The organism is Reyranella aquatilis (genome assembly GCF_020880995.1).
Taxonomy (GTDB): domain Bacteria; phylum Pseudomonadota; class Alphaproteobacteria; order Reyranellales; family Reyranellaceae; genus Reyranella; species Reyranella aquatilis.
The window spans coordinates 110,620-168,290 of record NZ_JAJISD010000004.1 but is presented as its reverse complement, the minus strand read 5'-3'; the positions used below and the strand labels follow the sequence as shown (position 1 = coordinate 168,290).

Here is a 57,671-nt window from a genome sequence, read left to right as displayed (position 1 = left end):
CGTGGTCGACCAGGGGGCAGAGAGCATGCGGATCCGCTTCTCGGTCACGGACACCGGTATCGGTATTGCACCGGAGATCCAGGAGCGTCTGTTCCAGCCCTTCGAGCAGGGCGACCTGCGCCTGGCGCGCCGCAAGGGCGGCACCGGTCTCGGCCTGGCGATCTGCAAGAGGCTGATCGACCTCATGGGCGGTCAGATCGGCGTGTTGAGCAAAGCCGGGCAGGGTTCGACCTTCTGGTTCGAACTGCCCTTCGGCAAAGGTATGGCGCCGACCGCCGGGGGCAAGGGAATGCCGGTTCCGCGGCCTCGCACGCAGCGGAGCCTCAGGATTCTGGTGGCAGAGGACACGCCGGCCAACCAGATCGTTGCGCGGGCGATGCTCGAGAAACTCGGTCATCGCGTCCAGCTGGTTGCGGATGGAACTGAAGCCGTCGCTGCCGCGCACAACGGCACTTTCGACCTGATCCTGATGGACGTCCAGATGCCGGCCATGGACGGCTATGAGGCGACGCGGCGAATCCGCAAGCTCGAGGGGCCGTCGGCGACGACGCCCATCATCGCCCTTACGGCATTCGCGCAGGTGAGCGATCGCGAGAAGGCGATCGCCGCCGGCATGACGGATCACATCAGCAAGCCGATCCGCGTCGACGAGCTCGATGCCGCCATCGAGCGAAACGTCCAAGCTGGCGAGACTCCCAGGCCGCTCTCGATCGATGGCGAGCTGGATCGGTCGGCGTTGGACGAGTTGTTCGACGCGGTGGGGCCGGAAGCGTTCGGCGAGTTGATTGCCTCGTTCGTCAAGGACGCCAACGGGGCGCTGGCCGAGTTGCGCGACACCGCAAGCGAGCCGGCTCGATTACGCGCGGCTGCCCATCGTCTGGCCAGCCTCATGGGGCAGTTCGGTGCGACCGAGGCTGCCGATTCGGCGGTCGCCGTGGAGCGCGCGGGAGACGCCGAGGTACGGGAACGTGCCGACAGGCTCCTGTCGGTCGGTGAAGCCGCCGTCGCCGCTGTCCGCCAGGTGCGGCGTGGTCCGACATGACAAAGGAAACCGGTGGTCTCGGTGTGCTTGTGATGGATGCTGCCGGCGGCGTCCGTTCCGGCAATGCGAGAGGCATGGCTCTGCTGGCGCGCGACGCCGAACACTGGGGCGGAGCGCTGCGCGAGCGCCTTACCGGGGCGGCTGCCCGATGCCCCGAGTCCGGTCTGTTCAACGCAGCGGGAGCGGTCGGTGCCGCCTGCACTTTGGAATTCTCCGTCGAGGAGCATCCTGGCGGTGGTGCCGGAGAGCGCATCGTCGTCCTGCGCGAAGTCGTGCCGGCTGTGCGGATCGATCCGCATATGTCTTCCCTGCTGGTTGCGGCACTGGAAACACTGCCCGACGGATTCGTGCTCTTCGACGCCGACGACCGCATCGCCCTCTATAACCAGCGCTATCGCGAACTCTATCCGGAGAGTGCTGACCTCATTGGCATAGGTACGTCCTACGAGGCGGGGCTCCGGGAAGGTGTGCGGCGCGGCCAATACCCCGAGGCGATCGGTCGGGAAGAGGATTGGATTGCGGAGCGCCTGCGTCAGCATCGTGACCCTCGAATGCCGATCGAGCAGCGGACGGCCGACGGGCGGTGGATCCGAATCCTGGAGCGGCGGACGACCACCGGTGAAACGGTCGGCTTGCGCGTGGACATCACGGAGATCAAGGAGCGCGAAGCCGCGTTGCGCCGCAGCGAGGAGCGGCTGCGAGCGACCATGGACGCCACCCCGGATTGCATCTTCTGCGTCGACGGAGAGGGCCGCGCCGTGGACGTCAATCAGGCCGTCGAGACGGTGTTTGGACATCGCCGGGCCGACATCATCGGCAGGGTGCCGGTCGACGTCGTGATTCCCGAGCGCTTTCGAGCGGCTCTGAAGGAAGGGCTTCGGCTCTACGTCGAAGAAGACAAGGTGCCCGACGGCACCGTGCGGCACGAGATCAGGGGCCTCCGGGCCGACGGAACCGAGTTTCCCTGCGAGATCACCATCTCCGCGGCGAGGTCGACGGAAAAACTCCTGGTCGGCCATCTGCGCGACATCACGGAACGGAAGGAGCGAGAACGCGAGTTCCGGCAAGCCAAGGAAGCCGCCGAAATTGCCGACCGCGCGAAGTCGGATTTCATCGCGCGGATGAGCCACGAAATTCGCACGCCCATGAATGCCGTGATCGGCCTGTCGAGCCTGCTCGTCGATTCGCCGCTGGACGCCGTCCAGAAGCAGCACGTCGACATGATCGAGAAGTCGGCAACGCACCTGCTGTCCCTCATCAACGACATTCTCGATTTCTCGCGGTTCGAGGCCGGGCGATTCGGGCTGGCGGTCGAACCGTTCGACGTGCGGGAGCTGGCCGACAGCGCCGTCGCCGTGTCGCGCGGCCTGCCCGGTGCCGGGAGACTCACCATCTCTTCGAAGCTTGCACCGGATGTTCCGCTGCGCCTGCGCGGCGACGTGCGGCGCGTGAACCAGATCCTGCTCAATCTGCTGAGCAATGCCGTGAAGTTCACCGATACCGGCCGTGTGACCCTGTCCTGTACGCTGCTCGAGCGTCGAGAGGGCTCGGCGAGGCTGCGTTTCGCCGTCGAGGACACCGGCGCCGGAATCCCGCCGGAACTGCGGAGCCGGCTTTTCAAGCCGTTCGAGCAGGGTGCCGAGGCTGCCGCCCTCCCGGGCACCGGCACGGGACTCGGTCTGGCGATCTGCCGCCAGCTCGTCGAATTCATGGGGGGATCGATCGGGGTCGACAGCCGCAGCACGGGATCGACTTTTTGGTTCGAGCTCGAGTTCGATCTCGACGGCGCCGGCGAGGTGACGCCGCGCACCGATGCCGCAAGCACCTGTTCACTCTCGATTCTTGTGGCCGAGGATGTCACCGCCAATCAGGTTCTGGTCCGCGCGCTTCTGGAGAAGATGGGGCATCGGGTCGAGATCAGGAGCGACGGCGCCGCTGCCCTGGCGGCGGTCAAGGCCGGCGGCTTCGATCTCGTCCTGATGGATGTGCAGATGCCGATCATGGACGGGCTGGAGGCGAGTCGGGCGATCCGCGCCCTCGATGGCCCGGTAGCGAAGATACCGATCGTCGCGTTCACGGCTTTCGGTCAGCCCGAGGAGAGGGCGCGCGCCCTGGCGGCCGGGGCAAACGACACCCTTGCCAAGCCACTTCGCCCGCGTGAGCTCGCCTCTGTGGTGGAACGCATGGTTTCGTCTGGCCCGGACCAGACCAGCGAGGCGGGCGACGAAGCGATCCTCGATCGCACCGCGCTCGATGAACTGCGCGAGTCGGTCGGAGCGGAGGCCTTCGAGCGGCTCGTGGCGCGTTGTCGCCAGGATGTCGGCGAATCGCTCGACGAACTCGAGGATGCGGCCCGGAGCCTTGACGCCGCTCGCATCCGCAGGGCGGCCCATCGACTCGTGGGACTATTCGGTCAGTTCGGTGCGGTGCGCGCCGCCGAGGCCGCGGTCGCCGCCGAGCTTGCATCCGATGGGGAGCAGGCGGCGTGCGTTGCAGGCCTGCTGGCCCATGGTCGGCGGGCGCTTGCAGCGATGGGCAACACATAGCGCATTGCAAATCGCGAAGGCGACGCGATGTCGTTGCAAAACGCGATGAACGTCGGAAGCCGCGCAAAGCCGATTCCGCTTTGTTTTCAAGACGTTGATGTTTTGCTGATCGATGGCCTGCCGGTTGCAGACCAACGCCTCGACCCAATGGGACGAGGACGACATGCCAACTCAGGACATTCAACATCGCGTTGCCGCCGAGCCCGTTCTGCGGCCGTGGGGCGCTTACGAATCGATTGCCGCCGATCCCGGGTATCAGGTCAAACGTATCGTCGTGGCGCCGGGTGGATGCCTGTCGCGGCAGCGCCATGCGCGGCGCGCCGAGCACTGGGTGGTCGTCCAGGGAACCGCGATCGTCGAACTCGACGGCATTGAGCGCGAACTCCGTCCCGACCAATCGATCTACATACCGCTGCGCGCCATCCATCGGCTGACGAACCGGACCGACCAGCCGTTGGTCCTGATCGAGGTCCAGTGCGGCGACTATGTCGGCGAAGACGATATCGAGCGCTTCGACGACGTCTACGGCCGGACCTGATCCGCTCACCGCCTTCTGCCCCACCAACCCTGAAATATGTGTGCCTCTCCCGGGGCGAGAAACCGGCACACCTTTGTGAAGAGGTCCAATTTTGTCTGATTCAATGCAGAGTCCGATCGTCGGCACGACGAAGGACGACGTTCTGAAGGGAGGCTCGATCGACGAGCTTTTCCTCGCCCGACAGGGGAACGATACCGTCTATGCCGGCTCCGGCAGCGACGTGGCCTATGGCGGTCGCGGCAACGACGTGCTGTCCGGCCAGTCCGGCAACGACGTCCTGTTCGGCGGCGGATCCGGTCCCTCGGTCGCCCGGCTCGACCGCCTCGTGGTCAGCGAGGCCTACAAGGGCACGGTCACCTTCCAGGGCGAGACCGCCGGCTATCTCAACACGGTGGGATGGTACAAGGTCGTGGACGGCAAGATCGTCGACGTGCAGGTCCTGTGGGCCAATGCCAGCCTCAAGGGCAGCGGCGGCAGCATGTCGGTCGGCGACAGCAAGCCGCTCGACCTGCAGGCCGGCGACCAGCTTGGCTTCTTCGTCGTGTCGAATGGCGCGTCCTTCAACGATTTCTCGAAGCTGACGAACGGTCATTTCGAGTTTCGCGACGGCAAGGGCAATGCGGCGACGCTGCAATCCGTCGATCCGCAGCTCTGGTTCGTCGACAAGGACGGCAAGTCCATCCTGGTCAAGGGTGACGACTATCACAGCGCCGCCTACGGCAAGACGCTTCCCCTGAACAACGATGGCATCCTGCACACGGCCGGCACCGTCGATGCCGCCAAGGGCCTGGTGCATATCGGCTTCGAGGACCTCAAGGGGGGCGGCGATCGCGATTTCGACGATTCGGTGATCACCATCGACATCGGCAAGGCCAACGTCCAGGTCCTGACTGCCCATGGCAAGACGGGTTCGTCGGAGGGCGATTCGCAAGCGGCCGGCAGCGGTCCCAAGCCGTATGTCGACGGTTCGGAGAACGACACGATCTCCGGCGGCGAGGGCAACGACACGATCTACGGGCGTGCGGGCCACGACAAGCTCTACGGCGACAACGGCAACGACACGATCTACGGCGGAAGCGGTGACGATTCGGCCTTCGGCGGATCGGGCAACGACAAGGTCTATGGCGGGTCGGGCAACGACACCCTGTCCGGCGAGGCGGGTGACGACCTCCTGGACGGCGGAACGGGAGACGATGTTCTGATCGGGGGCGCCGGCAACGACAAGCTCGTGGGCGGCTCTGGCAAGGACAAGCTGGTGGGCGATGCCGGCAACGACGAGCTGAGCGGCGGCGCGGATGCCGACACGCTCGACGGCGGCTCGGGCAACGACAGTCTCGACGGCGGCTCCGGTGACGACCGCCTGGTCGGCGGAAGCGGCGACGACAAGCTCGCCGGCGGCGACGGCAGCGACGCGCTGGTCGGCGACGAAGGCAACGACAGCCTGGCCGGCGGCGCGGGCAACGATGCCCTCGAAGGTGGCAACGGCACCGACACGCTGGACGGCGGATCGGGCGACGACAAGCTGGCGGGCGGCGACGCCAACGACAAGCTGACCGGCGGTTCGGGCAACGACGCTCTCGATGGCGGAACCGGCAACGACACGCTGGACGGCGGCGCGGGCCGCGACTGGCTGGCGGGTGGCTCCGGGACCGACGCGCTCAAGGGCGGCAGCGGCGACGACATCCTGATCGGTGGCGCCGGAAAGGATTCGCTTACGGGCGGCGAGGGCAACGACACGTTCGTCTTCCTGGCCACCGACGGCAAGTCATCTGGCGACGTGATCCAGGACTTCGAGGTCGGACGTGACCGCATCGACGTGTCGTCCTACATGCTGGAGCACGGCACGAAGGACATCTCCTTCGTCATGGCCGACAACGGTCTGCATGTTGTGCTCGACACCGGCAAGGGCGGTCATATCGACATTGCCACGCTGAAGGGCTCGCACGACATGCTGGCGCACATCGATCACGACGTCTTCATCATCTGATCCGGTACCGCCCGGCGGCGCTCCTGCGTCGCCGGGCGACTTCCTGAAAGAAACATTCATGCCTAGTGCCCAATCCGCCTGGCGCGTCCTCGATCGCTCCCTCGCCTTCGACGCGGGTCCGCGCCTGTCCGTATGGCGGGAGCGCGTGAGGCTGCCGGACGGTCGCGAGATCGACGACTACTACCAAGTTGCCCTGCCAGACTTCGTCGTACTGGTGGCGGTGACTGCCGACGACTTCGCCGTCATGCTCAAGGGCTACAAGCACGGCGCCGGTCGCGCGTGCCTCACATTTCCGGGAGGCCTGCTCGAGCCGGGTGAAGCTCCCGAGGTCGCGGCGCGCCGGGAGTTGCTCGAGGAAACCGGCTTCGAGTGCGGTGAAATTGCGCCGCTCGGCTCCTTCATCGTCAACGGCAATCAGCGGTGCGCCAAGGCGCACATTTTCTACGGGACGAGCGCCCGCCTGGTCGGCGCCCCGACCGAAACCGACCTCGAGAACGCCAGCCGGCTGCTGCTGCCGTTCGACCAGCTTGCCCTGCATGTCGGCTTCGACGGTTTCAACCTCATGCCGCATGCCACGGCCCTGGGGCTTGCCTTCATGCATCGGTCCCGGCTGGCGGCGGCCGGGGACCGTCTGGTCAGTTGCGATGCTTTGGACTAACTAGGAAGGAGAAACAGGGGAAGGGAGCCCCATGCTGAATGCGCGTGGTCGGGTGCTGATCGTAGAGGATGCCCCGGCCCTGGCGGAGACTTACGCCGAGTATCTCAAGACCGAAAACTGCAGCGTCGACATACTAGGCACCGGCAAACAGGCGCTTGCCGCCGTCACGGTGCTTCCTCCCGACGTCCTCGTGCTGGACGTGAACCTCCCGGACATGAACGGCATAGACCTGCTGCGTGAGATTCGCAGTCGCAGTCTGCCCATCGAAGTCGTGATCGTGACCGGCCAGGCTTCGGTGCGGCTCGCCGTGGAATCGATGAAGGAAGGCGCACTCGACTTCCTGACGAAGCCGTTCAGCGCCGACCGCCTGCGGGTCACCGTCCGGAACGCCCTGGAGCGCCGCAAGCTCGAATCGCAGGTTGCCGCCATCCAGGAGGAGACCGGCCGGGACCGGTTCTGCGGCTTCATCGGCCAGTCGATGGCCATGCAGTCGATCTACCGGATCGTGCAGAATGCAGCGGCCAGCAAGGCGACCGTGTTCGTGACGGGCGAGAGCGGGACGGGCAAGGAACTCTGCGCCGACGCGTTGCACAAGCTGAGCCGCCGGCGGGAGAAGCCGTTCGTCGCCATCAACTGTGCCGCCATCCCGCGCGACCTGCTGGAAAGCGAAGTCTTCGGACACGCCAAGGGGGCGTTCACCGGCGCCACGGCCGACCGCGCCGGTGCGGCGCTGCAGGCCAACGGTGGCACGCTGTTCCTCGACGAGATCTGCGAGATGGATCTCGGCCTGCAGGCGAAGATGCTGCGTTTCCTGCAGACGGGAACGGTGCAGCGCGTCGGCGAGGACAAGCCGCGGGTGGCCGATGTCCGGATCGTTTGCGCCACCAACCGCGACCCCCAGTCGGAAGTCGCCGCCGGCCGCTTCCGCGAGGACCTGTTCTATCGGTTGAACGTGATTCCGGTCGATCTCCCGCCGTTGCGCGAGCGGGACCATGACGTGCTGCTGATTGCGCGCCATTTCCTGCGGCAGTTCGCGGTCGAGGACGCAAAGAAGTTCACCGGCTTTTCGCCGGCCGTCGAGGCGGCCCTGCTGGCCTATGCCTGGCCCGGAAACGTACGCGAACTCCAGAACACGGTGCGCAACATCGTGGTGCTGAACGAGGGGACGACGGTGGAGTTCGACATGTTGCCGCGGGCCTTCCAGCTCGGCGTCGGTGGCGCGGCGGGGGCGGCCGCTCGACCGATCGCAATGCCGGCCGCTGAATCGACGACGATCCTCGAACCGCTGGACACGGTCGTGCGACGGACCATCGAGCGGGCGATCGCACAGTGCGACGGCAACATTCCGAAGGCCGCGGCGGCGCTGCAGGTCAGCCCTTCGACCATCTACCGTCGCATACAGGCCTGGCAGGCCGAGCAGGCCTGATCGGCCGGGCGGTCATTCGCAACCTGCAAAGCGCGATGCGCAGCCGGCTCGGCGCAATTTGCAAATCGCAACGCACCGCGCCCGCAGCGATTCTCTCAACTCATTGAAATAGCGTCGTTTTCTCCAATTGGCACGGTTGGCACGTGTCTTGGGAAGGGATTGGCACACGCCAATTCCGGCTGCCCTTGGAGAAAACGCCATGCTTTACGAGACCCGCACATTCACCGCCGCCAACCCCGCCCTGTCGCTGGCCGACGAGCCGATCGCGCTGCCGGCCATTTCGGTCGTCGGCCTCGGCTACGTCGGCGCCGTCTCGGTCGCCTGCTTCGCGCAGCTTGGCCATCGCGTGGTCGGCATCGACCTCGACCTCGGCAAGGTCGAGCAGATCGCTGCCGGCGCTTCGCCGATCGTCGAGGCGGGCCTGGGCGAGGCGCTGACCGACGGTGTCGCGGGCGAACTGATCACGGCGCACAACAACGTGCTCGACGGCGTGCTCGAGACCGACCTGACCTTCGTCTGCGTCGGAACGCCGAGCCGCGCCGACGGCACGGTCGACCTGTCGGCCCTCAAGGCGGTCGCGGGCGAGATCGGCAGCGCCCTGGCGCTGAAGAGCGAGTATCACCTGGTCGTCGTGCGCAGCACCATTCCGGCCGGCACCACCCGCAATGTCGTTCTTGCGGAGATCGAGCGCGTGTCGGGCAAGCGTTGCGGCACCGACTTCGGCCTGTGCTTCCACCCCGAGTTCCTGCGCGAGGGCGTCGCCATCGCCGACTTCTACGCCCCGCCCAAGACGGTGATCGGCGAGTACGACCAGCGCAGCGGCGAAATGCTCGCCCGTGTCTATCGCTCCATCGAGGCGCCGCTCCTGCGCACCTCGATCGAGGCGGCCGAAATGGTGAAGTACGTCGACAACACCTGGCATGCCGTGAAGGTCGCCTTCGCCAACGAGATCGGCAAGATCTGCCAGTCAGCCGACGTCGACAGCCACAAGGTCATGGACATCTTCGTCCAGGACCGGAAGCTCAACCTCTCTCCCTACTACCTCAAGCCCGGCTTCGCCTTTGGTGGCTCGTGCCTGCCCAAGGACGTGCGGGCCATCACCGGCCTCGCCCATGCCAACGGCGTCGAGGTTCCCCTGATCGACAGCCTTCTGCGGTCGAACGATTCGCATATCGATCACGCCTTCCGCCTGATCGCCGAAGCCGGCGCCAAGCGGATCGGTCTCCTGGGCGTGACGTTCAAGGACGGTACCGACGACCTGCGCGAAAGCCCGCAGATCGACCTGCTGGGTCGCCTGATCGATGCCGGCTACAAGGTGCTGGCGCACGATCGAAATGTGAATACGGCGGGCGTCCGTCTCGCCAGCGGATATCTCAAGGCGGCGAGCCCGTCGACCCGCGTGGCCCTGCAGGCTCTGCCGGATCTGCTGACCGACACGGCTGAAGAGCTGATCGGCGGCTGCGACGTGATCGTCGTGTCGCACGGCACGCAGGACTTCATCGCGGCGCTCGAGGCCCGTCATCCGGAAAGCACCGTGATCGACCTGGTCCGCCTGCCGACGTCCCTGCGGGCCCAGCCGGGCTATCGCGGGGTCTGCTGGTAGTCGGCAGGACCCCGGGGATCGCCATCATGTCAAAGCCCGCTGCCAACGTACGCAGCCTGGCCCGTCGCGTGACGATGGGCCTGCTGTGGGCTGCCGCCGGGGGGGCCGCCATCGTCTATGGCGGTGCCCTGGTGTACGCCAACGTCGTCCGACTCGAAGTCGACTCAGCGGTCATCGCGGGCGCCGTTGAACCGATCCGCGCGCCTTCCGACGGCGTGATGCTCGGGGTCGGCATGAAGCCCGGCAGCGTGGTGACCAACGGCAGCCGGCTGGCCAAGATCCAGGACCCCGAGGTCGAGCGCCAGGTCTCGCTCGCGAGCGTCCAGCTCGAGCGGGCACGGCACGCGCTACGGCAGCAGGAGGCGGAACTCGCGTCCGAGAAGGCCAAGCGGGACGACACGTTGATCGTCACGCAGGCCGAGCTGCGGGCGATCCAGGCCGACATCGCTTCCCTGGAGGACCAGGTCGCCACGGCGAAGCTGCGCGTCGACCGCTTTAGCGAGCTGTTCTCGCAGGGGTTCGCAGCGCGTCACAAGCTGGAAGACCAGACCAACCAGCTCGCGATCCTCAACGCGCAGCTCACGCGCGCGCGGATCGTCGAGGAACAGCGCCGCGCGCTGGTCGCTTCGGCCGAGGCGGGACGCTTCTTCGACGGCAACCGGGTGACCGGCCGACTGGCCGAGCTGGAGGCTTCGGTGCAGCGCGCCCGCAGCGAGATCGACGTGGCGACGGAGGAACTGCGCGTCTGGCAGGAGCGCCGCGCGGCGGCGGTCGTCACCGCGACCGGCGATGGCCGGATCATGCGAGTGCTGCATGGCGAGGGCAGCGCCGTGCGCGCCGGCGATACCGTCGCCGTCTACGAGCGCAACGGGGAGCGCACCATCAACGCCTTCCTGACCCAGAGCGAGGTTCTGCGCGTCGGCGTCGGCGACGCCGCCACCATCTACATTCCGGCGCTGCGCGTGCGGCTCGCCGCGCATGTCGTCTCAATCGACCGGGCCGCCGGCTTCCTCGACGATGTCGAGAGCCGCTACACTTGGCGCCAGGCGCGGGACAGCGGCGTGCGCCAGGGTGACCTCGACCGTACGGCGCGCGTCGCCCTGCGTCTTGACAACGACGAGAGCGAGCGGCTCCGCCGCGAGCTCGAGCCCGGCACGCCGGCCGTCGTTTCCTTCCAGCGCCGCTCTCTCGACACCGTGCTCGGCGATTTCAGCACGGCCGAGCATCGGCATGCGCGGCCGCCTGCGGAGAAGCGGCTGTGAGCGCGATGGCCAAGGCTCCCCCCACACCCGGCGTGATCCAGTTCGCCGACATGGTGCCCCAGCCCGGCTTCTGGGCGAAGTGGAACCCGGCCGTGCTGTTCGGACTCCTGAGCTACGTGGCGATCTGCGTGATCCTGCTGCTGAGCGTCCCCAACACGCTGTGGGATCCGGTCGCGCGGCACGTCACCATCGTGATCGGCGGCCTCGGCCTATGGCGCTTCGGCTGGTGGACGACCCACGTGGTGCGCGCCTGGATCTATGCCTTCGTGCGCTATCCCGCGCTGCGCCGCCTCGCCGACGAATCCTGGCAGTCCGGACAACGGCCGCGCCGGGTCCATTTCATGATGACGACGTTCCGCGAGAGAACGGAGATCACTCATGCCGTGGTCGACAGTATCCTGCGCGAACTCCGGGCCACCGGCCTGCCGGGCACGATCTGGCTGGGCTCCGGAGACGAGAGCGACGAGATCGTGATCGCGGACTTCCTGGCCGAGCATGGCCGCGACGTCGAAGTGCGCTTCGAGATCGCCCGCCAGACCAAGCCGGGGAAGCGCTATGGCATCGGCGCCTCCCTGCGCGCCATGGCCAAAGGCCGCGAGCGGGGTGAGGTTCTTGAGGACGACGTCGTCGTCTTCATGGATGGCGATTCGATCATCGGCGACGGCATGCTCGCGAAGTGCGCGTCGCTGTTCGTTGCCGACCCCACGCTCGAGGCGATGACCACCGACGAGGAGGTCATCTGCTTCGGTCCGCGCTGGATCCAGCTGTGGCTCACCATGCGCTTCGCCCAGCGTCGCATTGCCATGCAGAGCCATGCGCTCGCGGGCAAGGTCCTGACCCTCACGGGCCGTCTCTCGCTGTATCGCGTCAACCATGTCATCCGGCCGGAATTCTACGAGCTGGTCGAGGAGGATCATCTCGAACACTGGCTGTGGGGTCGCTTCCGCTTTCTGTCGGGCGACGACAAGACCACCTGGTACTACATGCTGCGGGCCGGCGCGAAGATGATGTACGTGCCCGACTCCATCGCCTACACGGTCGAGCATATCGAGGGTTCCGGCTACGAGCGCATGGTGCAGAACCTGCGGCGCTGGTCGGGCAACATGCTGCGGAACGGTGCGCGCGCCATCGCGCTCGGACCGCGTCGCACCGGCTTCTTCATCTGGTGGTGCATCGTCGACCAGCGGATCGCCATGTGGACCATGCTGGTCAGCCCGATCCTCGGCCTCATGGGCGCGGTGCTGGTGTCGCCAGCCTATCTCGCCACCTACTTCATCTGGATCGCCATCACGCGGCTGTGGCAGGCGTTCGTTCTGTTCGGCTATTCGCGCGAGATCCATCTCGTCTATCCGCTGCTGCTCTACGTCAACCAGTTCGTGAATGCGGCGGTGAAGGTCTACTGCCTGTTCCGGCTGTCCAAGCAGCGCTGGACCAACCGGGGCGACCAGAAGGCCGGCTTCGGCGGCGGCTTGGCCGACCGGGTGCGGAATGCAGTCGCTTTCTACCTCACCAGCGTGGCCATGGCGGGCCTCGTGCTGACGATCGTGAGCTATGCCGGCGTCCTGCGCCTGCCCAGCCTCTACACCCTTCATGAACTCAGGCTGACGGTGCTGCCATGAGGCGCGTCATCCTCATCGCTCTGCTGATCCTGATCGCCTCGCCTGCACTCGGTCAGTCGACGGCCTACAAGGCTTGCCGTCCTCCCGCGGGCCACGGCGAGCCGGCGCCGATCGTCGCGATCCAGGGGCCGGCCCACCACGGCACCGACCGGGCGATCGAACCCTTCTCGTTGCTGCAGATGGAAGCGGCGGCGGCATGGCGCGGACGGCACGACGAATCCGCCGCCGGCCGCGGCGTGGAAGCGCTCGTGCACTGGGCACGCGCCGGAGCGCTCCGGGAGGTCGTCGACGCAGGTCCTGCCGCCAGCAACACCAACTCGATCTATTCCCTGCGTCGCGCCCTGATTGCGATCCTGGGCTCATGGATGGAACTGCGCACGTCGCCGGAGGGCAAAGTCCACCGGGCGGAGATCGAACGCTGGCTCGGCGACCTCGTCGCCCTCCAGGACGTGCCGACCGGAGGAGAGAAGAGCCGCGCGAAGGCAAAGGCGGTCAGCAACTACAACAACCATGCTCTTCTGAGGGCGACCGTCGCGGCGCAATGGGCGACCCTGACGGGCAGTCGCGAACTCGCCGACAAGGCGGCGCAAACCGCCGTGGCAACGATCGACGGGATGCGTGCCGATGGCGGGCTGCCGCTGGAGATGGCGCGCGGCTCGCGCGCCTTGTGGTACCAGCGTCATGCCATCGCGTCCCTGGTCTATCTGGCGGACCTGCTGCAACCGTTCGGCGTGGACCTGTGGCTGCCGCGGGCGGACGGCGTGGACCTGCATCGCGCGATCGCGTTTCTCCTGGACGGCATCGAACAGCCCGAACTCCTGCCGGCCGTGACCGACGGCGAAGTCGGCAGTTCGCAGGATTTCAGCTTTCTGGTCCGTCGCGGCAATGGCCGTCACTACATGGCCTGGGCCGAGCTTTATCGCGCGCGGTTTCCCGAACGCGACGAGGCGCGGCGCCTTGCCGCCCTGTTGCCGCAGATCAGCGAGCCAGGCTGGCCCATGCTGGACGACTATGTCGGCGGCAACACCACCTGCCGCGTCCTGACCAACGACCGCTGAAAGGACCCGCGGCGTCCTATGTGAACAGGATGTCGCCCATAGCCACGGCATCGGCGCCGATGACGGCGATGGCGAGGTCCGTAGAGGCATTGAACTGGCCCGGTGTTTTCTCGACGTACACGCTCGTCGAGGTTCCGTCCGACTGGATCAGGACATGCGACGCGTCGGTGGCGAGGGCCCGGAAATCGAGTTTGCTCACCCCGGAGACGAAATCACCGATCGTGTCGTAGCCGGTCGCGAGATTGCTGTCGGCATAGGCCGAGAAGACGAAGACGTCGACACCGCCGCGGCCCCAGAGTGCATCCGCGCCGCCGCCGCCCGCGATCCGGTTGGCGCCTCCGTCGCCGGCGAGTATGTCGGCGTTCGAACTGCCCGTGAGATTTTCGATCGAGTTCATCTGGTCGACCAGCGTGCCGCCGACATAGCCCGCCTGTACCGCGAGGTCCGCATAGACCGCGCCGCCGGTGCCGGCATAGGAGGCGGTGTCGCTGCCCGATCCGCCCCACAACTGGTTGGTGGCACCCACGGGCGCGGCGCCGCCGATCAGCGAGTCGTCGCCGTCCTGTCCGTAGAGATAGTCGATACCAGAGCCGCCCCGCAGCACATTGGCGGAAGCGTCGCCGACCAGCGTGTTGGTTCCGGAGCCGCCGGTCAGGTTCTCGATGGAGTTCATGGTGTCGGCCAGCGCGCCGTCGACCAGTCCGGCCTGCAGCGCGATGTCGGCATAGACGGTGCCCGTGATGCCGGCATACGAAGCCGTGTCGCTGCCTTCGCCGCCCCACAGCTGGTTCGGCGCGGCGCCCGGGCCGCCCCCGCTCAGCCTGTCGTCGCCGGCCTGGCCATAGAGATAGTCCGTCCCGTCGCCACCGGAGAGGGCGTCGTTGCCCTGCCCCCCGATCAGCGTGTCGTCATGGGAGGAACCCGAAAGGTCGTCGTCGTGCGACGTCCCGACCACCGTGACCTGCGACGTGGCCTCCGCCGCATCGACATGCAGGAGGATCGGAGAAACGAACCGGGTCGACAGGTCCAGAACGCCGCCAACGTCGCGCAGGAACAGATGAAAGTCCGTGCTTCCGGCCGGCGCGACGATCCGGGAGAACTGCCCGAGCTGGGCGACGGAGGCGTGCAGGTTCGTCTCCGAGGCATTGAGCGCCTCGACCGTATCGAGGGTCAGGCCGGCGCTGAGCCGGTCGTCGATGGCATTGACCGTGTCGTAGCCGTCGCCGCCGCTGATCAGCCCCGTCTGGCTGGCGCGGATGCTGAACGAATCGTCACCGCCCAAACCGTAGAGCTGATCCAGACCGCCGCCCGGTCCCGCGAAGTCGTCGCGGCCCGCCGTGCCGGTGAGATTGTCGGCCGCGACGGTCAGGACGAAATCGGTCGAGGTCCAGTAGAACGCATCCAGGGAGGCCGACAGGACTTGGCGGGCCGTACCGACCAGGATGCCGGCGACTTCGTCGAAGATCTGCGGATCGTCGCTTCCCCAATTGATGTTGAAGCTGAAGGTGAGCGGCACCCACGGCCGTCCCGGATCCGTCGTCGGCATCTCCATCTGCCCGGACACCGTGATGCAGCCGAAATCGTTCCAGGTGATGCTTCCTCCCTTGCCGTAGGAGGCGAGGTTTTCGGGAACGATCAGGTGGAGGGCGTCGGCCATCGCCGAGATGCGCTTGAACTCCGCCAGCGCCGCGGGCGTGAAGAAGCTCGAGTCCTGCAGTGCCGTCTGATACCAGCGCACCATGTCGGCGGCGGAGGCCATCATGGACTGCACGCCGTTGATCGCATCCTGCGGATTGGGCGGGTTCTCGACGAGGCTCTTGAGCGTGTCCCAGTCGACGTTCTTGTCCTCTCCGGAGGCGAGATAGGTGAACAGGCGACGCGTCGATTCGGGGATCTGCACCGACGACAGCCCGACCTCCTCGATCAGCTGCCGCACTCGGTCGGCGCCCACGGCCGCCAGGATCGAGTCCGTCGCGGTATTGTCGCTGTGGCTGATCATCGCCTCGAGGACGTTGCGCACCAGCGTCTGGCCCTGCAGGACCAGATCGGGGTAGGGCTGGCCGGCCAGCGTCTCGTCGCCGAACACCGTGCTGCTGATCGACCGGATGGAATCGTCGATGATGGCGAGTGAGGATTCCGACAGGCCACTGCGCAGATACTCGGCCAGCATGAAGGTCTTGACCGCGCTGCCGACGAACACGGCCTGGTCGGGCAGGGCGCCGGCTTCCCAGATCTGATTGTCGACGGAGGTGCCTGCCACGATCTCGCACGTGGCGGTGTAGGTGAGGCCGTGCGTGGAAAAGTACTGACCGAGATCGGTCAGATAATCCTGGATTGCGTTCTGAACTGCCGCCGGCGCCGGACCCGAACTTGTAGCCAACGCTACCTCCCGAAGTGACTGCTCCAGCGGGAATAGAACAGACAATTCATGGAGCGACTACATCTTCGTCGGCAGGTCCATGCCGATGCCTGGGCCGGGCAGCAGTGCCGGACGGTGGAGGGCGCATCGACGATGTAGGGGCGACAGGACCTCGGCGATCCGCGGTTTCGAAGATTTCTGATAGTCGTGACGATATGCTCCAGCGGTCAATTCCAGGCTGGCCCGCCTCGTCAGGAATGCTGGTGCATCACGAGCCGATGAACGCGGCGCAGGCCGCGCGCAACGAGGACGGCAACGACAGGGATGCTGATGCCAACGGTGAGGTCGGCATCGATCTTGAGGCCCAGGCGGCTGCGGACTTCGCCCCGTAGGCGACCTGGCCGACGATGTAGTAGGTGACGGCGGCCACCGAGAGCCCCTCGACGGTGGATTGCAGCCGCAGCTGGATGTCGGCGCGCCGGTTCACGGTCTGCAGGACGGCCTGCTTCTGGAGCTCGCGCGTCAGCGCGACGGTCGTCGACCAGGATGCGGCTGAAGCCGTCGGCGTGGATACGGAAGTCGGTACAGGCGAACGCGGCGCCGCCGGCGACTTCGCAGCCCGCCAGCAGGTTGCCCTCGAACATCGCCGTCGCGATTTCTCCGTGAGGCCGGTTGCGGAGATTGCGCGTCAGGAGGGCATGGGTCGCCAGCATGACCGATCCCGGCAGGGTCCGAGCCAGTCGGCGTCGACCAGCGACAGGGCCGGAGGTTCATCCCACGGCGCGTCGGGGACGTTGGACGCCGCGATGAAAGTGTAGCGCACGAATTCGGAATGGCGCTCCCAGACCAGGCGCAGTGTGCCGAGATCGACGCTGAAATGGTTGCCGGTGGGCGGCGGCACCGACGATCCGAAGCGGGCGTGGAGCGCTGCAGCACACGCCCGCTCTTCGTCGCGGGCCGACGGCGGGAAAAGGATGGCGAGTTAGGACAGCCGGGTGGGGCCGTACAGCGACTCCGCGGGCCGGGCATGGATTTCGTCGTTGAGCGCCAGCCCGGCGGGATGGTCGGCGGGCCGGGTCATGCGGCACCCGTTGCGATCATGCGCGCGGCCAGGAAACCTGCGACCGAGGCGATCGACGTGAAGATCACGCCACAGGTGATGTCGAGTGCCATCAGGTTGCCGGGCCAGCGGCGGAGCGTTGCAGCATTGGTGAGGTCGTATGTCGCGTAGGCACACAGGCCAAAGACGGCGCCCAGACCTGCCACCTGGTGCCAGCCGCCGCTGTCGATGGCCGATCGCACGACCAGCAACAGCACGCCCCCCGCGTGTATCAGGTAGAAGAGAGCGGCCGGCAGCAGGCGGGGTGTTTCGGCCAGCACGTCCCGCAGCTCACGACGATACAGCTTCATGACCACGAGGCCGTTCCACGTGAGATTGAGGGCGATGAAGACCGACAGGGTGGCGAGATAGGCGGCGAAAAGTTGCATGATTGTGCGATGCACCCGGCGGTGCTTCCCCCTGTCGTGCGGGAAGATACGTGCCGAGCCGTCCGTTAGATCAGTCCCCGGGAGATAGTCTAATGCAAGACCCGTTCGAGAGCGGTCGCATCGTCGATCTGATCCGGCTCCGGATGGTTGTTGAAGCCGCGATGCTCGTGCTCCACCACCGCCGCACCGGCCGTGGCTTGCCGGCGCACATGCAGCGAACCGTCCGATGCAACGACCGGGTGCCCCGCGATCGGCGTGCGGCCCGGGCCGTCGAGCACGGCCAGCAATTCGCATGCTCTGTGGCGACCGCGATGCCGGTCGGCTGGTGATCGATGGCGGCGAGCAGGCCGCGTGTCCTGGTGTCGAGACGCGGCATTCGATGCAGACGGCGCGCTGGCCGACCGCCGGCAGCATCTCGTCCTCCGGGATCGGGATACCGACATGACCGAGGCCCAGCCGCTTCAGGCCGGCGAGCGCGAGCAGCGTCGCCTCGACCTCAACGCGCTCGCGCTTGGCCAGGCGCGTGTCGACATTGCCGCGCAGCGTGACGACCTGCAGATCGGGGCGGCGACGCAGGAGCTGGGCGCGCCGGCGCAGCGCGGAGGTGCCGACGATCGCCCCCCGCCGCAGGTCGGTGACGCGTCCGCCGATACCATTCCGGCAAGCGTTCTATGCTCTCTGATGACCGGGCGTCGCGCGTGCCCTTTTGCGCGAAGCCGTCTAGTAAGCGGCCTCCAGCAGACGCTCTGCCGCGGCAATGCGTTCGCTGTCCGAACGAACGCCCGCATTGGCATTGAAGTTCTTCACCGTCTGTCCTGCGATGAGGGGGATCGCCGAGCGCGGGATGTTCAGTTCGCTGAGACGGATCGGCATTCCCACGCAGCGGTAGAGTCGTTCCAGCTCATCGGCGATGACCGGCCTGAGCGGCTTGTCGGCGCCACCAAGGCCGAGGGCTTCGGCGACGAGCTGCGCCGCGGCGGCATCTTCATCCTGCGACAGCCGGATCTTGGTGGCGTGGATGGTGGAAATCGACTCGCCCTGGCCGACATGGGGGAACTGGACATGCAGGGCGGTGGAGACGGCGTAGTCTCCGGCAAAGGAAGAACTGGCGCCCATGCGCGCGCCATCGTCCTCGGCGCGGTTCTGCAGGAAGGCCGCAATGCAGAGATCGGCGCGCGAGGCCGCATCGTCGCGATTCTCCGCAAGGCCCGCATAGGCGCGAAAGGCGAGACGGAAGGCCTGGAGGCGATCGCCTTCGACCAGCGGATTGGATTCGGCGGCGGCGATGGCTGCAACGGCACTGGAAAAGACCGTGGTGGCGGTCGACCGATGCGAAGAAGACGGCGTCGTCATCAGGACGTCGTGGTCCAGCAGGATCGCCTGCGGCCGGGTCTTGGGATCGAAGAACTCCATGCGATGATCGAGATCGTCGTTCTTCAGGCCCGTCCCGGCGCGATTCATGGCGCTGGTGGGAGTTGTCGGGATGTTGACGATGGGGATCTTCGGTGCCGCCAGGCGCGGGCTGTAGGCCGGCTTGTCGGCCGGATACTGCGTCATGATCTCGAAGGGACTGCGATCCTCGCCGAGGAAGATCGCGACAGCCCGCGTGGCGACCAGCACGCTTCCGCCTCCGACCGCGATGAGGAGATCGGCCCTGGCCTCGCGCGCGGCATCCCGGGCGGCACAGACGTTCGGGTAGGGGCAGTCCTTTTCGATCCGGTCGAAGACCCCGGCGAAGGTCGCTCCCAGCGCTTTCTCGATACGCCGAACGGTGTCGGTTCGCCCGTTGATCGACGGCGAGCAGATGACGAAGGCGCGCTTGGCGCCGGCGCGGGCGGCGACCTCCTTGAGGGAACCCTCGAGGACGTTCGTTCCGCAGTACAGACGCCAGCTATGGCCCGAGGCACGAAAGCTCACTCGATTTCCTCCTGTTTTCGGGATCTTTGTTAACCGATAGCACATTTTGCCGTCGGCCATGGCTGCAGCCCGCTATAGTGACGGCGTCCGTTGTGCGAGGAGTGAATCCAGTGGCATCGCCGTCGTCCGTCGCCGTCATGAGCGGTCTTGCCCTCGAGGTGGCCGTCAATCGCTGGCTGAAACCGGCCTTCGAGGCCGCCTCGCCCTATCGCCTGGAAATCGACTGGCGTCCGACCACGGCCATCATGAAGTCGATCGCCGAAGGGCAGCGCGCCGACGTCGTCATCGCCATCGACGGATCGATGGACAAGCTCTGCGCCGATCGCATCGTGCGGCCCGAGACCCGCGTCTGTCTCGCCGATTCGATCCTGGGCGTCGGCGTCCGCGAGGGCGCTCCGAAACCCGACGTCTCGACCGTCGAGGCCTTCAAGCGGACGCTGGTGGCGGCGCGGGCCGTGGCCTATTCGCGGGCGGGGGCGAGCGGCATCTACTTTACCGGGCTGGTCGAGCGACTGGGCATTGCCGCCGAGGTCAATGCGCGCGCCGTCACGATCCCGATGGGCTTCACCGGCGAGAAGGTCGCGAGCGGCGAGGCCGACATCGCGATCCAGCAGGTGAGCGAATTGATGTCGGTCCCCGGCGTTGCCGTCGCCGGCCCGTTTCCGCCGGAAGTCCAGACCGTCTCCACCTTCGATGCCGCCATCTTCGCCGATGCCGCGAACCCCGAGGGTGCCGCCGCGTGGATGGCGCTGCTGGCCTCGCCGGCCGCGGCCAAAGCCTATGGCGATGGCGGTCTCGTATCCCGCCTGTCGCATTCCTGAAAACGCTCTCCTTTCGAAAGACCGGCCGCATGTCGAAGAAGCCTCGCGTCGTCCTCCTGCATGGCACACCCGTCGCTATCGACCCCATCCAGCGCGCGTTCGCCACGCGGTGGCCCGAGGCCGAGACCGTCGACCTGCTCGACTCCTCGCTGTCGGTCGATCGCGCCAAGGACCATGAGCTGACGCCGCGCATGTTCGAGCGCTTCGTCGAGCTCGGCGACTACGCTCAGCGCCTCGGGGCCGAGGCGATCCTCGTCACCTGCTCGGCGTTCGGGCCGGCGATCGAGCGCATGGCAAAGGAACTGCCCATGCCCGTGCTGAAGCCGAACGAAGCGATGTTCCGGGAGGCGATCGGCCGGGGCCGGCGGATCGGCATGCTCGCGACCTTCGCGCCGTCGGTGCTGACCATGACGGAGGAGTTCGAGCAGTTCGTCGGTGAAGCAGGCGCCACGGCCACACTCGAGACGATCGTCGTCGAGGGCGCCATGGACGCGCTGCGCAAGGGCGACGCCGACCGGCACAACGCACTGATCGCCGCGCGGGCGCCCGAGCTGGCGCACTGCGACGCCATCATGCTCGCGCATTTCTCGACGTCGCGGGCGCTGGCGGCCGTCGGCGCCGCCGTCGAGACACCGGTGCTCACCGCGCCCGATGCCGCGGTCGATCGCATCCGGGCCGCCATCGGCGGCTGACGCCGACTATCTCAACTGGCGGGCGCATCCCAATGCGAGAAGACCTGCTTGAGTCGCTCGATGGTGTGTCGCCATTTTGGCGAGGCGGGCTGCGCAACCGTGTTCTGATTGCCAAATAGTCCGACTTCGTTGACGGCCTTTTCCAGTGGTACTGTGCCGAGCCATTTGACAGGAATGAAGTACTCGGACTTTTCAGGGTCATCCGCATACTCGCGGTGATATGTACCAGCCTTGAGCACCTCCAGTGCCGGCCGATCACCGGCTGCCGTAGGTAACAAGAAGTCGTTTGCGCGAGCAGCCGTTCCCATGACACGGCCGACACCAACGAAGCCGTAGCTCGGCGCCTTCACCCAAATGCGGTCGCCGGGACTAAGGCGCTTCAGCGCCCCGCTGTACCAACTGCCACCGCCAGCGGAAACGAACCCGTATTCAACGGCTTCGCTCCACGCCCTTGTGTTGCTCTGGCCAAAATTTACGTAGTACTCACCGTTCCAATGCTCACTCGTACCGCTCGCGGCGGTGACGGCGTTGGCCTGAGTCTCCACTGTGTCTCTGAGCCAGGCGCGACTCAGTAGACGCGCATCGCCGTCAGCGAAGACCTGAAAAAACAAGACGTTGATGGGTATGCCGCGATCGCCGAGATAGGCCACGATGCGTTCAGTGCTATCGTCGAGCTCTGCTGCAACAACGACGATTTGGTGGCTGCCGTTGAGTGTGTCTTCGTCGAGGTCCGTGCCGAACCGCGATCTGAAGTCCGTAGCCAGGTCTTTGTCTGGCGCAAACGCACTATAGATTGTCGCGAGGTCTTCGGACTTTAGCGAGGAGACGAAGCTTGCGTAGTCAAGAGCTTGGGCCACTACCTCCCTCGGCGTTCTATTTCGCTTCAGTTCGATGAGAACGAGAGAGCCATCCGGAGCCAGTGCCAGGAGGTCGATGATGCCGCCAAATTTTGTAGTGATTTGTCGACCCACGAGCATCCATTGATCGTCAAGAATGGCTGGTGCAGCCACGATCATCTCTTCAAGAGCCTTTTCACTGGGCAAAGACGAAACGGGTAGTGGGGACGGAGCTCCGCCGACCTTCCAAATCGCTTGACGTACTGCCATTGAGTATTCCTCCGGTCCCAAATGTGTATGCTACCAATGATGAGGAACAATGAAACTAGACCTATCGCGCGGTCCGAGCCTGGCTACCCTTTGGGACTTGCTTGGCGCGAGTGGATTGGATGGGTTGCGTCGAGACGGTTCTAGGGTTTGAAGGAGAACACCATGGCAAAGCGAATCGTCGAGAGCCCGCAGGCTATGAAGGCGCTGGTCGGTCAGGAGCTGGGCGTCAGCGACTGGCTGGTCATGACACAGGAGCGCATCAATACCTTCGCCGAAGCCAGCGGCGACCATCAGTGGATCCACGTCGATGTCGAGCGCTGCAAGACCGACATGCCGGACGGCAAGACCATCGCGCACGGCAATCTCACCTTTTCCGTGATCTCCACCTTCGCCCGCGACGTGCTGAAGATCGAGAACATGCGTAACGGCATCAACTACGGCTCGAACAAGGTGCGCTACACCAGCCCCGTGCAGGTCGGCGCGCGCATTCGCGGCCGCCAGAAGCTGCTGGCCGCCGACGACATGCCGAACGGCGGCATTCGCATGACCTACCAATGGACCGTCGAGATCGAGGGCCAGGAGCGCCCGGCCTGTGTTGCCGAGACCATGAGCATCGCCTACGCCAAGGCGTAGAGTCTTTCACCTCATCCTGTGAGGCACTGACCTCATCCTGAGGAGGCCACGGAGTGGCCGTCTCGAAGGATGGGCAACAGGCAAGGGGCGCGTTCCCACCCTTCGAGACGCATCGCTGCGCGATGCTCCTCAGGGTGAGGTCGGTGCCGGATTCTCGGCTCGATTCAGTCTCGCCCGGAAAGACTCTCGCTACGTCCGCTTCAGATAGTCGATCGCGAGATAGCTGAGCGCGCGCACGCCGTACTTGAGCGCGGGCTCGTGGACGCGAAAGAGCGGCGAATGGTTGGCCGGCGCCTGCAGCGGGTCGACGTCCGGCGGCACGACGCCCAGGAAGAAGAACATGCCCGGCACGACCCGGGCGAGATACGAGAAGTCCTCGGCCCCCATCACCGGGCGCACCTCGGTGACGCGCTGCGGATCGAGACCGTTCTTCAGGCTGTTGGTGCCCCAGTCGGTGAGGGGCGGATCGTTGTAGGTCACCGGCACGCCGTCGAAGACCGTGACGGTGGCCTTGGCACCGGCGGCCTCGGCGATGGCGGAGGCAGTCCTGTCGATGCGCTTCCGGATCTCGGCGCGGACGCCCTCGTCGTGGGTGCGGATGGTGCCTTCCATGGCGACCGAGTCGGGCAGGATGTTGTTGCGCACGCCGCCATGGATGGTCGAGACCGAGATGACCGCCGGCGAGAGGGTGGGGTCGAGCTGGCGGCTGACGATGGTCTGCAACGCCAGGATGATCTGTGCCGAGGTGACGACGGGATCGATGCCGCGCCACGGCTGCGAGCCGTGCGTCTGGCGGCCCTCGACGTCGATCTTGAGGCGATCGGCGCTCGCCATCAGCCCGCCGGGACGGAGCGCGATCACGCCCGAGCGGATGCCCGAGGTGACGTGCAGGCCGAACACCGCGGACGGCGCCGGGTTCTGCAGGCAGCCGTCGGCGATCATCGCTTCGGCGCCGCTCGGGCGGCCGTCGTTGGAGCCTTCCTCGTTAGGCTGGAAGATCAGCTTCACCGTGCCCGGGATCTCGTCCTTCATGCCGGCCAGGATCTCGGCCACCCCCATCAGGATGGCGACGTGGCAGTCGTGGCCGCAGGCATGCATGACCGGCACGGTCTGTCCGAGATACTGCGCCGTGGCCCGAGAGGCGAAGGGCAGATCGACCTTCTCCTCGACCGGCAGCGCATCCATGTCGGCGCGCAGCGCCACGACGCCGCCGGGCTTGCCGCCCTTCAGCACGCCCACGACGCCGGTGATCCCGACGCCTGTCCTCACCTCGTAGCCGAGCTTTTCCAGGTGCTCGGCGGCAAGCGCGGCGGTGCGCGTCTCCTGATAGGAAAGCTCCGGGTGCTCGTGAATGTCGCGCCGCCACGCGATGACCTTGTCCTCGATCGCGAGGGCCGCCGCGGAAATGCGTTCGGAGAGTTCGTTTTCGGGGGTGATGTCGTTCATGCGGTGAGTGTCCTGGGCGACGGGGCGGGAGTGCAAGGACTTATCATGCTTGCTTTCCCGCAGGCGCCTGTGAGTTCTGCTTAGGCCAGCACAGCACGCGTGTCGGTTTGCTTACAAGAGGACATCCTCTTCAGCAGCTCGGGATAAGCTATGCCTTGTCAGTCAGCGCCCGATGCCGTTGCCTCAAGCAACGCCCGCTGATCGCCATCATCTAGTCCGCCTGGTAGCAGGGCCTCCCGCATCAGACGACGCTTCCGATCGAGCAGATCATGAAGGTTCTGGTCGAACGATCGACGTCCGTCTCCGAGCGTGCCGACGGGGATGTGAACATGCACGGTCCGGCTCTGTCCGATTCGAAGCGCACGGCCGGTACATTGATCTTCGACCGCGGGGTTCCACCAGCGGGAGAGGTGGATCACATGGTTGGCGCTGGTAAGAGTTAAGCCCACGCCGCCGGCACGCGGCGAGAGTATCATCGCGTCAAAACCGTCGGGGGCACCCTGGAAGCGGTCGACACGTTGCTGCCGACGAGGCCCCGCCACCTCGCCGCTGATGATGGCGGGCGGGGCGTTCATGCGATAGCGCCGCTGGAGGATGCCGGCCAGCCTCGACTGCATGTCGAGACTGTCGAGGAAGATCAGGGCCCGCTCGCCGACGGCGGCGATGCGATCGAGCGCGTCCATGCAGACTTGGAGGCGCGCCGAGGCGGCGATGAATTCCTCGTCCGTCGCGCTCATCGCGGGATCGGGATGCAGCGCGACCTGGCGAATTCTCTGCAGGCCTTCCAGCACGGCGCCGCGACGCTCGTTCCCGGCAACCGCAGCGATGACGGCGTCATAGGCGCGGACCTGTTGTGCCGGCATGCCGGCTTCCTTCAGATGGAACTCCGCCGTGGGAAGGTCCGGCAGTTCGTCTTCCTTCATGCGTCGCAACAGCAATGCGGGCGCACCGCCGAACGAACCCTCGAGAAAGGTCTTGAGGCTGCGCAGCTTCTCGATGTCGATATCGTCTTCGTAGCGCCGGCTGAAGCGCTTCAGATCCCCCAGCCAGCCAGAATGCACACCATCGACGATGCACCAGAGATCGGCCAGCCGGTTCTCGACCGGCGTTCCCGTTAGCGCGATCCTGAAATCGGCGTTCATGCCCTTGATGGCATCGGTGACGCGGGCGCCGGGCGTCTTGACCTTCTGCGCCTCGTCGGCGAGCAGCGCGGCAAACGGGACCGCACCGAAATCCCGATCGTAGTCGCGCAGCGTCTCGTAGGTCGTCAGCACCCAGGCGGCTCTGCGCAGCCTCGCCTGATCCAATGCGGGGACGTCGTCGGCTGGCTGCGTCCGAAGCGCGCGCAGGCCGTCGCCATAGGCGGCGAGGCATTCGCCGAGCCCCTGTCCCCGGAGGTGGCGGTCGTGCTCCGCCTTCCAGTTGGCCAGCAGGCCGGTCGGAGCAACGATCAGGATGGGGGCCTTACCGATGACTCCCGCGTCCATGCCTTCTCGCAGCCAGGCTAGGAAAGCAAGGCTCTGCAGCGTCTTGCCCAGCCCCATGTCGTCCGCAAGGAGAACCCCGGGCCGTCCCGCCAGCCAGCTCTTCTGCAGCCAAGCAATTCCTTGCTCCTGATGAGGCTTCGGTGTCGTCGCAAGACTCGACGGAAGCCCGAGGGCCGGGCCCGAGCGAGCCAGAAAATCCTGACTGTGTTCGACCTCCTCCTCGTTGGCGAAGATGAGGAGACTTGTCGGCGCATCGGCCACCGCTGGCTTTTCGCTGTCCGTCGTGGGACGCGCCGCGGCGCGTTGATGAGCCAGATCGGTGAGGGCCTGCCGCGTCTCGGGCGTGGCAGGGACCACGGCCGGCGTTTCCCCTGGCGGTGCCCAGACTACTGACGGCTCTCCCTGTCCGATCGCGTCTTCGACCTGGCGGCGCAGGGCCTCCGCCTCGACGGCGTCGAGCGCCAGCGTGCGATCACCGACGACGAGGCCACCGGGGATTTGCCGCCCTTTGGGGGCATCCGGACCGAACCAGTCGGTGCCGACCCTCTGGATCCAGGGCACCACGCGCGGCGTCCACACACCGAGGCCGGCAACGCGATCGGAATAGGCAGACGTTTCCACGAATAGCGAGTCGATCTGGTCGACAAGCGTCGGGTCGTCGCCTTGTTCCAGGGCGGCATGAAGCACTGCCCGTGGCGCTGCCATCAGGGCACGCTTCGCGGAAGCCTTCCCCGATTGCCGTCGTCTGACCTCGCCCAGCGCGCGGCGCAGGGCAGGAGACAGGACGAGCAGCTTGCCGCCGGGCAGTGTGTAGACGGGACGCACAGTGGAGAACTGGTTGAACTGGCTGTCGCCGAAGGCCGCCTGCAGATCGGGGGGCAGGGCAGGGGCGGTCTGTCCGGCCCGATGCAGGATCGGCACCAGCCGCATCGCCGCCCCTTCGCCGACAAGATCGAGCGAAAAGGCATCGGCCTGGAGAATGTCGATCGCCGGCAGAAGCCCGCCAGTCGTTGCCGATCCGTCCTGCGTAGCCGCCGGCAGGAGTTCCTGGAGTTTGGAGATAGCGACCAGCCGCGAGGCAGCGTCATTGCCGGCGACACCGACCGCGGCAATCGCTTCGGCGATGGCGAAGAGCGCCGATGAGAGGCGACCGAGGCGATCGCCAATCCTGAGCCAGGCACCGATTCGTTCGGCGCCGACGATGGCTTGTCCTGTCGAGCGACGCCACTGGAGTGACGCCGAGAAAGCGGGATGCGTGACGATGCCGGACGTAGTGACTCGCGCCACTGCTTCGGAAAGGGGCGGCAGATGGAGTGCGGCTGCTTCCGCGGCTGAGAGATCGGCAATTGCGGCATGCTCGACCAGGACGAAGTCGGCATCGGCCAGCGCACGATCTTCGGCAACGAGACGGTTCAGCAGATCGATGCCGGGAAGAAGGGCGGTCGGTGCAGCGATCGCCCAGGAGTCGAACGGCGCGGAATCAAGGCCGTTGACGAGGCGAAACTCGGTGCCCATTGGGGCCGGAACAAAGGTGAGATTGTGGGTCATCGAACTCGCCATTCAGTCGGCCGCAGAATGATCCCTTCATCGCGGAGTAATAGAGCGGCCGTTCGTCCCTGCCAGACGCCTGGGTGAGCGTGCGATATGCCGTCTGGCCCGCTGGCCCGAAGATCTGACCTTCCCTGCGGAACCGGGAACTGCAGCCCTTCGCCAATGACTTCCGACCTGTCATATCGCGAACGAAATAATCTTGGGGCGGCTTTCGAGCCGCTGCGCCAAGCGCGCAGCTTTCCATTGTAGGTCCACTCGGAGAAGACCAGCTCGCCAATTTGTATGAGAAGGACGGACCGGTTTGCGTCAGTGTCGCGCAACCTCCCATAGCTGCCTCGAAGTTCCTCTCTGTCGGAAACAGCACGAGCTGCATTTTCGCCGAGCACGAGCCAGCTGTCGGTGATATGGCCTCCCTTCAGGCAAGCACTCCAAAAGGCTTGCCTTGCTGCCCATTGCTCTCCCATGCCTGCGTTGCCGGCGAAGCGCCCGACCACGTTGAAGAAGGCGTCGAGCGACAGCGCCGAAAGCCAAGTCCGCACCCGCTGTCGCGTTTCAGCCGACGCGCGCGCCCAGCGGTGTTGATGATCGACCCGCGGATCGCCAAGATGTTGCCGCAGGAAACTCAGCACCATGTCTCTCATCCGATCCGAAGGCTGACGCTGCCCGCCGAGCCATGCGCCCACCAGGCCGTCGGCCATTGCGCCGTTGGGGCCCGGCTCGTCGAAGCGGAGTTTGCCCTCCGGGGCATAGAAGCGGGTTGCCCGCTCGAAGTGGTCGACGGTCTGATCGCCGCGAATCGACTGAGGTAAAGCAGCGGACAGGCGGTAGTGAACGGCGCGCAGATATCCGCTCGACGCTCGTGCCGGGGCGTCCAGCCTGCACGCCGCCAACAGACGACCCGAAGAATCCTTCAGCAGCCGATCCGCGATGCGGCCGGGGCCGGCCACGGCGTCGAAGATGTCGTAGCTCTTGTGGGCTTCCTTCCAGTAGGCAAGGAGGCCCGCTTGCGGCGCGGCCAGATGGCGGTCGATCTGCCGACCTACGGCGACAAACGTGTCGTCGTCCGGATCGAAGGCGATAAGCCAAGCATCGACTAGGCGGCGAAGCAGGCCTTTATTGTTGCCCAACCGGTCGAGAATAGCGATCTGCAGAGCGTCGCGGTCGATGCCGTCCTTGGCCGCTGGCCAAAGCAACCAGATGCCGTCCCGAAGAACGGCTGGGGGAAGGTTCTTCAACGGCCTGCCGCTGCGTTGGGCCGCGAGGATCTCCCGCCGAGTCCGGACCAGGCGGTCCTCGGTTGGGCGGGCGGTGACGTCCCAAGTCTTGAGAACGTGCGTCAGCGCCTTGAAAGTTGGTCGATCCTGCTCTCGTGGAACAATTCGCTTCCGGGGCATTGTTTCGACCAGGGCTTTGAGCTTCTCGAGCTCGGCGAGCAACGTGCTCATGGCCGGTTGCCTGCGACACTGCGCAAGGTCGAAAGGACGGCTTCCAAACGTTGAATTTTGTCTGTCAGGTCTTCGCGGCGGCTCGACAGCAGAAACCGGACTTCGATGCGCCGGTTGCGTCTGTCCTTCCCGTCAATACTCTGCAGGTTTCTTGCGTCGCCGTACCCGGCAAGACCAAACAAGAGCTGATCTCTGTCATTCTTGAGATCTCTCAAGGGCAGGGGCGATTCGTCGATCAGCCGTAAAAAGGCGCGCGCCCGATCGGTCGAGAGACGCCAGTTTCCTCCTTCAGTCGGTGATGGCAGCGTATCGGTATGACCTTCGACCAGAACCGTCTCAAAGATCGGTTGTTTCTTGCATGAGGAATCATCCGCCTTGGATATTGAGTAGCAGGGCAAGAGGCGCCCCATCTCTTCGATCAGTGCCTTTGCTTTGATCTCGCCATCTGTCGTAAATCTGGCTTCATTCAGTTCAAAGAGTCCTTCGCTCGATAGTCGAAGAATGCCCTGCGCTACATCGACTTCGACCGTGACGTTCCGGCTCGCAAGTCCTCGCTGAATCGCGAACAGTAGATCGCCTCGAATCTGCTCCAGTCGCCCTTGATCGTTACTCAGCGCGATGTTTACACTTTCGAGCTGCTCTGCCAGATCAGCGAGGATGTGTCGAAGGGCGTCGCGAGCCTGTATCAGGTTTGCAATGCTCTCTCGCTGGGATGCGATTTCCCGATCCCGTTCTTGTAGGAGTTTGCGCAGGTCCTCGACGTCGACAGTGAGCGCTGCCACTTTTTCCCGCAGCTCCCGAATCTCCTTCTCCGTGTCGTCTGTTGCATAGTTGATTGCGAAGACCGCGAGCATCAGCAAGAAGATGAACAGGATCCCGACCATGAGATCGCTGATCGACGCAAAGTAGCCTTCGCCCGCGTCTTCCTGTTCGGATTGAGACGGCCGCATTCCTTAGCTCACCTGCGCCGGTTTTCGGGATCGTCGTCGCGGGCCTCCGCCAGTTCCGTGACGGCACCGCTCAGCGTGTTGACGGCCTGCGCCATGTCCTTGTTCATCTCCACGACGAAGCGCGAAATCTGCTCGGCAAACCCGCCCAGCCCCTCCCGCAGATCCTTGAAGACCCTGCCCAGTGACGCATCGAGGTCCTTGAAACCGCCAAGCGCTGTGTCGAGGTTTGTGCTGAGCGCCCCCAATCGCCGCTCCGCCTCTGCGAGTTGCTGCATGGCGCCGTTTATGGAGTCGGCCAGGGGAGCGATCCGTTGGCTGGCAAGGGCGAGATCTGCGGCCGTCTTCTGCCCCGAGGCGCCGAGCTTGACGAGGTCGGCCGTCGCCGTGCGGAGCGGCGCCGTCGCCTCCACGGCCGCCTGCCGCATCGCCGTCAGGGATTTGCCCAGCTCCAGCGCCTCGCTCTGGAGGGCTGCAATCCGCTGCCCCAGTTCGCGCGCCGGTGTGGCGAACTCGCCCGCGGCGGCTTGCAGGCCGCGGCTGGCATCGGCGCCGCCGGTCCGGAGAGCATCGCCGCCTTCCTGCCCACCTGCTCGGAGCGACGCTGCCGCGGCATGAGCCGCTTCGGCCAGGGCGGTCGCGCCGTCACGGCCCTGCTGGGCAAACTGGGTGCCGGCGGTCTCCATGTTGCCGGCAAGGTCGCTGGCGAGCCTTGTGAAGTTGTCGCGCAGCTCCTCGACCGCGGCGGTTAGACGACTGGCGGCATCGCCGGCCCCGCTGGTCAGCGCTTCCGCCACATGCGCGGCGCTGCGTTCGAAGCCCTCGGCCGCCTGGCCGATACGCTCGGCCATGGCCTTCGTGGCGTCGTCGCCGGCCGACCGGTTCTGTTCGGCGAGTTCCGTCATCGCACCGATGGCCCTGGTGAGTTCTTCGGTCATGCGTCGTGTCGCTGCTTCGGCTTCGCCGCCCAGGCGTTCGGTGATACTCCCGATCGTCTGTTCGAGGCTGGTAGAAATCGCCCGCGCGGCAACGCCGAACGCGTCGCCCGCTTCGGCGATTCGTGCGGAGGCTTGGGCCATGGCGTCGGTGCCGGCGGCTCGCGACTGCTCTGCGAGGCTGCGCAGTTCTCCAACCAGCCCTTCCATCTGCTGGGTAATCCGCGACATCGCCTGTTCGGCGTTCCGGCCCATCTGCTCGGAGATCTGGTCGGCGGCGCTGGCCATTCGCGTGGCCGCCTCGGTCAGCCCACCCCGGATTTCCTCCATGGCTTGTGACGTGCGTTCCAGCGTTGCGCCAAGTTCCTTCATGTGGGTGTCGGCCCCGCCCTGCAGGGTCTTGTGAAACTCGTCGACGAGGCTGCGCAGCGTGTCTTCGCCCATGCTGCCTATACCTGTCGACAGTTTCTCGATGGCGTCTCGCAGCGGGCCGATATGTTCGCCCAGCCGCTGATCGAGCGCGCTGTCGAGCCTGCTGCCGATGTTGACGGCAAGTTCGGTGGTGAACTGGGACTGGAGGGTCAGCGACTGCTCGAGAAGCGCATTGGCCTCGGCTTGCAGAGTTGCCGGAGTCGCGAGCGGGACTCGCTCCTCTAGAGCCGCAAGGAAGTTATCTAGGGAGTGTTCAGCCTTGTCGAGCTGGCTTCCGCGGTAAAACGTGTATGCGAGCGAGCACAAAAGGCCTGTCAAGGAGGTAACGAACTTGGCAGCGGCGACGTCAAGCAGGTTCTGAAGCGCCTTCTGGCGAACTTCGTTTCCCACGCTTGGATCTGCCATGCCACCAGCTGATGACAGGGCAAACGCCAATCCGATGAAGGTCAGCAGAAGTCCGACACCGACCAGCAGGTTGGGCATTGCCGCGTGGTGGCGAGGGTTTATCCGGCAATAGCGCAGCAGATTTAGGGAGAAGTAAGTATATGGCCGACTGGTCGATCGGACCGGGGTACGAGGCGCTTCTGGCGTGATGACGGTTGCTGACCAGTCGCGCCAGGCTGGTCCAACGATCTCCGCATCCTGCAGCGACGACCCAATAGTTTCGTAGAAACTAGCGAAATCCCGCGCTTGGCGCGGTGTCGCGTTCAGGCTCGCCGTAGCCGAATCGAGGGCGCTTCGCAGCTTTCTCACGCCAATTCGCAAGCGGACTGCCGCGATCATGGCCCAGATCAGGATACCGCACGACAGTCCACCGATAACGAGCCAGTTTCCAAAAAGGTCAGCCCAATGACCCGCTTCCAAAGCATCTTGGAATGCCTTGGTTTGCGCCGAAATCCACGCCACCCAGTCCCCCTAGAACCGCCGGTTGTGCGGCCATGAAAGCATGATAACCATATTGCAAACCGGATGAACTGAGAAATGACGGCGACGCGGGAAATACGGGTTCTGCGAGAAGGGAGCGAATTGGCGCGCGAGGCGCTGGCTTTGTTCCGAACGCCTGATGGTGCTGAAGCCGCTAGGTGGGGCGGTCTTGTCTTTCCTTTGCGCGGCGGCAACGTCATCGACGTCAGCGACCGTGGACTGCTGCCGGCGCACTGCCGCTTATGGGAGGATGAAGGCCCGGATGTGGCAATCGTCGCCGAGCGCGGCGGCAACGACTCCTACGTCTTCATCGAAGGCAGTGCGCGAGCTTGCCAGACGGCCGTGAGGCGACTCACGGATGTCGGGTGCCAGGTCTTGCGATCGGGCCCCAACCTTTCGGGTGGCGCAGCGGACTGGTTTATCCGGCTGGGGGCGATGCCGGACGGTATCGCTGAAAAGCTGCCCGGCCTCCTCAGGGACGTCGCGGTATCACCGCCGAGCGAAGAGCAAGCCTCTCTGCGCGAGCGACTGCTCGTCCAGGCGTTGACCGCAGCGCAAGCGAATCGCATCAGTCTGCAGGCCCAACTTGCCGAGGTGCGAAAGGTCGCCGAGACAACGTCCGCTCACGCCCAGGAACGCGAGGCGCTCCTGGGCAATCTCGATTCGATGGCGGCCCGCCTTGCCGAAGCGGAGACCGAGGCGTTGGACTTGCGGAACCGGCTTGAGGCTACCTCGGTGGTCACGCCAGCCGTAGCGCCAAAGCCCAACAGACTGGAGGCCGAGCTCGGGATCGCGGTCGCTGCTTTGCTGCCGCGCATCGACTTCGTCCGAGACAGCCTGCGCTTCATCGCCGTGGAACTCCCGGAACGCGACATTCTTTGGAAGGCTTTGGCGGCGCTTGACCGGCAAGAGCGCGGCCTTCCGCCAGCGTGGAAATCCCTAACCGGCTATCCGGGGTGGTGGGAGCGACATTTCTCGACCGGCCATGACAATCAGGGGCGAATCTATGCTCGCTCGGCAGGAACCCCAGCAAGATGGCAGGTCCTCGTCTCACACAAGCAGGATCAGCCGATGGATCTTCGCTGGATTGCCAAGGCTTAGAGATATCGGGGAAGTGGGAGGAGGGCGGATGAGTGTCGATGTGGAGGTCCTTTTCGGCAAGCCGCAGAAGGAGATCGCCTCGCGCCTGCGCGACCGAATCCGTCGATGCCAGTCGTCGACGATCGCAAGCAGGCGTTCCTGAGGCTCGCGCCCGATCCGTTCAGGCCCAACCCCGAACAGGGGATTCGGCAGGTCCGGGTGCGGGTTGGAAGCGATCACGCCCAACTTCGAATACCTATTCGATTCGGAAAAGATCTCATGGTCACCGGAGATCGACACGTCAAATCAGGTCGCACCTACCGAGACGAGGGTATGAAATTGCAGAAGCGCGACCGCCGGCGCCCGGAGGATGGTCCGTGGTATCCGGTGACCCAGCTTGAACGACGGGAACAGGAGTCGGGCAAGGCTCTTGAACTTGCGCGGTTCGAAGCGTCACTCAGCTCGCGGTCGTACATTGTTGTATCGCCGCGTCGTCGACGGGCGCCAAGTGCCTGAAGCATTCGTGCTGCCTCAGATCATCCGCTTTCTTGTTTTCGATCTGGTGCAGAGAATGGGGTCCATATTGGGCCACTCTCTGGAGATTCTTCTCCAGTGCAATTCAGCGATTTGGAGCAGCACCACTGGCGGACAGGGCGGGATTCGAACCCGCGGTGGCTGTTACACCACGCACGCTTTCCAAGCGTGTGCCTTAAACCGCTCGGCCACCTGTCCCCAAGCGCGCGGTTGGCCGCTCTTATACATCGGTGGATGGTTTGGGCAACGTCCTTCCCCGGTTCCGCCGGCTTGGCTAGGGTCGAGGCGCGGGCTGACCGGTGCTTTGGGGGCGTGATGGTCGTGATTCGGGCCCTGGGCTGGCTGTCGCTGGCCGTGGCCGTCGCAGTGGTCGTGCATGACCTGCTCACCTGGTGGTCCGAGGGGAGCTACCCTTTTTCGACCTTCGGGAGCCTGTGGTCGCACCTCGACCCGGCCTCGCTCGGCAATACACAGACATCGGCGAGGCGCCACCTGTCGGGCATCCTGTGGACCTGGATGATGCGGCCGCTGCTCACCGTGCCGGCGATGCCCGCGTTCCTCGTGCTGGGCCTCGTGCTGGTCTGGATCGGCCGCCGCGACGTCGGTCGTCCCGAGCCGGGCTTCCTGATGGGCTCGCGCCCGCGCCGACGCCGCGGCGGGCTTTCGTGAGCTGAACCGGGCCGGACCGGGCCTCGATCCGGGCCCGGCCGGGCCGCAGCCGGTCCGGTCGGCCTAGCGGCTGTCCATCTTGAGGGCGGCGATGAAGGCCGATTGCGGGATCTCGACCTCGCCGATCTGCCGCATGCGCTTCTTGCCCTTCTTCTGCTTCTCCAGAAGCTTCTTCTTGCGGCTGATGTCGCCGCCGTAGCACTTGGCCAGCACGTCCTTGCGCATCGGGCTGATCGTCTCGCGCGCGATCACCCGACCGCCGATCGCGGCCTGGATGGCGATCTTGAAGAGCTGGCGCGGGATCAGGTCCTTCAGCCGCTCGCAGAGCTGGCGGCCGCGGCTCTCGGCGGCGTTCTTGTGGACGATCATCGACAGCGCATCGACCGGCTCGGCGTTCACCAGGATGGCGAGCTTCACCAGTTCGCTCTCCTCGTAGCCGTCCATCTCGTAGTCGAAGCTGGCATAGCCGCGCGTCATCGACTTCAGCCGGTCGTAGAAGTCGAACACGACCTCGTTCAGCGGCAGGCGATAGACCGCCATGGCGCGGGTGCCGGCATAGGTGAGCTCGATCTGCTGGCCGCGGCGCTCCTGGCAGAGCGTGAGCACGGAGCCGAGATGCTCGTCGGGGGTGATGATCGTGGCCTTGATCCACGGCTCCTCCATCGACTCGATCTTCATCGGGTCGGGATAGTCCGCCGGGTTGTGCAGCTCCATCGACGTGCCGTCGACCATCTTGACCTTGTAGACGACCGAGGGCGCGGTCGTGACGAGGTCGAGATTGAACTCGCGTTCCAGCCGCTCCTGTACGATCTCGAGATGCAGGAGGCCGAGGAAGCCGCAGCGGAAGCCGAAGCCCAGGGCCGCGCTGGTCTCGGCCTCGAAATGGAACGAGGAATCGTTGAGGCGCAGCTTGGAGAGCGATTCGCGCAGCGTCTCGAATTCGGCCGCATCGGCCGGGAACAGGCCGCAGAACACCACCGGCACGCTGGGCTTGAAGCCCGACAGCATCTCGGTCGCGGGCTTGCGGTCGTCGGTGATGGTGTCGCCGACCTTGCAGTCCGCGATCGTCTTGATGCCGGCGATGATGAAGCCGATTTCGCCCGGGCCGAGTTCCGGCACGTCCGTGGGCTTGGGCTTGAACACGCCGACCTTGTCGAGGTCGTAGGCCGCGGCGGCGGCCATCATGCGGATCTTCATGCCCTTGCGCAGCACGCCGTCCTGCACGCGCACCAGGGTCACGACGCCGAGGTACGGGTCGTACCAGCTGTCGACCAGCAGCGCCTTCAGCGGCGCATCGCGGTCGCCCTTGGGCGGCGGCAGGCGCTTGACCATCGCCTCGAGCAGGTCGTCGATGCCGATGCCGGTCTTGGCCGAGACCTTGACGGCCTCCGAGGTGTCGATGCCGACCACGTCCTCGATCTCGCGGCAGACCCGCTCGGGCTCGGCCGAGGGTAGGTCGATCTTGTTCAGGACCGGGATGATCTCGTGGTTGGCGTCGATCGCGTGATAGGCGTTGGCCAGCGTCTGGGCCTCGACGCCCTGGCTGGCGTCGACCACGAGCAGCGAGCCCTCGCAGGCCGCCAGCGAGCGGCTGACTTCATAGGCGAAGTCGACGTGGCCGGGCGTGTCCATGAGGTTCAGGACGTAGGTCTTGCCGTCCTGCGCCGGATAGTTGAGGCGCACGGTCTGCGCCTTGATGGTGATGCCGCGCTCGCGCTCGATGTCCATCGAATCGAGCATCTGGTCGTGGAACTCGCGCTCCGTCACCGCCCCGCAGGCCAGCAGCAGCCGGTCGGCCAGCGTGCTCTTGCCGTGGTCGATATGCGCGATGATCGAGAAGTTACGAATCAGCGAGAGGTCGGTCATTTCACCCTAACCACGCAACGTAGCACCCGTGACCTTGGTCACCTGCGCCACGATCTTGTTGCACACCGCCTCGATCTCGGCATCCGTCAGCGTCCGTTCCATCGGCTGCAAGGTCACCGCGATGGCGAGCGACTTCTTGCCCTCGGGCACGCCCTTGCCGGCATAGACGTCGAACACGCGCGCGGCGGTGATCAGCGCCTTGTCGGCGTTGCGCGCGGCGCGCACCAGCTTGTCCGCCTCGACACCGGCCTCGACGAGGAACGCGAAATCGCGTTCGACCGGCTGGAACGGCGAGAGCACCAGTTTCGGCCGCGCCTTGGTGGCCTTCGCCTTGGGCAGCGGCGGCGCATCGAGGAACACCTCGAAGGCGGCGACCGGACCCTTGAGGTCGGCTTCCGCCACGATCGCGGGATGCAGCTCGCCGAAGTAGGCCATCACGCGGTCGCCGAGCTTGAGCGCGCCGGAACGGCCGGGATGGTACCAGTCGGGCGCCGTGCCGCCATAGGCGGCGATCGTGTCGGGCGCGCCGATCGCGGCCAGCACCGCCAGCGCGTCGGCCTTGGCGTCGAAGGCGTCGACGGTACGCGCCGGGCCCGCCCAGTTGCGCGGCACGGCGGCGTGATGGCGGAGGCCGGCGGCGACCATGCGCTGGCCCTGCGGCGTCGCATCCTTGTATTGCGGACCGACCTCGAACAGGGCCGGATCGGCGAGGCCGCGCGCTTCGTTGCGCGACGCCGCGTCGATCAGGTTCGGCAGGATCGAGGGCCGCATCGTGTCGAGCGTCGCGTCGATCGAATTCAGCAGCTGCAGATCGGGCTGACCGCCGCCGAAGCGTTCGGCCTTCCGGCGCGGCAGGAACGACCAGGTGACGGCCTCGTTCAGCCCGCGCGCGGCCAGCGCCCGGCGGGCCTGCGGCACGCGCCGCTGCATCGCATCGCGCACCGGCTTCGACGTCGTCGACAGGCGCGGCAGAGAGGTCGTCGGAATCTTGTCGAAGCCGAACACGCGCGTCACTTCCTCGACGAGGTCGGCCTCTCCCACGATGTCGGGACGCCACGACGGCACCGCGGCGGTCCACGGACCGCTGCCGCTCACCTCGAAGCCCAGCTTCGCCAGGATCGAGGCGGTTTCCGCGGCCGGCACGTCGATGCCGGTCAGCGTCTTCACGCGATCGGCGCGCAGGTCGTAGCGTCGCTGCCATGCGGGCATCACGCCGCTGGACACGATCTCGCTGCACTCGCCGCCGCACAGTTCGAGGATCAGGCGCGTCGCCACCTCGGCGCCCCACCAGCAGGATTCCGGATCGATGCCCCGCTCGTTGCGATAGCGCGCGTCCGACAGGATGCCGAGCTTGCGGCCCGAGGCGGCGATGCCGATCGGCTGGAAGTAGGCGGCTTCGAGGAACACCTCGGTGGTGCCCTCCTGAACGCCGGTCTCCTCGCCGCCCATGATGCCGCCGATGCCGTGCACCGCCTTCGAATCGGCGATCACCGACACCGCCGGATCGAGGGTGTAGGTCTTGCCATCGAGCGCCAGCGTCTGCTCGCCGTCGCGCGCCTGGCGCATGACCAGGTCGCCCGACAGCTTCGCAGCGTCATAGACGTGCAGCGGCCGGTTGAGGTCGAAGGTCACGAGGTTGGTGATGTCGACCAGCGCCGAGATCGGGCGCAGGCCGATCGCCTTCAGGCGGCGCTGCAGCCAGTCGGGCGAGGGGCCGTTCTTCACGCCCCGGAAATGGCGGCCCACCACGATCGGGCAGGGGCTGTCGGGCGTGGGCGTGTAGTCGTGCGTCCACTTGATCGGGCTCGCATAGCTGCCAGCGATCTTGTCGGCCTTCACCGGCTTCAGCGTGCCCAGTCCGGCGGCGGCGAGGTCGCGCGCGATGCCATGGACGCCGAGGCAATCGCCGCGGTTGGGCGTCACCTTGATCTCGATCACCGCGTCGTCGAGGCCGAGCGCCTCGGCCGCCGGCTGGCCGGTCACGGCGTCGGCCGGCAGGTCGATGATGCCGCTGTGATCGTCGCCGAGCTGCAACTCCCGCGAGGAGCAGAGCATGCCGTTCGATTCCTCGCCGCGGATCTTGCCGGCCTTGAGGTGCAGGTCGGTGCCGGGGACGTAGCTGCCCGGCGGCGCGAAGATGCCCTTCATGCCGGTGCGCGCGTTGGGCGCGCCGCAGACGACCTGGACGATGCTGGCGCCGGTGTCGACCTTGCAGACGCGCAGCCGGTCGGCGTTGGGATGCTGCACCGCCTCGACCACGTAGCCGACGATGAAGCCCTTCAGCGCCTCGGCCGGGTCGGTGATGCCCTCGACCTCGAGGCCGAGCATGGTCAGCGCGTCGCGCACCTCGGTGAGCGTCGCGGTGGTGTCGAGATGCTCCTTGAGCCAGGACAGGGTGAACTTCATTTCACGGCCTCCAGAGCCGAGAAGCCGTAGTGGCGCAGCCAGCGCAGGTCGGCGTCGAAGAAGGCGCGCAGATCGGGGATGCCGTACTTCAGCATGGCGATGCGATCGATACCCATGCCGAAGGCGAAGCCCTGATAGACGGCGGGATCGAGGCCGCAATTGGCGATGACGTTGGGATGCACCATGCCGGAGCCCAGGATCTCCAGCCACGAATCGCCGGCGCCGATCTTCAGCTCGCCGTCCTTCCACGAGCAGCCGATGTCGACCTCGGCCGACGGTTCGGTGAACGGGAAGTAGGAGGGGCGGAAGCGCAGCGGCAGGTCGTCGACCTCGAAGAAGGCGCGGCAGAAATCGACGAGACAGCCCTTGAGATGGCCCATGTGCGTCGTGCGGTCGATCACCAGGCCTTCGACCTGGTGGAACATCGGCGTGTGGGTAGCGTCGCTGTCGATGCGGAAGGTGCGGCCCGGCACGATGATGCGCAGCGAGCCGCCGTCGGCCAGCCGCTTCTGCACGTCCTTGTTCAGCATCGTGCGCGCCTGCACCGGCGAGGTGTGCGTGCGCAGCACCATCGGCGTGCCGTCGGCGCGCGGCGGCAGATAGAACGTGTCCTGCATCTGGCGCGCGGGATGATCCGGCGGAATGTTGAGGGCGGTGAAGTTGTGCCAGTCGTCCTCGATGTCCGGGCCGTCGGCCCAGGTGAAGCCCATCTCGCCGAAGATGGCGCCGACCTCGTCCATCACCTGGCCGATCGGATGCAGCGAGCCTTCCGCGGCGGGACGGGCGGGCAGGGTGACGTCGATCTTCTCGGAGGCGAGCCGGGCTTCGAGTGCGGAGGCGCTCAGCGAGCCCTTGCGGGCGTCGAGCGCGGCCTCGATCTCGCCCTTGAGCTGGTTCACGCGGGCGCCGAATTCCTTGCGCTGCTCGGGCGCGAGCCCGCCCAGCGTCTTCATCAGGCCGGTGACGCTGCCCTTCTTGCCGAGCACGGCCACGCGGGCGGCCTCCAACGCACCGAGGTCGGCGGCGGCCTGCACGGCGTCGAGCGCCTCGCTGCGAATCGTCGAAAGATCGTCCATCTTTCCCACTCTCGAAACCGAACACGAAAAAAGGGAGCCTGTGGTCCAGGCTCCCTCTTTGCGATCTCTGCCAGCCGCGCGTTACGCGCGGAAGACGTTACTTGAGGGCGGCCTGGGCCTGGTCGACCAAAGCCTTGAACGCCGCAGGCTCACGGGCGGCGAGATCGGCCATGACCTTGCGGTCCATCTCGATCCCGGCCTTGATGATCCCGTTCATGAACTGCGAGTAGGTCATGCCATGCTCGCGGGTCGCAGCGTTGATGCGCTGGATCCAGAGGCCACGGAACGCGCGCTTCTTGTTGCGGCGGTCGCGGTAGGCATACTGAAGGCCCTTTTCGACCTTCTCGATGCCGACGCGGAACGCCGCCTTGGCGCGGCCGCGATAGCCCTTGGCGAGCTTGAGAACCTTCTTGTGACGAGCGTGTGCAGCCACGCCCCGCTTTACGCGTGCCATGGTCTACCTCTCGTACGGGAAGAAGTTGCGCTTGAGGATTCGGGTATCCGGCTCGGACACGATCGCCATGCCGGTCGCCTGACGGAGGAAGCGGTTGCCCCGCTTGCTCATGCCGTGGCGCTTGCCCACGACCCCATGCTTTGCCTTGCCGGACGCGGTGAAGCGAAAACGCTTCTTGGCCGCGCTCTTGGTCTTCATCTTGGGCATTTTTGTTCCTTTTCAAAGGGTTAGCGCTTGCGCGCCGGTCCCGGCCCCCTGCGTAAGCAGACGGCCGGAAAGTCCTTACAAAGCAGCCGAGGCAATGCCCTTATTGGCCAAGCCGCTCGAAGGAACGGGGCTTATACAGAGACGGCCCGGTCCGTGCAAGCACGCCGGGACTGGGCAGAATGCCCATTTGGCGGGGGATTTTCGCATGAAACTGGCAGGCAAGGTGGCTCTGGTGACGGGCGCCCAGCAGGGCATCGGGGCGGCGATCGCCCGGGCGCTGGCGGGCGAGGGCGCGAACGTGGCGGTGAGCTGGCTCGACGACCGGCCGGCCGCCGAGGCGGTGGCGCGCGACATCGCCCAGACTGGCCGGCAGGCCTACCTGCTGAAGACCGACGTCTCGAAGGTGCCCGAGATCGAGGCCATGGTCGCCGAGACGGTGAAGGTGCTGGGGCCGCCCGACATCCTGGTGAACAATGCCGGCGTCTATCCCCGCGTCCCGCTGCTCGAGATGAAGGAGAGCGACTGGGACTACCTGATGGACATCAACCTGAAGGCCGGCTGCTTCGCCACCATCGCCGTCGCCCGGGCGCTGATCGCCGCCGGCCGCAAGGGTGGCTCGATCATCAACCTGTCCTCGCAGGCGGTGCGCGGCGCCGTCCGCGGCGTGCACTACAGTGCGAGCAAGGGCGGCGTCGTCTCGATGACGCGGGCGATGGCCCTCGAACTGGCTCCCCACAGCATCCGGGTCAACGCCATCGCGCCCGGCCTGACAGACACCGCCCAGCCGCGCTACGGCAACACCGATCCCGAACTGGTCGAGATGGCGCGCGCCAACATCCCGCTGGGCGGCAAACTGCTGACGCCCGGGCAGATCGCGCGCACCGCGGTCTTCCTGGCCTCGGACGATTCGGATGCCACGACGGGGCAGGTGCTGCACGTCAACGGTGGGGCTTACATGCCCTAGCGGAGCGGTGAGGGGCGGAGAGAGGTCAACCCTGCGTGAGGCAAGAGCTGCAGGCCGGGCTGCATCGCTGACAAACCCGCCCTCAGCGCCTAACCTTGAAGCATCATGGCGAGCCTGTCCCGCATCGTCTCGGAACCGTTAACGCGATCAGTGCCCCTCGCAGGCCGTCTTTTCAATCAATGGAGAACATGATGTTGCGTACGATCCTTTCGACCCTTGTCCTGCTGTTCGCCTTCGGAGCGGCGGCGCATGCGGGGCAGCCGTGCTGTGACGAAGGCAGCCCCTGCTGCGAGGACGCCGGCCCCTGCTGTGACGAATAGCGGCTTCGGCTGTAAGCAACCGACAGGCGCCCGCCTCCTCGCTGTGGCGGGCGCTTCTTTGTGGATGATGTGCGATTGGTGACGGCCGCTTTGAGAATCGAGCAGAATCCCGCCGCATGGCAAAATGGTGGCCGGTCGAATTTTCAGGCCGCGGCAACGGCGCTCCGACCGGGCGCGTAGTGCCGACGATCGCGCGGGCGAAGCTGCGCAGAACGGAGGTACTGATGTTGAAGCGAATTGGTCTGACCGCTCTCGCCGCTGCCGCGACTCTCGCGACGGCAACCGTAGCCACCGCACCTTTCCAGCCGGCGACCGCGCAGGCCTGGGGCGATCGGGATCGCGACGGCATTCCCAATGCCGTCGACCAATACAACAACAATCGCCCGAACCAGGGCTGGGGCGACCGGGATCGTGATGGCGTGCCCAATCGTTACGACCGCCACGACAACCGTCCAAACCAGGCTTGGGGTGACAGGGACCGCGACGGCGTCCCCAACGCCTACGACCCCCGCAACGATAACCCGCGTCCGAACCAGGCGTGGGGTGACCGGGATCGTGACGGCATTCCCAACGCTGTCGACCCCTACAACAACAATCGCCGCTTCCAATAAGCGGCCTACACTTGGGACAACGGGGCGCTGCGGCGCCCCGTTTTCTTTGCGCGCCTTCTGCGGTGGTGGACCTCGAGCGTTCAGTCGGGGCTGGCCCCCACACGCAACGTTGGGCGCATTCCGGCGTTGTCGGCAGCGGCGAGAGCCGCAACCGCCGGAGACCGGAAGCAATGAAGACCTTGGGGTTCGTTATGCTCGCCGCGCTGGCGGTTTCTTCGGCGCAGGCGCAAACCCAGCCGCTGTCCCCCTCCCAGTCCCTCGCGCCGGTGCCTGCCAGCCCGTCCGCCATCCGGCTCGACCCGCCCCTGGCGCCGCCGGCCAATGCCATCGCGGCGGTCACGCCCCTCACAGCGCTCCCGAGTTCGGAGAAGGCTCGCGAGAACCCCGCCGTGCAATACCTGCTGATGAAGACCGTGGTCGCCAAGTCGATCGGCGTTCTGAAGACGCGCGCCCTGCCGGTCGAAGCCGGGGGCTACAATCTGCTGAAATATTGCTGGACGCCCTACAACGTGCTGGGCGAGTGGGGCGACAGTTCCGGCCTCGTCGGAGAGATGACGGTGCGCGCGCTCGAAACCTTGTCCTGGTCGCGCGATCTCGGGCGGGCCGGATATCCCGAAGCACCGGTCGCCGAAGCGATCGGCCGCTACGAGGCGGCCCTGGTCGCCGCCGCCTTCACCGACGCCGCGCGGACGCGGGCGCTCGAGGCGCTGCGGGTCGAACTCGAGGCGCTGCAGCGGCGCACGCCGGGCTCCTCGGAGATAGTGGCACGACCGCGCTGCAACCAGCAGCCGGCGTCGTTCGCGCTGAACGTGGCCACCGCCCCGGAGGGTGGCCGGCCGCGCTTCATTCCCTACGTGCTGCACCAGTTCTGCCTGGCGCAGCAGCTCGATCCCGCCGATGCGGTGCGCTGCGACTACTGGAAGTCCGCGAAGGCCGACGCACCCATGTCGTTCGCCGGCGAGACCGTCTACAGCGTGAACTGGCCGGAAAATGTCGTGACCACGGGACGCTTCAACCCGGACGAGATGCGCGGCGTGGGTACGGTGACGCTACGGCAGCGGCCCCAGAAGAAGTAGGGGCCGCCCGCTCTACGCTTGTCGCAGTGGCGTGACGACCTGGGTCACGCCGGGCACATCACTTGGGCGCCAGCACCATGATCATCTGCCGGCCTTCCATGCGCGGCATCGACTCGATCTTGGTCTGCTCGTCCATCTCGCTGCGGACGCGGTTCAACACCTCCATGCCGAGGTTGGCGTGAACCATCTCGCGGCCGCGGAAGCGCAGGGTGACCTTGACCTTGTCGCCTTCCTCGATGAACCGCTTCATCGCGCGCATCTTCACTTCGTAATCGTGGTCGTCGATGTTCGGGCGCATCTTGATCTCTTTGACCTCGATGACCTTCTGGTGCTTGCGCGCCTCGTGGGCCTTCTTCTGGGCCTCGTACTTGTACTTGCCGTAGTCGGAGATCTTGGCGACCGGCGGAACGGCGTTGGGCGAGATCTCGATCAGGTCGAGGTTCGCTTCTTCGGCCATCTCGATGGCTTCGCGCGTGCTCAGCACGCCGACCATTTCGCCGTTCTCGTCGATCAGACGGACCTGGGCCGCCCGGATCTCGCCGTTGACGCGCGGACCCTCACGGGTGGGCGCAGTCTGTTGTGCAGGTCGTGCTATGTCGTTCTCCTGTGCTGAAGCCCCGGAAACGGGGCGGGGATCGAGACCGGACCGCCCTAGAAGGGCGGCCTGGCCTCATTAGAAAGTGTAGTGACGGCGGCCCCGAGTTCAAGGACCTCCTGCTTTTCCGAGCCCAGCCGGCGGATCGCGACCGTGCGGTTCTCCATGTCGCGCCGGCCGACCGCGATGATCAGCGGCACGTGGGCGAGAGAGTGCTCCCGGACCTTGTAGTTGATCTTCTCGTTGCGCAGGTCGGTGTCGACCCGCATGCCGGCCTGCCGCAGGGCGGCGGCGACCTCCTCGGCATAGCCGTCGGCATCGTTCACGACCGTGACCACCACCGCTTGCGTCGGCGCCAGCCAGAGCGGGAAGCGCCCGGCATAGTTCTCGATCAGGATGCCGATGATGCGCTCGAAACTGCCGAAGATGGCGCGGTGCAGCATGACGGGCCGCTTGCGCGAGCCGTCCTCGGCCACATAGGTCGCGTCCAGCCGTTCGGGCAGCACGAAGTCGACCTGCAGGGTGCCGCACTGCCAGTCGCGGCCGATGGCGTCGCGCAGCACGAATTCCAGCTTGGGCCCGTAGAACGCCCCCTCGCCGGGATTGAGCTGCAGCTCGAGGCCGGCCGCCTTTGACGCCGACTTGAGGGCGCCCTCGGCCTGGTCCCACACCGCATCCGAGCCGGCCCGCACCGGCGGCCGGTCCGAGAACTTCACGAAGTAGTCCGGGAAGCCCAGGTCGCGGTAGATCGAGCCCAGCAGTTCGCAGAAGCGGATCGTCTCGCTCTCGATCTGCTCCTCGGTGCAGAAGATGTGGGCATCGTCCTGCGTGAAGTTGCGCACGCGCATGATGCCGTGCAGCGCGCCCGATGGCTCGAATCGGTGGCACGAGCCGAACTCGGCCATGCGCAGCGGCAGCTCGCGGTAGCTGCGAAGCCCCTGGTTGAAGATCTGCACGTGGCAGGGGCAGTTCATCGGCTTCAGCGCGAAGATGCGCTTCTCGTCGTCTTCGAGGAATTCGCGCAGGCCTTCCTCGTTCTCGCTCAGATACATGTTCTGGCGGAACTTCTCCCAGTGGCCCGACGCCTCCCACAGCTTGCGATCGACGAGCTGCGGCGTCTTCACTTCCTGATAGCCGGCGGCGTCGAGCTTCCGTCGCAGGTAGCTCTCCAGCGTGCGCCAGAACGTCCAGCCCTTGGGGTGCCAGAACACCATGCCCGCGGCTTCTTCCTGCTGGTGGAAGAGGCCCATCTCGCGGCCGAGGCGGCGATGGTCGCGCTTCTCGGCCTCCTCGATGCGGTGCAGGTACGCCTTCAGGTCCTTGTCGGAGAAAAAGACCGTGCCGTAGACGCGCTGCAGCTGGGCGTTGTTCCTGTCGCCGCGCCAGTAGGCGCCCGACACCTTCGTGAGCTTGAACGCCTTGCCGAGCTTGCCCGTCGAGGGGAGGTGCGGGCCGAGGCACATGTCGAGCCAGTCGCCCTGCCTGTAGACAGAGATCTCCTCGTCCTGCGGCAGTTCGTCGGCCCATTCGGCTTTGAACTTCTCGCCGTGCTCGATGAAGTACTGCTTGATGCGCGCGCGGTCCCACACCGAGCGCTCGATCGGCAGGTCGCGATCGACGATCTCGGCCATCCGCTGCTCGATCTTCGCGAAGTCCTCGGGCGAGAAGGGCTGGTCGCGCACGAAGTCGTAATAGAAGCCGTCCTCCGTCGAGGGGCCGAACGTGATCTGCGTGCCGGGATAGAGTTCCTGGACCGCCTGGGCGAGCACGTGCGCCGCGTCGTGGCGCAGCAGTTCGAGCGCATCGGGGTCGCGCGACGTCACGATGCCGATCTTGGCATCGCGATCGACCACATGGGCGAGGTCGACCATCTTGCCGTCGACGCGCAGCGCCAGCGCGGCCTTGGCGAGGCCGGGCCCGATCGAGGCCGCGATCTCGGCGCCGCTGACAGGTTTGTCGAAGGACCGGACCGAGCCGTCCGGCAGGGAGATGTTGATCATTTTGTTCACCGACTGACGAAATTCCGAACGCAGTTCATCCGCCGACCCGAACGGTCAGGCGAAAGCAGGCCGGGAAGCCGCACGCGTGCGAGCCCGGCCGATTCAAGTTCGGACGGTGGTGATAACGGCAGGAGCGGTGAAAAACCGGCGTTCCATGGGCTCGGACATAGTTGCCGGCCCCCCGCGAGTCAAGGTCAGCGCCCGGCCAGCCGATGGTACAGCGCCAGCACCTGCTGGTTGGTCTGCGCCAGACTGTAGGTGCTGCGGGCGTGTTCCTGGGCTGCCCTTGCGAGCTCCGCCCGGCGTTCGCCGGACAGCGACAGGGCTGCCTGCAGCGCCTCCGCGAGCGCCGCCGCATCGCCGGCCGGCGAGATCCAGCCGGTGACGCCGTCCGGCCGCAGCGTCTCGGCCGCACCGCCGCCATCCTCGGCGACGACCGGCCGGCCCATCGCCTGTGCTTCCACGAGCGAGCGGCTGAAGCCCTGGCGCGCGCCGCCGGTGGAGACGACCACGTCGGCCAGCATGTAGGCAGCCGGCATGTCGTCGACATAGGGACCGATCTGCACGCGGCCGTTCAGTTGCGCCGCCTCGATGCTGCGCTCCAGTTCCTTTTCGAACGGCGTGGGCACGCCGGTCGAGCCCAGCAGCAGGCAGAACACGTCTTCGCGGCCCAGCCGCCCGATCGCCTCGACCAGGAGCTTCTGGCCATTGTCCTCGCCGAACCGCGCCGGGCAGAGGATGAGGTGGCTGCCGTCCGGCACGCGCAGCTCGCCGGCCAGGCGGATCAGCCGGTCGGCGCGCACGAGCGCGGGGTCGAACCGGTCGAAGTTGATTCCCGGGGTGATGATCTCCAGCCGGTCCTGCAGGGTCGGGAAGCGTTGCAGCGCATCGTGCGCGACATGTTGGGAGACGGCGATCACGGCGTCGGCGCGCGACTGGCGTCCTTCGACGAAGCGGCCGGTGAAATCCGACGCGAGGAACGGCCGGTGCAGGGTCGCGATCCACTTGACCCCGAGGCGACGCGCGAGCGCACGGGCCACCCAGCCGGTGGCGGGCGACCGCGCCTGCACGAGGTCGACCTTCGCCTCTCGCAGGCCTGCCGCCAGCCTGCCGGGCAGCGTCAGACGGCCCCACATCGCATGATTTGTTTGCGGAATCTCGATATGGCTGGCGCGCAGCCTCAGCAGGTCCGGCACCATGCTGCCGCCGGGCGAGGCCACGATGGCGGAGCCGCCCGCGGCGATGACGGCCTGCGCTGCTTCCAGCGTGGCGCGCGCGAGGCCGCCGCCGGCCAGGGTCGGAACGATTTGCAGCAGGGTCGGCGCGGACACGGGCTTTGCTTTTGGTTACACGATCAAGGGGAGGCAGCAGGTAACACGGGAGGAAGAACGTGGGTAGGGTCGAGCGGCTGCAGCGCGACGACGGCAACACCATCGCCTATGCAACGACAGAGGGTCGGACCCCGACCGTCGTCTTCCTCGGCGGGTTCCGTTCCGACATGACGGGCACGAAGGCCGTGGCGCTCGAAGCCTGGGCCGAAAAGACCGGGCGCGCCTTCCTGCGCTTCGACTATCTCGGTCACGGCCAGTCCTCGGGTCGCTTCGAGGATGGAACGATCGGCCGATGGCTCGACGACTCGCTCGCCGTCCTCGACCGGCTGACGTCCGGCAGGCTGGTGCTGGTCGGATCGAGCATGGGCGGCTGGCTCTCGCTGCTGGCGGCGCGCGCACGTCCGGAGCGGCTCGCCGGCCTGGTGCTGATCGCTGCCGCGCCCGACTTCACCGAGCGCATGTTGCTCAAGGGCCTCTCGCCCGAAGACCGCGTGACGCTGGAGCGCGACGGAAGGCTCGAACGCCCGTCGCAGTATTCGCCCGAACCGTCGGTCTTCACCTGGAAGCTGATCGAGGAGGGGCGCGATCACCTGCTGCTCGACAAGCCGCTCGCGCTGCCCTGTCCGGTGCGGCTGCTGCATGGCCAGAGCGATCCGGACGTGCCGTGGGAGTATTCGCTGCAGATCGCGAAGCATCTCGACGCGCCGGAAGTGATCACGACGTTCATCAAGGGCGGCGACCACCGCCTCAGCACGCCCGCCGACATCGCCCGCCTGATCGCGACCGTCGAGGAGCTGGTGAGCTAAGTTCGAGCCGCTTCATCGGAGCGCGCCACTCCAGTGGCGCTCAAGCTTCGTCGTTGAGGATATGAGCACCACTGGAGTGGCGCGCTCCATTGATCCTTCCTCGTTATCCTTCCGCCGCCGCGATCGCCTTCAGCCCTTCGCGATACGTCGGATAGCGCAGCACGACGCCCAGTTCGCGCTTCAGCTTCTCGTTCCTCACCTTGCGGCTTTCCGCATAGAAGGAGCGCGCCATCGCCGACATGGACGGTGCGGCTTCCTCCCACGATACAGCCGGCGGCACCGGCCGTCCCAGCAGTTCGCAGGCGTGCGCGATGACATCCGCGTTGGCGGCCGGCAGATCGTCGGCCACGTTCCAGATCTCGATCCCGCGTTCGCGTTCCATCGCCTTGACGACGCTGGCGGCAAGATCGGCGACATGGATGCGCGAGAAGAACTGGCCGGGCTTTGCGATCCGCTGCGCCGTGCCGTCGATCACCCGGTCGAGGGTGCTGCGGCCGGGGCCGTAGATGCCCGGCAGCCGGAAGATGTGCAGAGCCGCGCCACTTTCCCTCGCGACGTCGCGCCAGCCCTGCTCGGCGGCGAGCCGCTGCAGGCTGCGCGGCTGCGTTGCCAGGGTCGGTGTCGTCTCGTCGACCCAGGCACCCTCGTGATCGCCGTACACGCCCGTTGTGGAGAGGTAGCCCAGCCATCGTGTGCGGCCGAGCAGCGCCCGGCAGCTGCGCAGCGCCGGATCGCCGGCTGTTCCGGGTGCCACCGTGCAGACGACATGGGTGGCCGCGCCGAAAGAAGGCTCCGGCAGCGGCGCGGAGCCGTCGAAGACATGCGCCTCGATGCCTTCCGCGCATAGTCTGCGCGCTTTTTCTTCCGTGGTGCAGGTGCCGGCCACCGACCAGCCCTGCGCCCTGGCAAGCCTGGCGATTTCAAGGCCGCTGTAGCCCAGTCCGAAAATGAAAAGGCGTCTTGTCATCTTGTCAGAAACGCTCAGGCGCTGTTCTTTTCAACCATGTTGTTTCGTCGCAATCCGCTGTGGCCGCTGCTCGGTCTCCTCGTCGCATCGCCGTCCCTGGCCCAGCCCATTCCCGTGGTCCCCGCCCGGCCCCTGCCGGGACCGCCCGGGCTGGAATCCAGTCCCGATCATCTCAAGCGCTACACCGACTGCATGCGGCTCGCGCGGATGGAGCCGCTGAAGGCGTTGCCGGCAGCCGAGAAGTGGATCGTCGAAGGCGGCGGCCTCGGCGCCCGCCATTGCGTTGCCGTCGCGATGTTCCAGTCCGGCAAGCATGCCCAGGCGGCGGCACAGTTCGAGGCCATCGCCCGCGACATGGGCAACGACCGGCCCGGCCTGCGGGCCGAACTGTGGGCGCAGGCCGGGCAGTCGTGGATGGAGACCGGCGCGGCCGAGAAGGCCGCGGCCGCCCAGAGCAAGGCGCTCGAACTGAAGCCCGACGATCCCGATCTCTGGGTCGATCGCGGTCTTTCCTATGCGGCCATGCAGGCCTGGCCGCGCGCCATCTCCGACTTCGACCGCGCCATCCGGCTCCGCCAGGACGATGTCGAGGTGCTGGTCCTGCGCGCCGCCGCCTGGCGCAACGCCCGCGACCCGGGCCGCGCGCTGGTCGATGCGAACCGCGCCCTGTCGATCGCGCCCGACCATTCGGAAGCGCTGCTGGAACGCGGCTATGCCAATCTGGCGCGCGGCTCGCGGGATGCGGCCAACAGCGACTTCAACCGTGTGCTGCGCCTGGTACCCTCGGGCTCGGCGGCCGCGCGCCGCGCCGAGGCAGGTCTTTCCGCTGCGGGCCCCGCCAACGCGCCCGCGGCCCCGGCCCAACCCGCCGCACCGCCACCGGGTCTCGGCGGGAAGCGATAGCGCACCGCAGGGCGCTCGGGTAAAATCCCCGCAAATGAACAAAACCCTCTCGTCGATCGCCCTCGCCGGTGTTGCGGCCCTTGCCGCGCCGGCTTTCGCGCAGGCTCCCGCGGGCCAGACGCAGCCGCCTTCTTCCTATTATCCGGCGCCGCCCCCCGATCGCGCGCCCGTGGTCGAGAAGGGCGCTCCCGTTTCAAACCTGTCCTCGCCGTTGCCGAAGGCACCCCATGCGGTCGAGCGGACGATCATCGATTCCGACGCCGAGGCGCAGATGTTCGCCGACGCGCGCAAGATCTCCTGGGGCCGCTACGCCAAGATCAAGGGCGCCAAGCCGGGCGAGCTTTCGGTCACGCGCCAGGGCGCGGTCTGGGTGGTCAAGGGCCGCCTCGACAGCGTCGCGCCGGGCACCGAAGGCGACTGGACCTCGATCGACGGTGTGGTCGAGCGCATCGCGCCAAACCTCGTGCAGATCCGTGGCGAAGTGGCGTTCCGTGTCGCCAAGGTCGAGAAGGGCACGCCCTGCAAGGTCGCCGGCCTGCTCAACTTCCGTCGCTCGGGCAAGTCGCAGGTCTGGCGTCTCGCCGAGGGCGACAATCCCTGCGACGGCACGCGCGAGGGCTTCGATCTCGTGATGGAAAAGCAGGTCGAAAAGAAGCCGGTGCCGGCACAGCCCAAGCGGAACTGAGCGGGCTCCCGGAAATCAGCGCGGCGAACTCAGCGCGTCGTCCTCAACGACAGGATCGCCGCGCGGGCCAGAGCGTCGGCGCGTTCGTTCTCGGGATGGCCGCTATGGCCCTTCACCCAGTGCCATTCGACCTGATGCACGGCGCGGGCGGCATCGAGGCGCTGCCAGAGTTCGGCGTTCTTCACGGGCTTCTTGTCGGACGTCTTCCAGCCGTTCTTCTTCCAGCCGTGGATCCACTTGGTCACGCCGTCCTTCACGTAGGTGCTGTCGGTGAAAAGCCGGACATGACAGGGCCGCTTCAGTGCTTCGAGGCCCTGGATCGCGGCCATCAGCTCCATACGGTTGTTGGTGGTCGCGCGGTCGCCGCCGGATAGCTCGCGCTCCTTGTCTCCCATGCGCAGGATGGTGCCCCAGCCGCCCGGGCCAGGGTTTCCGCTGCACGCGCCGTCGGTGAAGATCTCGACCTTTGCCGCTTCGCTCACGCGTCCCTCTTACAATCCATAGTCCGACAGGGACGAAACGGCGCGATGGAAACGCAGCCGGGCCAGATACTCCTGCGGGTCCTTGCGCTTGACCAGCGCGTCGGGCGGTGTGTGCACCCAGTCGTAGAGCCGCGTCAGTGCGAACCGCAGCGCCGAGCCGCGGGCGAGCAGCGGCAGCGCCTGCTTCTCCTCGTCGGAGAGCCTGCGCACGCGCTCGTAGCCCTGCAGCAGCGCGCGCGCCTTGGTCGCGTTGAAGGAACTGTCGGCCTCGAAGCACCAGGCGTTGAGGCAGATCGCGACGTCGTAGGCCAAGAGGTCGTTGCAGGCGAAGTAGAAGTCGATCAGGCCCGACAGCCTGTCCTGCAGGAAGAAGACGTTATCGTTGAACAGGTCGGCATGGATCACGCCGGCCGGCAGGCCGCTTGGCCAGTTGGCTTCGAAGAATTCGATCTCGGCGCCCAGCTCGCGGTCCAGCGCGGCATCGATGTGCCGGCGCGAACCCTCCCAGAGCGGGCGCCAGCCGGCGACCGACAGGGCATTGGGCCGCCTGAGCGGAAAGTCCTGGCCCGCGAGATGCAGGCCGGCGAGCGCCTCGCCGACGGGTGCGCAGTGCGCGACCGTCGTGCGGCGCGGCCACATGCCGTGGAGAAAGCTGGTGATCGCCGCCGGCTTGCCGGCGAGCGTCCGCAGCGCATTGCCGTCGCGGCCGTGGATCGGCTGCGGGCAGGTGATGCCGCGCGCGGCGAGATGATCCATCAGGCCGAGGAAGAAGGGGAGATCCCGCGGATCGACGCGCTTCTCGTAGAGCGTGACGATGTACTGGCCCTTCGTCGTAGTCAGGAGGAAGTTGGTGTTCTCGACGCCCTCGGCGATCCCCTTGAAGGAATCGGCCTGGCCGATGTCGTATTCGGCGAGAAAGGCTTCGAGCTCGGTGTCGCCGACTTCCGTGTAAACCGCCACGTCAGGCCACCAGCGCGCGCGGCAGCTTGAACACGACGCTTTCCTCGGTGGTGCGCACTTCCTCGACGGTGACGTCGTAGCGCGCGCGGCAGGCCTCGATCAGCTCGTCGACCAGCAGCTCGGGCGCCGAGGCGCCGGCGGTGATTCCGAGGCGCCGCGAGGAGCCCAGCCAGTCCCAGTCCATGTCGGCGGCGCGCTGCACCAGCCGCGACTTCGCGCAGCCGTAGTTGGCGGCGACCTCGACCAGCCGCATCGAGTTCGACGAGTTGGGCGCGCCGATCACCACCATCGCGTCGCAGCGCTCGGCGATCGCCTTGACCGCCGCCTGCCGGTTGGTGGTGGCGTAGCAGATGTCTTCCATCTTCGGACCCTGGATCGAGGGGAACCGGCGGCGCAATGCAGCCACGATGCCGGTCGTGTCGTCGACCGACAGGGTCGTCTGTGTGGCGTAGGCGAGATTCTCCGGATCGGGCACGGTGAGCCGCTCGGCCTGCGCCACGTCCTCGACCAGCACCACCTTGCCCGGCGGCAGCTGACCCATCGTGCCGATCACCTCGGGATGGCCGGCATGGCCGATCAGGATGACCGTGCGGCCCGACTGGGCGTGGCGTTCGGCCTCGCGATGGACCTTCGAAACCAGCGGGCAGGTCGCGTCGACATAGAGCAGGTTGCGACGGGCGGCTTCGGCGGGCACGGATTTCGGCACGCCATGCGCGGAAAATACGACGGGCCTGTCGTCCGGCACCTCGTCGAGCTCGTCGACGAAGATCGCACCCTGGGCCTCGAGGTTCTCGACCACGAAGCGGTTGTGAACGATCTCGTGGCGTACATAGACCGGCCGCCCGTAGCGTTCGAGCGCGCGCTCGACGATCTGGATGGCGCGATCGACGCCGGCGCAGAAGCCGCGCGGGCTGGCGAGCAGGATCGTGAGCGGCTTCTTCTGGGCAATCATGAAAATCGTTCAACGGGAGGACGACCCGCTCGCTTGCGGGCCTGCGGACCATTGCCTAGAGTCCGTGCAGTACGGATTTGGCGCGGCACCGTAACAAAGCCGCCGCAACGGGGAAAGCAACATGACCGAGCCGGTTGTCGCGGCCAAGGCGCCTGCGAAGGTCTCTCTGGAGGCGGGCAAGGACTATTGGTGGTGCTCCTGCGGGCTGAGCAAGGCCCAGCCCTTCTGTGACGGCAGCCACAAGGGCAGCGGCCTCGCGCCGATGAAATACAACGTTGAAAAGAGCGGCGACTACTGGCTCTGCGCCTGCAAGCACTCCTCCAAGAAGCCGTTGTGCGACGGCGCCCACAAGACACTGGCATGACCCTGAAGATGTATCTGCGTATTGCACCCGTTGCGCTGGCCACCCTTCTCCTCGCCGGCTGCGGCGGCAGCAAGGACGACGACCCGTCGAGCATCTATTGCCCGGTGCCGTTCACCGTCCAGGATGCCGGCCGTCTGACCCACTTCAAGGACGGACCGGGCCGCGATCCGCGCGACGTCGAGTACGAGGCCGCGCTGAACGGCGTCGGCTCCAAGTGCACGCTGCGGCGCAATCAGCTGGAAGTGAACGTGATCATGCGGGTGGTCGTGAGCGCCGGTCCGTCGATCGTCCCAGGCCAGACCCGCGTGCCGTATTTCGTGCGCGTGCTCGGCCCCTCCGGCCAGGTCGTCCAGGGGCAGGACTTCACCGCCGACTTCAAGCTGTCGGGCTCCAACCCGCGCGGCCAGTCGCAGGAAGACCTCGTGCTCAACCTGCCGTTCAGCCAGCTCTCCGAACTCGGTGGCTACCGCATCGCCGTCGGCCTCAAGCCGTCGCGCGAGGAGCTCGAATACAATCGGCAGATGGGACGCTGATGAGCGCCTATGCCGACAGACTCGAAGCGTTGGTCGCCGAGGCGGCCGATCGCTGTACGACCTGCGGCAAGTGCTTCGAGGCCTGTCCCACGGCGCGCGAGAGCGGGCTCGACATGGGCGAGGGCGTCGAGCGCGTCGGTGAACTCGTTGCGCTGACGCGGGACGGCGGCGCCGCGGCGCCGCTGCTCGACAAGTGGCTGGGTGCCTGCGACGGCAGTGCGCGTTGCACCGCCGCCTGTCCCGAGGAGATCAACGTCCGCCAGTGGGTGACCATCGCCAAGATGAAGTCGCTGCAGGCGACCCGGCCGGTGCAGGAGGGCGCAGCGAACGCCGCCGGCCGTTTCCGCCACATGGCGCAGGCGGTGCGGCTGCTGGCCAGCATGCAGCTTCCCTCCGAGACGCTGAAGAAGATCCTGGCGCCGGCCGAACGGCGCAGCGCCGACGTGCTGTTCTACACGGGCTGCAACGTGCTGCGCACGCCGCACATCGTGCTGAACGTCATGGACATTCTCGACGCGCTGGAGCTCGACTTCGACGTGGTCGGCGGCACCGCCCATTGCTGCGGCGTCTATCAGTTCCAGGAAGCCGATCTGCCGACCTACGAGCGGATGGGCCATCGCACCTTCCAGCGCTTCGGCCAGTCCGGCGCCTCGAAGGTGCTGACCTGGTGCCCGACCTGCACCAAGAACTTCGACGAGTTGGAGAAGGACGTCGAGGCGCCGTCGTTCGACCTCGGCCATGTGAGCGAATTCCTCGCGGCCAACCTCGACGCGCTGAAGGCGCGCTTCAAGGCCGACCAGCCCAGGCGTCGCGTCGTGATCCACGAGCATCTCGGCATCGGCGCCACGGTGGAGAGCATCCGCAACCTGCTGCGCGCCGTGCCCAACCTGGAACTGGTCGACCTGCCTCAGGATTCCGGCTTCTCCTATGCCTGCGGCGGCCAGGCCGCGAAGTTCAAGGACCGCGAGCAGGCGATCCATCGTGACCTGGTGAGAGGCGCGCTCGATGGCGGCGCCGACACGATCGTCACCATGTACCATTCCTGCCATCGCGCGCTCTCCGGCGCCGAGGCGATCTATCCGTCGCTCAGGGTCGTGAACTTCACCGACGTGCTGGCCGAGGCGCTGGGCCGCGGCGGCCATCCCGACTACTACCGGCTCTACAAGCGCGGCGGCGCGATGGACGAGGCCGTGACGGCCGCGCGCGGCTTCCTCGAGAACAACGGCGTGCGCATCGACGAGAACGCCGTGAAGTCGCTCACCGCCGACATCTTCAACGAAACCGGCGTCGGAGGCCCGCGCGAAGCCTTCGCCGAAGCCTTCACGGCGCTCGCCCGCGAGGGCTGACACCGGCGTGACGACAGCCGAGGTCTGGCTCTTCTCCTACGGCACGCTGCAGCAGGAAGACGTGCAGCTTGCGACCTTCGGCCGTCGACTCGAAGGTCGCGCCGATGCCTTGCCTGGCTACGCGACGTCGCTGCTGGAGATCACGGATGCGGAGGTCGTGAGGACCAGTGGCAAGACCCATCATCTGATCGCGCGCCCGTCCGACCTTGTGGGCGACGAAGTAGCCGGCGTCGTCCTGAAGATCACGGAGGCCGAGTTGGCGGCCGCCGACACCTACGAGGTCGCGGACTACAAGCGAATCGCGGTGCGCCTGAAGTCCGGGCTCGAGGCCTTTGTCTACGTCGCTGCCTGATCTGCCTCGTAGCCCTTGAAGGGAGCCGCGCTCTTCCGGGCGCCGGGCTTGTTACCGCGGAGGCACAGCCAGCACCGCCCACGCGGCATCGGCAAAGAACGCCACATGGTCGGAGAGGGGCCCCTCGAAGCGGCCGTAGACCTTGTAGGTTGCGGGCTGCATGACGGTGCCGATGGCGGAGGCCGCCGCAAGGTCGGGATCCCGTGACGGGATCTCGCCGGATGCCATGGCGTTCACGATGACTTCCCGCACCACGTCGACCGGATTGGGCGTGCCGTCCGGGACCATCGCCAGGAACAGGTGCTGGGTCAGCAGGTGATAGGCGAACAGCGACCAGTCGCGGTCCGCCCATTCGCAGTAGCAGCGGACGATCGCTTCGATCTTGTCCCGCAGGCCCGTGACGGGCCGCTGTGCCTCGGCCAGCGCCTCGGCCAGCGCGCGGTGGTGGCCGAGGAAAATGTCGAGGGCGAGCTGCTCCTTGCTGGGGAAGTAGCGGTAGATCGTGCCCTCGGCGATCGAGGCCGCCATGGCGATCTCCCGGGTCGTGGTCTCCGCCACGCCGCGCGCCACGAACAGCGTGAGTGCGGCGCGCTCTACGCGGGCCTTGGTCTCTTCGGCTTTTCCCATACCGGGCAGTCTATGAGGGAGCGCTCACTCGCGAAAGTGGAACGCTCTGTGTCGGCGTCGGAAAGCCAGCGCCAGTCGATTACCCAGTCGGACGGCGGGGGCGACGGAGCCTCGCTCTGGAGTACGAGGAATTCACTGAACGAGCGACGAATGAACATGTCAGCCTCCATAAGTGAGCAGACACTCGCAAAATAAGTGAGTAATCACTTAATTTCAAGGGGGAAGTTGGATTTTCCCCGTGATTTGGCGCTCGGGAAGGCTTTGTGCGTGGACGGGAAGAGGGCCCCTGCCTATGGTCCGCGTGCCCAGTCGAACCTGTGGGAGAGCCCATCCGCGAGGATGGCGCCGAAGGAGCAACCGGCCCCGGAAACTCTCAGGCAAATGGACCGCAGGGGGATGGGTCTCTGGAAAGCGGCGGGCGCCTCATTCGGCGCACGCCCACCGACGAAGTAAGCCGGCTCGTGCGCCGGCGAATCTTTCAGGTCTCCGGACAGAGGGGGTCGCGAACGGCGCATTTCGTGCGTCGGGACAGCGCGACTCCGGTCGCGTCGAACGCGACCTGTGACGGAGACTGTATTGACCGAATCATCCGCCGGCCCCCTGAAGCGCACGCCGCTTTACGACCTTCATCGCGAGCTGGGTGCGCGCCTGGTGCCGTTCGCCGGCTACGAGATGCCGGTCCAGTACCCGACCGGCATCCTGGTCGAGCACAACCATACCCGTACCGCCTGCGGCCTGTTCGACGTCTCGCACATGGGCCAGGTGCGGCTCACCGCGAAGCCCGGCCAGAACGCGGCGAAGGCGCTCGAGACGCTGGTGCCGGGCGATATCGCCGGGCTCCAGCCGGGCCAGCAGCGCTACACGCAGTTCACCAACGATGCCGGCGGCATCCTCGACGACCTGATGGTGACCAGCACGGGCGATCACCTGCTCGTGGTCGTGAACGCGGCCTGCAAGGACGCCGATCTCGCGCACATGCAGAAGCATCTCTCGGCAACGTGCGAGATCGAGCCGATGTTTTCGCGCGGGTTGCTGGCGCTTCAAGGGCCGCAGGCGTCGGCCGTGCTGTCGCGGCTGGTACCGCAGGTCGCGACCATGAAGTTCATGACCGGCGCTTATGTCGTGATCGACGGCGCGCGCTGCTACGTCACGCGCTCGGGCTACACCGGCGGCGACGGCTACGAGATCTCGACGCCGGCCGACCAGACCGACGCCATCGCGCGCAAGCTGCTCGGCCATCCCGAGGTCAAGCCGATCGGCCTGGGCGCGCGCGATTCGCTGCGCCTTGAGGCCGGGCTCTGCCTCTACGGTCATGACATCGACACCACGACGACGCCGGTCGAGGCGGTGCTGCTCTGGAGCGTCGGCAAGGAGCGACGTGTGCAGGGCGGGTTCCCCGGCGCTGCTGTCGTGCAGAAGCAGATCGCCGAAGGCTCGTCGCGAAAGCGGGTCGGCCTGCTGCCCGAAGGCAAGGCGATCGCGCGCGAGGGCGCGGAGATCGTGATCGGCGGCAAGACCGTCGGGACCGTCACGTCGGGCGGCTTCTCGCCGACCATGGGCCGCGCCATTGCCATGGGCTACGT

The 57,671-nt window shown here is 66.4% G+C and carries 49 protein-coding genes, 1 tRNA gene, 2 pseudogenes and 2 riboswitches (2 of these 54 only partly in view); of the genes and pseudogenes, 26 read left to right on the top strand and 26 right to left on the bottom strand.

Features of this window, described 5'->3' with window-relative positions:
- The 10 genes from LJ725_RS11225 to LJ725_RS11180 all read left to right on the top strand — a co-directional run.
- Positions 1–1,042, top strand: partial view of a hybrid sensor histidine kinase/response regulator gene (locus LJ725_RS11225; protein ID WP_230551009.1) — the final stretch only. The gene continues 1,706 nt to the left of window position 1, outside the view; only the last 1,042 of its 2,748 coding nucleotides appear in the window; its start codon lies beyond the left edge, outside the window; its stop codon occupies positions 1,040–1,042.
- Between the two features lie 74 nt (positions 1,043–1,116).
- A complete protein-coding gene (locus LJ725_RS11220) occupies positions 1,117–3,588 on the top strand; it encodes a PAS domain S-box protein (RefSeq protein WP_230550742.1) in 2,472 nt (823 codons plus the stop codon).
- Positions 3,589–3,712: 124 nt separating this feature from the next.
- Positions 3,713–4,126 carry a phosphomannose isomerase type II C-terminal cupin domain gene (locus LJ725_RS11215; RefSeq protein WP_230550741.1) on the top strand — a complete coding sequence of 138 codons (414 nt, stop codon included), beginning with the start codon at positions 3,713–3,715 and terminating at the stop codon, positions 4,124–4,126.
- 103 nt (positions 4,127–4,229) lie between these two features.
- Complete coding sequence (locus tag LJ725_RS11210; protein ID WP_230550740.1) at positions 4,230–6,113, top strand: calcium-binding protein; 1,884 nt, start codon at positions 4,230–4,232, stop codon at positions 6,111–6,113.
- Between the two features lie 145 nt (positions 6,114–6,258).
- Positions 6,259–6,771, top strand: a complete 513-nt coding sequence (locus LJ725_RS11205) for an NUDIX hydrolase (RefSeq protein WP_230550739.1) — start codon at positions 6,259–6,261, stop codon at positions 6,769–6,771.
- A 31-nt stretch (positions 6,772–6,802) separates the two neighbouring features.
- Positions 6,803–8,197 (top strand): sigma-54-dependent transcriptional regulator, encoded by a 1,395-nt coding sequence (locus tag LJ725_RS11200; protein WP_230550738.1) that lies wholly within the window; start codon positions 6,803–6,805, stop codon positions 8,195–8,197.
- A 199-nt stretch (positions 8,198–8,396) separates the two neighbouring features.
- Positions 8,397–9,800, top strand: a complete 1,404-nt coding sequence (locus tag LJ725_RS11195) for a nucleotide sugar dehydrogenase (RefSeq protein WP_230550737.1) — start codon at positions 8,397–8,399, stop codon at positions 9,798–9,800.
- 26 nt (positions 9,801–9,826) lie between these two features.
- On the top strand, positions 9,827–11,062 hold the full coding sequence (locus LJ725_RS11190; protein WP_230550736.1) for an HlyD family secretion protein: 1,236 nt from the start codon (positions 9,827–9,829) through the stop codon (positions 11,060–11,062).
- A 5-nt stretch (positions 11,063–11,067) separates the two neighbouring features.
- Positions 11,068–12,681, top strand: coding sequence for a glycosyltransferase (locus tag LJ725_RS11185; protein ID WP_230550735.1), 1,614 nt, complete (start codon positions 11,068–11,070; stop codon positions 12,679–12,681).
- Positions 12,678–13,739, top strand: a complete 1,062-nt coding sequence (locus LJ725_RS11180; protein ID WP_230550734.1) for an alginate lyase family protein — start codon at positions 12,678–12,680, stop codon at positions 13,737–13,739. Before LJ725_RS11185 ends, LJ725_RS11180 begins: the two co-directional genes overlap by 4 nt.
- 16 nt (positions 13,740–13,755) lie before the next feature.
- On the opposite strand, the gene LJ725_RS11175 is transcribed toward LJ725_RS11180, so the two are convergent.
- The 6 genes and pseudogenes from LJ725_RS11175 to LJ725_RS11150 form a co-directional block, all read right to left on the bottom strand.
- Positions 13,756–16,119, bottom strand: coding sequence for a calcium-binding protein (locus LJ725_RS11175; RefSeq protein WP_230550733.1), 2,364 nt, complete (start codon positions 16,117–16,119; stop codon positions 13,756–13,758).
- A 230-nt stretch (positions 16,120–16,349) separates the two neighbouring features.
- Positions 16,350–17,074 (bottom strand): annotated as a pseudogene (locus LJ725_RS29380) (DUF3422 family protein).
- 101 nt (positions 17,075–17,175) lie between these two features.
- Positions 17,176–17,586 (bottom strand): DUF2177 family protein, encoded by a 411-nt coding sequence (locus tag LJ725_RS11160; protein WP_230550731.1) that lies wholly within the window; start codon positions 17,584–17,586, stop codon positions 17,176–17,178.
- An 89-nt stretch (positions 17,587–17,675) separates the two neighbouring features.
- Entirely contained in the window at positions 17,676–17,873 is a 198-nt protein-coding gene (locus LJ725_RS11155) for a hypothetical protein (protein WP_230550730.1), read from the bottom strand.
- Positions 17,874–17,964: 91 nt separating this feature from the next.
- A pseudogene (locus tag LJ725_RS29310) lies at positions 17,965–18,216 on the bottom strand (hydroxymethylbilane synthase); the annotation flags it as partial.
- 90 nt (positions 18,217–18,306) lie between these two features.
- Entirely contained in the window at positions 18,307–19,503 is a 1,197-nt protein-coding gene (locus LJ725_RS11150) for an iron-containing alcohol dehydrogenase (protein WP_230550729.1), read from the bottom strand.
- Positions 19,504–19,613: 110 nt separating this feature from the next.
- Between LJ725_RS11150 and LJ725_RS11145 the strand changes: the two genes are divergently transcribed.
- Both LJ725_RS11145 and LJ725_RS11140 read left to right on the top strand, forming a co-directional pair.
- On the top strand, positions 19,614–20,324 hold the full coding sequence (locus tag LJ725_RS11145; protein WP_230550728.1) for a substrate-binding domain-containing protein: 711 nt from the start codon (positions 19,614–19,616) through the stop codon (positions 20,322–20,324).
- 29 nt (positions 20,325–20,353) lie between these two features.
- Entirely contained in the window at positions 20,354–21,016 is a 663-nt protein-coding gene (locus LJ725_RS11140) for an aspartate/glutamate racemase family protein (protein ID WP_230550727.1), read from the top strand.
- An 11-nt stretch (positions 21,017–21,027) separates the two neighbouring features.
- On the opposite strand, the gene LJ725_RS11135 is transcribed toward LJ725_RS11140, so the two are convergent.
- Positions 21,028–22,122, bottom strand: a complete 1,095-nt coding sequence (locus tag LJ725_RS11135; protein ID WP_230550726.1) for an endonuclease NucS domain-containing protein — start codon at positions 22,120–22,122, stop codon at positions 21,028–21,030.
- Positions 22,123–22,284: 162 nt separating this feature from the next.
- Between LJ725_RS11135 and LJ725_RS11130 the strand changes: the two genes are divergently transcribed.
- Positions 22,285–22,755, top strand: a complete 471-nt coding sequence (locus tag LJ725_RS11130; protein ID WP_230550725.1) for a MaoC family dehydratase — start codon at positions 22,285–22,287, stop codon at positions 22,753–22,755.
- A gap of 189 nt (positions 22,756–22,944) precedes the next feature.
- Here LJ725_RS11130 and LJ725_RS11125 read toward each other — a convergent pair whose 3' ends face one another.
- From LJ725_RS11125 to LJ725_RS11105, 5 genes are all read right to left on the bottom strand, one after another.
- Positions 22,945–24,201, bottom strand: coding sequence for an amidohydrolase (locus LJ725_RS11125; RefSeq protein WP_230550724.1), 1,257 nt, complete (start codon positions 24,199–24,201; stop codon positions 22,945–22,947).
- A gap of 158 nt (positions 24,202–24,359) precedes the next feature.
- Complete coding sequence (locus LJ725_RS11120; protein ID WP_230550723.1) at positions 24,360–27,236, bottom strand: DEAD/DEAH box helicase; 2,877 nt, start codon at positions 27,234–27,236, stop codon at positions 24,360–24,362.
- On the bottom strand, positions 27,233–28,684 hold the full coding sequence (locus LJ725_RS11115) for an EH signature domain-containing protein (protein ID WP_230550722.1): 1,452 nt from the start codon (positions 28,682–28,684) through the stop codon (positions 27,233–27,235). Before LJ725_RS11115 ends, LJ725_RS11120 begins: the two co-directional genes overlap by 4 nt.
- Positions 28,681–29,634: a hypothetical protein gene (locus LJ725_RS11110; RefSeq protein WP_230550721.1), complete on the bottom strand. Its 954-nt coding sequence runs from the start codon at positions 29,632–29,634 to the stop codon at positions 28,681–28,683. Before LJ725_RS11110 ends, LJ725_RS11115 begins: the two co-directional genes overlap by 4 nt.
- Before the next feature lie 8 nt (positions 29,635–29,642).
- Complete coding sequence (locus LJ725_RS11105; protein WP_230550720.1) at positions 29,643–31,904, bottom strand: hypothetical protein; 2,262 nt, start codon at positions 31,902–31,904, stop codon at positions 29,643–29,645.
- A 75-nt stretch (positions 31,905–31,979) separates the two neighbouring features.
- Here LJ725_RS11105 and LJ725_RS11100 point away from each other — a divergent pair, with 75 nt between their 5' ends.
- The gene (locus LJ725_RS11100) at positions 31,980–33,023 is read left to right on the top strand and encodes an efflux RND transporter periplasmic adaptor subunit (protein WP_230550719.1); all 1,044 of its coding nucleotides are present in this window, start codon (positions 31,980–31,982) and stop codon (positions 33,021–33,023) included.
- 621 nt (positions 33,024–33,644) lie between these two features.
- Here the strand turns inward: LJ725_RS11100 and LJ725_RS11095 are convergent.
- A tRNA-Ser gene (locus tag LJ725_RS11095) sits at positions 33,645–33,734 on the bottom strand.
- Positions 33,735–33,851: 117 nt separating this feature from the next.
- Between LJ725_RS11095 and LJ725_RS11090 the strand changes: the two genes are divergently transcribed.
- The gene (locus LJ725_RS11090; protein ID WP_230550718.1) at positions 33,852–34,205 is read left to right on the top strand and encodes a hypothetical protein; all 354 of its coding nucleotides are present in this window, start codon (positions 33,852–33,854) and stop codon (positions 34,203–34,205) included.
- Between the two features lie 63 nt (positions 34,206–34,268).
- Here the strand turns inward: LJ725_RS11090 and lepA are convergent, their stop codons facing one another.
- The 5 genes from lepA to rpmI form a co-directional block, all read right to left on the bottom strand.
- Positions 34,269–36,071 carry a translation elongation factor 4 gene (gene lepA, locus LJ725_RS11085; protein ID WP_230550717.1) on the bottom strand — a complete coding sequence of 601 codons (1,803 nt, stop codon included), beginning with the start codon at positions 36,069–36,071 and terminating at the stop codon, positions 34,269–34,271.
- A gap of 6 nt (positions 36,072–36,077) precedes the next feature.
- Positions 36,078–38,477, bottom strand: a complete 2,400-nt coding sequence (gene pheT, locus LJ725_RS11080; RefSeq protein WP_230550716.1) for a phenylalanine--tRNA ligase subunit beta — start codon at positions 38,475–38,477, stop codon at positions 36,078–36,080.
- Complete coding sequence (gene pheS, locus LJ725_RS11075; protein ID WP_230550715.1) at positions 38,474–39,553, bottom strand: phenylalanine--tRNA ligase subunit alpha; 1,080 nt, start codon at positions 39,551–39,553, stop codon at positions 38,474–38,476. Before pheS ends, pheT begins: the two co-directional genes overlap by 4 nt.
- A gap of 97 nt (positions 39,554–39,650) precedes the next feature.
- Positions 39,651–40,007: a 50S ribosomal protein L20 gene (gene rplT, locus LJ725_RS11070; protein ID WP_230550714.1), complete on the bottom strand. Its 357-nt coding sequence runs from the start codon at positions 40,005–40,007 to the stop codon at positions 39,651–39,653.
- Between the two features lie 3 nt (positions 40,008–40,010).
- Entirely contained in the window at positions 40,011–40,214 is a 204-nt protein-coding gene (gene rpmI, locus LJ725_RS11065; RefSeq protein ID WP_068187876.1) for a 50S ribosomal protein L35, read from the bottom strand.
- A gap of 205 nt (positions 40,215–40,419) precedes the next feature.
- Between rpmI and LJ725_RS11060 the strand changes: the two genes are divergently transcribed.
- From LJ725_RS11060 to LJ725_RS11050, 3 genes are all read left to right on the top strand, one after another.
- A complete protein-coding gene (locus LJ725_RS11060; protein ID WP_230550713.1) occupies positions 40,420–41,178 on the top strand; it encodes an SDR family NAD(P)-dependent oxidoreductase in 759 nt (252 codons plus the stop codon).
- Positions 41,179–41,614: 436 nt separating this feature from the next.
- Positions 41,615–42,109, top strand: a complete 495-nt coding sequence (locus LJ725_RS11055; RefSeq protein WP_230550712.1) for a hypothetical protein — start codon at positions 41,615–41,617, stop codon at positions 42,107–42,109.
- A 170-nt stretch (positions 42,110–42,279) separates the two neighbouring features.
- Positions 42,280–43,185 (top strand): hypothetical protein, encoded by a 906-nt coding sequence (locus LJ725_RS11050; RefSeq protein WP_230550711.1) that lies wholly within the window; start codon positions 42,280–42,282, stop codon positions 43,183–43,185.
- 58 nt (positions 43,186–43,243) lie between these two features.
- Here the strand turns inward: LJ725_RS11050 and infC are convergent, their stop codons facing one another.
- The 3 genes from infC to LJ725_RS11035 form a co-directional block, all read right to left on the bottom strand.
- On the bottom strand, positions 43,244–43,780 hold the full coding sequence (infC, locus tag LJ725_RS11045) for a translation initiation factor IF-3 (RefSeq protein WP_230551008.1): 537 nt from the start codon (positions 43,778–43,780) through the stop codon (positions 43,244–43,246).
- A 56-nt stretch (positions 43,781–43,836) separates the two neighbouring features.
- Positions 43,837–45,780 (bottom strand): threonine--tRNA ligase, encoded by a 1,944-nt coding sequence (thrS, locus tag LJ725_RS11040; RefSeq protein WP_230550710.1) that lies wholly within the window; start codon positions 45,778–45,780, stop codon positions 43,837–43,839.
- A 194-nt stretch (positions 45,781–45,974) separates the two neighbouring features.
- A complete protein-coding gene (locus LJ725_RS11035; protein ID WP_230550709.1) occupies positions 45,975–47,111 on the bottom strand; it encodes a glycosyltransferase in 1,137 nt (378 codons plus the stop codon).
- Between the two features lie 59 nt (positions 47,112–47,170).
- Between LJ725_RS11035 and LJ725_RS11030 the strand changes: the two genes are divergently transcribed.
- Entirely contained in the window at positions 47,171–47,917 is a 747-nt protein-coding gene (locus tag LJ725_RS11030; protein ID WP_230550708.1) for an alpha/beta fold hydrolase, read from the top strand.
- Positions 47,918–48,020: 103 nt separating this feature from the next.
- Here LJ725_RS11030 and LJ725_RS11025 read toward each other — a convergent pair whose 3' ends face one another.
- Positions 48,021–48,884, bottom strand: a complete 864-nt coding sequence (locus LJ725_RS11025; protein ID WP_230550707.1) for an SDR family oxidoreductase — start codon at positions 48,882–48,884, stop codon at positions 48,021–48,023.
- Positions 48,885–48,920: 36 nt separating this feature from the next.
- On the opposite strand from LJ725_RS11025, the gene LJ725_RS11020 reads away from it, so the two are divergent.
- Both LJ725_RS11020 and LJ725_RS11015 read left to right on the top strand, forming a co-directional pair.
- Positions 48,921–49,787 carry a tetratricopeptide repeat protein gene (locus LJ725_RS11020; RefSeq protein ID WP_230550706.1) on the top strand — a complete coding sequence of 289 codons (867 nt, stop codon included), beginning with the start codon at positions 48,921–48,923 and terminating at the stop codon, positions 49,785–49,787.
- Between the two features lie 34 nt (positions 49,788–49,821).
- Positions 49,822–50,472: a hypothetical protein gene (locus LJ725_RS11015; RefSeq protein WP_230550705.1), complete on the top strand. Its 651-nt coding sequence runs from the start codon at positions 49,822–49,824 to the stop codon at positions 50,470–50,472.
- 29 nt (positions 50,473–50,501) lie between these two features.
- Here the strand turns inward: LJ725_RS11015 and rnhA are convergent, their stop codons facing one another.
- The 3 genes from rnhA to ispH are packed head-to-tail and all read right to left on the bottom strand — an operon-like array spanning position 50,502 to position 52,866.
- Positions 50,502–50,954, bottom strand: a complete 453-nt coding sequence (gene rnhA, locus LJ725_RS11010) for a ribonuclease HI (protein WP_230550704.1) — start codon at positions 50,952–50,954, stop codon at positions 50,502–50,504.
- Between the two features lie 9 nt (positions 50,955–50,963).
- Positions 50,964–51,914, bottom strand: a complete 951-nt coding sequence (locus tag LJ725_RS11005) for a homoserine kinase (protein WP_230550703.1) — start codon at positions 51,912–51,914, stop codon at positions 50,964–50,966.
- 1 nt (position 51,915) lies between these two features.
- On the bottom strand, positions 51,916–52,866 hold the full coding sequence (ispH, locus tag LJ725_RS11000; RefSeq protein ID WP_230550702.1) for a 4-hydroxy-3-methylbut-2-enyl diphosphate reductase: 951 nt from the start codon (positions 52,864–52,866) through the stop codon (positions 51,916–51,918).
- 121 nt (positions 52,867–52,987) lie between these two features.
- Between ispH and LJ725_RS10995 the strand changes: the two genes are divergently transcribed.
- The 4 genes from LJ725_RS10995 to LJ725_RS10980 are packed head-to-tail and all read left to right on the top strand — an operon-like array spanning position 52,988 to position 55,461.
- Positions 52,988–53,230, top strand: a complete 243-nt coding sequence (locus tag LJ725_RS10995) for a CDGSH iron-sulfur domain-containing protein (protein WP_230550701.1) — start codon at positions 52,988–52,990, stop codon at positions 53,228–53,230.
- Positions 53,227–53,763: a hypothetical protein gene (locus LJ725_RS10990; RefSeq protein ID WP_230550700.1), complete on the top strand. Its 537-nt coding sequence runs from the start codon at positions 53,227–53,229 to the stop codon at positions 53,761–53,763. The genes LJ725_RS10995 and LJ725_RS10990 overlap by 4 nt, the downstream gene beginning before the upstream one ends.
- Positions 53,763–55,109 carry a (Fe-S)-binding protein gene (locus tag LJ725_RS10985; RefSeq protein WP_230550699.1) on the top strand — a complete coding sequence of 449 codons (1,347 nt, stop codon included), beginning with the start codon at positions 53,763–53,765 and terminating at the stop codon, positions 55,107–55,109. Before LJ725_RS10990 ends, LJ725_RS10985 begins: the two co-directional genes overlap by 1 nt.
- Before the next feature lie 7 nt (positions 55,110–55,116).
- Positions 55,117–55,461 carry a gamma-glutamylcyclotransferase family protein gene (locus LJ725_RS10980; protein ID WP_230550698.1) on the top strand — a complete coding sequence of 115 codons (345 nt, stop codon included), beginning with the start codon at positions 55,117–55,119 and terminating at the stop codon, positions 55,459–55,461.
- A 51-nt stretch (positions 55,462–55,512) separates the two neighbouring features.
- Here LJ725_RS10980 and LJ725_RS10975 read toward each other — a convergent pair whose 3' ends face one another.
- On the bottom strand, positions 55,513–56,088 hold the full coding sequence (locus LJ725_RS10975) for a TetR/AcrR family transcriptional regulator (RefSeq protein WP_230550697.1): 576 nt from the start codon (positions 56,086–56,088) through the stop codon (positions 55,513–55,515).
- Positions 56,089–56,396: 308 nt separating this feature from the next.
- Positions 56,397–56,487: riboswitch (glycine riboswitch) on the top strand.
- 3 nt (positions 56,488–56,490) lie between these two features.
- Positions 56,491–56,584, top strand: a riboswitch (glycine riboswitch).
- Between the two features lie 80 nt (positions 56,585–56,664).
- Here LJ725_RS10975 and gcvT point away from each other — a divergent pair.
- Positions 56,665–57,671 carry the 5' portion of a glycine cleavage system aminomethyltransferase GcvT gene (gene gcvT, locus LJ725_RS10970; protein WP_230550696.1) on the top strand. The gene runs 115 nt beyond the window's last position, so the window shows 1,007 of its 1,122 coding nt (coding positions 1–1,007); it begins with the start codon at positions 56,665–56,667; its stop codon lies beyond the right edge, outside the window.

Coding starts and splice junctions, on each gene's coding strand:
- LJ725_RS11220 (WP_230550742.1), top strand. CDS start 1,117: ATGGCTCTGCTGGCGCGCGACGCCGAACACTGGGGCGGAGCGCTGCGC.
- LJ725_RS11210 (WP_230550740.1), top strand. CDS start 4,230: ATGCAGAGTCCGATCGTCGGCACGACGAAGGACGACGTTCTGAAGGGA.
- LJ725_RS11200 (WP_230550738.1), top strand. CDS start 6,803: ATGCTGAATGCGCGTGGTCGGGTGCTGATCGTAGAGGATGCCCCGGCC.
- LJ725_RS11195 (WP_230550737.1), top strand. CDS start 8,397: ATGCTTTACGAGACCCGCACATTCACCGCCGCCAACCCCGCCCTGTCG.
- LJ725_RS11190 (WP_230550736.1), top strand. CDS start 9,827: ATGTCAAAGCCCGCTGCCAACGTACGCAGCCTGGCCCGTCGCGTGACG.
- LJ725_RS11185 (WP_230550735.1), top strand. CDS start 11,068: ATGGCCAAGGCTCCCCCCACACCCGGCGTGATCCAGTTCGCCGACATG.
- LJ725_RS11180 (WP_230550734.1), top strand. CDS start 12,678: ATGAGGCGCGTCATCCTCATCGCTCTGCTGATCCTGATCGCCTCGCCT.
- LJ725_RS11160 (WP_230550731.1), bottom strand. CDS start 17,586: ATGCAACTTTTCGCCGCCTATCTCGCCACCCTGTCGGTCTTCATCGCC.
- LJ725_RS11140 (WP_230550727.1), top strand. CDS start 20,354: ATGTCGAAGAAGCCTCGCGTCGTCCTCCTGCATGGCACACCCGTCGCT.
- LJ725_RS11135 (WP_230550726.1), bottom strand. CDS start 22,122: ATGGCAGTACGTCAAGCGATTTGGAAGGTCGGCGGAGCTCCGTCCCCA.
- LJ725_RS11130 (WP_230550725.1), top strand. CDS start 22,285: ATGGCAAAGCGAATCGTCGAGAGCCCGCAGGCTATGAAGGCGCTGGTC.
- LJ725_RS11125 (WP_230550724.1), bottom strand. CDS start 24,201: ATGAACGACATCACCCCCGAAAACGAACTCTCCGAACGCATTTCCGCG.
- LJ725_RS11120 (WP_230550723.1), bottom strand. CDS start 27,236: ATGACCCACAATCTCACCTTTGTTCCGGCCCCAATGGGCACCGAGTTT.
- LJ725_RS11115 (WP_230550722.1), bottom strand. CDS start 28,684: ATGAGCACGTTGCTCGCCGAGCTCGAGAAGCTCAAAGCCCTGGTCGAA.
- LJ725_RS11110 (WP_230550721.1), bottom strand. CDS start 29,634: ATGCGGCCGTCTCAATCCGAACAGGAAGACGCGGGCGAAGGCTACTTT.
- LJ725_RS11100 (WP_230550719.1), top strand. CDS start 31,980: ATGACGGCGACGCGGGAAATACGGGTTCTGCGAGAAGGGAGCGAATTG.
- LJ725_RS11090 (WP_230550718.1), top strand. CDS start 33,852: ATGGTCGTGATTCGGGCCCTGGGCTGGCTGTCGCTGGCCGTGGCCGTC.
- lepA (WP_230550717.1), bottom strand. CDS start 36,071: ATGACCGACCTCTCGCTGATTCGTAACTTCTCGATCATCGCGCATATC.
- pheT (WP_230550716.1), bottom strand. CDS start 38,477: ATGAAGTTCACCCTGTCCTGGCTCAAGGAGCATCTCGACACCACCGCG.
- pheS (WP_230550715.1), bottom strand. CDS start 39,553: ATGGACGATCTTTCGACGATTCGCAGCGAGGCGCTCGACGCCGTGCAG.
- rplT (WP_230550714.1), bottom strand. CDS start 40,007: ATGGCACGCGTAAAGCGGGGCGTGGCTGCACACGCTCGTCACAAGAAG.
- rpmI (WP_068187876.1), bottom strand. CDS start 40,214: ATGCCCAAGATGAAGACCAAGAGCGCGGCCAAGAAGCGTTTTCGCTTC.
- LJ725_RS11060 (WP_230550713.1), top strand. CDS start 40,420: ATGAAACTGGCAGGCAAGGTGGCTCTGGTGACGGGCGCCCAGCAGGGC.
- LJ725_RS11055 (WP_230550712.1), top strand. CDS start 41,615: ATGGCAAAATGGTGGCCGGTCGAATTTTCAGGCCGCGGCAACGGCGCT.
- LJ725_RS11050 (WP_230550711.1), top strand. CDS start 42,280: ATGAAGACCTTGGGGTTCGTTATGCTCGCCGCGCTGGCGGTTTCTTCG.
- thrS (WP_230550710.1), bottom strand. CDS start 45,780: ATGATCAACATCTCCCTGCCGGACGGCTCGGTCCGGTCCTTCGACAAA.
- LJ725_RS11025 (WP_230550707.1), bottom strand. CDS start 48,884: ATGACAAGACGCCTTTTCATTTTCGGACTGGGCTACAGCGGCCTTGAA.
- LJ725_RS11020 (WP_230550706.1), top strand. CDS start 48,921: ATGTTGTTTCGTCGCAATCCGCTGTGGCCGCTGCTCGGTCTCCTCGTC.
- LJ725_RS11015 (WP_230550705.1), top strand. CDS start 49,822: ATGAACAAAACCCTCTCGTCGATCGCCCTCGCCGGTGTTGCGGCCCTT.
- ispH (WP_230550702.1), bottom strand. CDS start 52,866: ATGATTGCCCAGAAGAAGCCGCTCACGATCCTGCTCGCCAGCCCGCGC.
- LJ725_RS10995 (WP_230550701.1), top strand. CDS start 52,988: ATGACCGAGCCGGTTGTCGCGGCCAAGGCGCCTGCGAAGGTCTCTCTG.
- LJ725_RS10990 (WP_230550700.1), top strand. CDS start 53,227: ATGACCCTGAAGATGTATCTGCGTATTGCACCCGTTGCGCTGGCCACC.
- LJ725_RS10985 (WP_230550699.1), top strand. CDS start 53,763: ATGAGCGCCTATGCCGACAGACTCGAAGCGTTGGTCGCCGAGGCGGCC.
- LJ725_RS10975 (WP_230550697.1), bottom strand. CDS start 56,088: ATGGGAAAAGCCGAAGAGACCAAGGCCCGCGTAGAGCGCGCCGCACTC.